This is a genomic window from Brevundimonas sp. NPDC058933, from assembly GCF_049315965.1.
Taxonomy (GTDB): Bacteria; Pseudomonadota; Alphaproteobacteria; order Caulobacterales; family Caulobacteraceae; genus Brevundimonas.
In genome coordinates, this window is the sequence record NZ_JBMOSL010000006.1 from 57,672 (window position 1) to 115,342 (window position 57,671).

Consider the following 57,671-nt stretch of genomic DNA (forward strand, 5'->3'; position numbering starts at 1 on the left):
CGGCTGATCCGCGACCACCTGGCCGACGCGCCCGATCCCGACCGAGGCTGGGCGCTGGCGGCTCTGACCGGCGGCCTGTCCTTCACGGCCGCCAAGCCCGCCATGATCCGCCAGGCGGTCGAGGCTCGCGTCGATCCCGAGCTGTTCCGCCTGTCCTACGACTATGTCGGGGACCTGGCCGAGACGGCCGCCCTGATCTGGCCCGCCCGGCACGGGGCCAACCGCGAGCCGGAACTGTCCGAAGTCATCGACACCCTGAACACGGCCAAGCGCGGCGAGGTCCAGGGCCTGCTGGAAGGCTGGCTCGACGCCCTGGACGCCGACGGGCGCTGGGCTCTGCTGAAGCTGCTGACCGGCGGCCTGCGGGTCGGCGTCTCGGCGCGGCTGGCCTGGCAGGCGGCGGCGGACTTCGGCGGCGTCGAGGTCGCGGACATTCAGGAGGTCTGGCACGCCCAGAGCCCGCCCTACGCCGACCTGCTGGCTTGGCTGGACGGCAAGACCGAGCGCCCGGCGGCCATAGCCCACGGCCGCTTTCGTCCCGTTATGCTGGCCCAACCCATCGACGAAGCCGTCGATCTGCCCAAGCTCGACCCCGCCGCCTACGCCGCCGAATGGAAATGGGACGGCATCCGGGTCCAGGCCGTTAGCGAAGGCGGCGTGAAACGCCTCTACAGCCGCACCGGCGAGGACGTGTCCGGCGCCTTTCCCGACGTGCTCGCCGCCCTGACCTACGAGGGCGCGATCGACGGGGAGCTTCTGGTGCTGCGCGAAGGTCGGGTCGCCCCCTTCGGCGACCTGCAGCAGAGGCTGAACCGCAAGACGGCGGACGCCAAGCTGATGGTCAGCCATCCCGCCGGCATACGCGCCTACGACCTGTTGGCCCTCGAGGGCGAGGACCTGCGCGCCCTGCCCTTCGCCGAGCGCCGCGCGCGGCTGGAAGCCGTCGTCGCCGCCGTAGGGTCAGGCCGCATCGACCTGTCGCCCTTGGTTTCGTTCGAAACCTGGGACGGTCTGGCCGCCCGGCGCGCTGAACCGCCGCCAGGCGATCCGCAGTCGGCCGAGGGCCTGATGCTGAAGCGGCTGGACAGCGCCTATGAGGCGGGCCGCCCCAAGGGGCCGTGGTTCAAGTGGAAACGCGACCCGCACCTGATCGACGCCGTGCTGATGTACGCACAGCGGGGCCACGGCAAGCGGTCCAGCTTCTACTCCGACTATACCTTCGGCGTCTGGACTGAGGATGCGGACGGAATCCACGTCCTAACCCCGGTCGGCAAGGCCTACTTCGGCTTTACGGATGAAGAGCTGAAACAACTCGACAAGTTCGTGCGCGATCACACGCTGGAACGCTTCGGCCCCGTGCGTTCCGTCACCGCCACGCGTGAGTTCGGGCTGGTGCTGGAGGTGGCCTTTGAAGGTCTTCAGCGCTCCAAACGTCACAAGTCTGGCGTCGCCATGCGCTTTCCCCGCATCAACCGCATCCGCTGGGACAAGCCGGCCAGGGAGGCGGACGAACTGGCCACACTGGAACGGATGCTCGACTGAGCAGAGGAGGCGTCAACCTGCGGGACAGATGCTGCCCGCAACCAGGCGAAACCACAAACCAGAACAGCGGAACTGGCTCAAACATCGGGACGTTTCGACGCTTCAGCCATGGCGGCTCCGTCTTGCTCGTCGTCGTTCCCTGGCGCCTGTTGTGGAGACCTCTGGTTGGCCGACTGCGATGCGCCGTCTGTAGACGATCGCCCCATGCCGCAAGGTCTGATCTGGTCATCCGACGACCAGCCGGGGATCAGCCGCAGGCGCGCGGGCAAGGGCTTCACCTATCGCAGCCCGACGGGCGCTCCGGTGCGAGGAAAAGACGATATCACTCGTATCCGCCAACTCGCCATCCCGCCGGCTTGGTCGGATGTGTGGATATGCATGGACGTCGCGGGCCATATCCAGGCCACCGGTCGCGACGCCAAGGGACGCAAGCAATATCGCTATCACCCGGACTGGAACTCCGTCCGCTCTGCGGACAAATTCGACAAGTTGCCCGCCTTCGCGAAAGCTCTGCCCCGTCTGCGACGTCAAATCGAGTCCGACCTGTCACGTCCCGGCGCAGGCCGCGAAAAGGTGATCGCCGCTTCCGTCCGCCTGCTGGAGCTGACCCTGATCCGCGTCGGCAACGCCCAGTACGCCAGGCAAAATCGCAGTTACGGTTTAACGACGCTGCACAAGCGCCACCTCACGGTCGAAGGCGTGGCGCTGCGCTTCACCTTTCGCGGGAAGAGCGGCGTCGATCATCAGGTCAGCATCCGTGACCGGCGCCTGGCGTCCGTGGCGCGTTCACTGCGCGACCTGCCCGGCCAGACGCTGTTCAAATACGCCGATCCTCTTGGCGTCATGCATCAGGTCACGTCAGATGATCTGAACGCCTATATCCGCGCCGTCATGGGGGATGAGTTTTCAGCCAAGGACTTTCGAACCTGGGCGGGAACCGTGTCTGCGGCGCGGTTGCTCAGGGATACCGAGCCGCCGAACTCGTCAACGGACGCAAAGCGAAAGGCTACGGCCTGTCTTCGAACGGTGGCGGGCCTTCTGGGCAACACCCTGTCCGTCTGTCGCACCTCCTACGTCCATCCGCTCGTGCTCACCCTCTTCGCGAGCGGCGAGATGGCTGATGCCTTGCCGGGCGCCGACACCCTGGGCTTCGAAAAGGCCCTGGCCAGGACGCTATCAAGGCGCACGACATGACCGGCGCCGCGTGACATCACCAAATCGCGCAGATCGGCTAGGTGAAACAGAGCAAGAACATAGCTATATCCCTTCTCCTGTCTCTGGATCATTTTCTTGACCATCTGCGCGCCCGGCACTGACCTGCTTCCTTCACGCTTTCGCGACTGGTTCGCCGAGCGTGGCTGGTCGGTGCGCTCTCATCAGCTAGAGATGATCCAAAAGGCGGACGCCGGCGTCGACGTGCTTCTGGTGGCGCCCACGGGGGGCGGCAAGACGCTGGCGGGTTTTCTGCCCAGCCTGATCGATCTTGCGGAACGCGGCCCTCGCAATGGGCCGAAGTCGTTGCACACCCTCTATATTTCCCCGCTCAAGGCCCTGGCCGTGGATGTGGAACGCAACCTGCTGACGCCGGTGCGTGAGATGGGCCTGCCTATCGTGGTCGAATCCAGGACCGGCGACACCGGGCAGGCCCGCCGCCAGCGCCAGAAGAACCTGCCGCCCGACATTCTGCTGACGACGCCTGAACAGCTGGCCCTGTTCTGCGCCTGGGAGGGCGCGCGAGACTACTTCGAAAACCTGCGCTGCGTGGTGATCGACGAGATCCATGCCATCCACGGCTCGAAGCGGGGCGACCTTCTGTCGTTGGGGCTGGCGCGCCTGAGGCGCTTTGCGCCCCATGTGCGCTGCGTCGGGCTTTCTGCGACGGTGGACGACCCGGCGCGAGTTCGAAGGTGGCTGTCGGATCGCGGCGACGACATCGTTCTGGGTCGAGCCGGCGCTCCGCCGCAACTGGAGGTCCTATTATCCGAGAACCGTGTGCCCTGGGCCGGACACACGGCCCAGCACGCCATGGCCGAGGTCTACGAGACGATCAAGACCGCGCGAACCGCACTGGTCTTCGTCAACACCCGGTGGCAGGCGGAGTTCGCCTTTCAGGAACTCTGGCGGTTGAATGACGACAACCTGCCCATCGCCTTGCACCACGGCAGCCTGTCGGCCGAACAGCGGCGCCGCGTCGAAGCCATGATGGGTCGAGGCGAGCTGCGGGCCGTGGTCTGCACCTCCACGCTCGATCTCGGCATTGACTGGGGCGCCGTGGACCTGGTCATCCAGCTGGCTGCGCCCAAGGGCTCATCGCGACTGATTCAACGGATCGGCCGAGCCAACCACAGGCTCGACGAATCCTCCAGGGCCGTGCTCGTGCCGGCCAGCCGCTTCGAGATGCTGGAATGTCAGGCGGCGGTTGAGGCGGTGGCGGAAAACGCCCTGGACGGCGATCCGCCGCGCACCGGCGCCCGCGATGTCCTGGCTCAGCATGTCATGGGGTGCGGTTGCTCGGAACCCTTCGACCTTGAAGCGCTCTACGCCGAGGTGACCCGCGCCGCGCCCTACGCCGACCTTTCGTGGGAGGCATGGGAGCAGGTCGTCGATTTTGTCTCCACCGGCGGCTACGCCCTGAAGACCTATGATCGATTCAGACGGCTGATCCGGGGGCCGGACGGCCTGTGGCGAGCGCGCAACGAAGAGATGGCGCGTCGGCATCGCATGAACGTCGGCGTCATTGTCACCGCCCAGACGCTGAATATCCGCCTGCCGGGGCGACGGGGCTCCGGCCGCATGATCGGCCAGGCCGAGGAATGGTATTTCGAACAGCTCTCGCCCGGCGACAGCTTTCTTTTCGCAGGCCAGATCTGGCGTTTCGAAGGCGTTGAGGGGACTGACGCCATCGTTACCCGGTCCAACGCGACCGAGCCCAAGGTCCCCAGTTGGGGCGGCTCGAAATTCCCCCTGTCCACCTATCTGGCCAAACGCGTGCGACAAATGATGAGCGACGAGACGTCCTGGTCCCGCCTGCAGCCTGACGTCTGCGAATGGCTGGTCGCCCAGAAGCAGCACTCGAGCTTGCCGGGCGAGGACGATCTGCTGGTGGAGACCTTCAGCCGGGGCAAGCGGCACTTCCTGGTCTGCTACCCCTTCGAGGGCCGGCTGGCTCACACGACGCTGGCCATGCTGATCACGCGGCGCCTCGACCGCGCAGGGGTGGGGCCGATCGGCTATCTGGCCAATGACTACGCCCTGTGCGTCTGGGCCATGCGGCCCATGGACGGCCTCGATTTCGACGCCCTGTTCCAGCAGGACATGTTGGGTGACGACCTGGAAGCCTGGCTGGACGAAAGCTTCATGATGAAACGCGCTTTCAAGGAATGCGCCCTGATCGCAGGCCTGATCGAACGGCGCGTGCCGGGCCACGAGAAAAACAGTCGTCAGGTCACCTTCTCGGCCGACCTGATCTACGACACCCTGCGTCGCCACGACCCAGGCCATCTGCTGCTGTCCTGCGCGCGTGAGGACGCGGCGCGCGGTCTGCTGGACGTGGCTCGCCTGGGTGAACTGCTGGCGCGGATATCCGGCCGGATCCGAGTTGAGCGATTGGCCCACCTCTCGCCCTTCGCCGTGCCCCTTCTGATGGAGATCGGCAAGGAACGTGCGCCGGGTACCTCGGCTGCAGACATGATGCTGGAGGACGCCGCCCTGATCGACGAGGCCATGGCTTGACCGTTCTTACGATGGGCGGGGCGGCCAATGACGGCGCCCTGGCTGTACGCGTCGCCGACGTCGAGGTGGTGCTGCGCGCCTCTGGCGCTCTGTGGCTGGCGCAGGAGCGTATGCTCGTGGTCGCTGATCTTCACCTCGAGAAGGGCTCTGCCTATGCGGCGCGCGGTCAGTTGCTGCCGCCCTATGACACGCGCGAGACTCTAGACCGGCTGGAGCGGGAAATCGCCGCTCTGGCGCCCCGCTGTGTCGTCCTGCTCGGGGACACCCTCCATGATGGCGAGGCAAGCATTCGCATCGCCGAAACAGAACGCGCGCGTATCGGCGCCCTGTCCAATCGCGTGCGGCTGATCTGGGTGCGCGGCAACCATGATCCCGATGGGGCGGGCGACCTGGGCGGCGAGACAGCGCCCCTGGTCAAGGTTGCGGGTTTGACCCTGCAGCACGATCCGTCGCCCGGTCCTGTTGTCGGCGAGATCGCGGGCCACCTGCACCCCTGCGCTCGCATTCAGGGTCCGGCTGGCGGCGTCCGACGGCGCTGTTTCGCATCAGACGGCCGCCGCCTCATCCTGCCAGCTTTCGGGGCCTATGCCGGCGGGCTCAATCTGAGGGATTCCGCCTTCGCAAACCTGTTTGAGCGGCCGCCCGTCGGTTTCGCACTGGGACGATCTGTGACCGCCGTCGCCTATGCGCGACTGAGCCCCGATCGCGCATCTCGCTGAAGGGCGGCTGACCGCGCAAGGCTTGGAAGGATCACCCCTTCAGCGTCGCTCCGCCGTCGACATAGAGGTCTGTCATGGTGATATGGGCCGCACGGTCCGACAGCAGGAAGACCACCGCCTCAGCCACGTCCTCGGGGGTGGCCAGCTTCTGAAGCGGAATGCCCGCCTTGAAGGTCTCGGGCGAGCCGGCGATGACGCGGGCGGCGCCGTTCTCGTCAGCCCACATGCCGGTCTGCATCGGCGTCAGGGTCGATCCGGGGGCGACGATGTTGCAGCGGACTCCACTGGGCGCCAGCTCCAGTCCCAGGCAGCGGGTAAACATGGTCGCCGCCGCCTTGGATGCGGCATAGGCCGCCATGGCGTGACGCGGCACGCCCGCTGCGTTCGAGCTGACGGTGACGAAGGCGCCCTTTCCCCGCTTGCCCATCCGGCGCGACGCCGCGCGGCCCAGGTGGAAGACCCCGTCGGTATTGACGGCGAAGACGCGCCGCCATTCCGCGTCGGAGGTCGCGTCGATAGTGGTGGTGGACAGCACGCCCGCCACGCTGGCGACGAGGTCGATCGGGCCGTCCTCGGCCTCGATGCGCTCGAACAGAGCCTCGACCGCCGCGCCGTCGGAGACATCCAGCGGCTCGACGCGCACTCCACTCAGCAATCCAAGGCCCGATAGCGCGGTGGAGGACAGGTCGGTGGCGACCACCCGCGCGCCTTCCTCGACCAGCAGGCGCACCACGGCGGCGCCGACGCCGCCGCCGGCGCCGGTGACCAGGGCCAGACGGCCCGCCAATCCGGTCTCTCTCATCGTGCGATCTCCTCGGCGGCTGTCATACGGGCAGCCAGAGCCGGCGCGATCAGCGCCGTCGCCGCCGGGCCGGTCAGTTGCGGGTGCAGGAAGGGAACCTCGACCACATCCAACTCGGCGGCGTAAGGCCGCCACAGGTCGGGCGTCAGGTCGCGCTCCTTGTGATCCAGCGCCGCGCGCACATGGGTGGTGCGCCCGCCAAACGCCTTGTGACGATGCTCCCGCACCAGACGATTGGTATCAAGCACCACGCGGATCACTCCGTCCAGCGCCGCTTCGGGCAGGCCGCCCAGCGCGCTGTCGCCGGCCTTCAGGAAGCTGAGAATGGCCTCCCGGCTACGAAGCTCAGGATACTGCGTCGGGTCGTAACCCGCGATGGCCAGCAGGGCGCGCAAGGCGTCGACAGGGTCCGGCTCCGGTTCAGCGCGCCAGCACTCGGCCGGATAGGAGTCCAGCATGGCCATCATCCCGACCCTGACCCCGCGCCGTTCCAGCTCGACCGCCGCCGCCTGGGCGATGATGCCGCCGACGGACCAGCCCGCAATATGCACCGGCCCCGGCGCGCCCAACGCAAGGATATGATCGGCATAGATCGAGGCCAGGGCGTCGATTCCCCCCGGTGAACTCTTGGTCGGGTCCAGCGCGGGCGACTGCACGCCCCAGACTGTGCGACGTGGCGACAGGGCGCGCGCCAGGGTGCGATAGCCCCACGACAGCCCCCCCGCTGGATGGATCAGAAACAAGGGCGGCAGGCCCGGATCGCCCTCGGCCAGACGGATCAGCACGCCCAGTCCGTTGTCGAAATCCAGCGCCTCGGCGTCGATCAGGGCCGCCAGTTCGGCCACGCGCGGCCGATCGAACAACGTACCCATCCCCGGATCGCGCCCAAGCCGCTCGCGGACCAGCATCATCAGATGCACCGCCAGCAGGGAGTCGCCCCCCAGGGTGAAGAAGTCGTCGTCGGCCCCTGCCGGTTCGGCCCGGCCCAGCGTCTCGGCGAACAGTTCGGCGATGATGATCTCGGTCGGTGTTTCGGCCGCTCGGCCCGCCGCCGCCTCGAACACGGGGGCGGGCAGCGCCTTGCGGTCCAGCTTGCCGTTGGAGGTCGTCGGCAGGGCGTCCAGCGCCACGATGGCCGCAGGAACCATGTAATCGGGCAGTCGCGCGGCCAGCTTGGCCTTCAGGGCGGCGGGATCATAACCTTCGGCCGGGACCAGGTAGGCGACCAGACGGCGCTCGTCGGGGCGATCTTCGCGCGCCAGCACCACCGCCTCGCGCGCCAGTCCCGTAGCGATGACAGCGGCTTCGATCTCGCCCAGTTCGATACGCAGGCCGCGGATCTTCACCTGATGGTCGCTGCGGCCCAGATAGACGACCGCGCCGTCGGCACGACGTCGCGCCACGTCGCCGGTGCGGTACAGCCGCTCGCCCGGGTGATGCGGGTCAGGGATGAAGCGCTCCTCGGTCAGGTCGGGACGGTTCAGATAGCCGCGCGCCAGCTGGACGCCGCCCAGATGCAGGTGGCCGCCCATGCCGGGCGCCACGGGGCGCAGCCGCTCATCCAGAATGACCAAACGCGTGTTCCATACCGGCCGACCGATCGGCACGGGGCGGGACCCATCCTCTGAACCCGCAGCCCAATAGCTGACATCCACCGCCGCCTCGGTCGGGCCGTAGAGGTTGTGCAACTCAGCCTTCGCCGTCTGGTGGAAACGGTCGCGCAGTTCGGCGGGCAACTCCTCCCCGCTGCAAAAGACGTGGGCGACCGATATCCCCCTCGCCGCCGGATCGGCCAGGAAGGCGGACAGCATGGAGGGCACGAAGTGCAGATCGGTGATGGCATGGCGGCGGATCAGCCCAGCGATGGCTGCCGGATCGCGGTGCGCGCCGGGCGGGGCCATGACCAGTTCGCCGCCCGAGATCAGGGCGAGGAAGAACTCCCACACCGAGACGTCGAAGCTGGCGGGCGTCTTTTGCAGGACGCGGCTGTGGGCGCCGATCCCATATTCGGCCTGCATCCACAGCAGGCGATTGACGATCGCCCGATGCTCGACCAGCACCCCCTTGGGCTCGCCGGTCGAACCCGAGGTGTAGATGATGTAGGCGGCATCCTCGCCGCTCTGGGCGACAGCCGGCGACGCGCCGTCCAGCGGCCAGTCGGCCGGCGCCAGCAAGGCCTCGCCGAAAGCGCCGCCGATGTCGTCATGAGCCAGCACAAGGCTCGGAACGGCCGCGCGAACGATGGCGGCTATGCGCTCGGGCGGATGTTCCAGATCAAGTGGAAGATAGGCGCCGCCTGCCCGCAGTACGGCGACCAGAGCGATGACCAACTCCAGCGATCGCGGCAGGGCGACCGCGACTACAGTTTCACGCCCGACGCCGCGCGCCGCCAGCGCCGAGGCCAAAACCGCCGTGCGACGGTCCAGTTCGGCGTAGGTCAGGGTCCGCTCGCCGAAGGTCAGGGCCGGGGCGTCCGGGGTCGCCGCCATGGCCGCCTGCAACAGGGCCGTCAGGGTCGTATCCGGGACCGGATGGGCCGTGGCGTTGAAGGCCTCCAGCTCGCGCGCGGCCTCTTCCGGCGTGGCGATGGGAACCTCGCCCAGAGTTTCGGCATCGAGGGCGTTCGCCAGAAAGAAGGCCAGACGCTCCCCGTGGGCCGCGGCCTCCTCCAGCGTATAGAGGTCGGGGTTGGCGTCGACCTCCAGCGTCAGGGCCGGGTCGGCGTCGCCGCGGAAGGTGAAGCTGATGTCGTCCACCGGGCCCGTGCCCAGCACCTTCAGCGTCGTGTCCAACCCCGCAAAGCGCGGCGGAAGGTCGAACGGGAGGACATTGATGAGCGGCCCATACAGGCGACGCGCCCCGCCGATCAGGCCCAGGTCACGCCGCAACTGCTCGCTGCGGTAGCGGCCATGGCGGCGGGTCTTGATCAGGGCCTTCGAGGCGACGATCAACTGCTCGTCCAGAGGCGCGCCCTCGTCCAGCGTCAGGCGCAGCGGCGGGACGTTCATGATCATGGCGGGCGTGCGCGCCGAGGCGCTGCCCATCCGGCCCATCCACGGCACGCCGATCACCGCTTCTTCCGCGCCCGAGAAGCGGCGGACATAGGCGGCGCCGATGGCGGTCAGAACGTCGGGCCAGGAGAGGCGGCCCGCGTCGGCGCCAGCGCGCAGACGGGCCGTGACCTCGGGCGGCAGGGCGCGCTCGATGCGGTGGAAGCGATGCCCCGTCGTGGCCTTGCCAGGCGCCAGCGAGGCGACCTCGGGCGCGTCGCCCATGACCTCGCGCCAGTAGGCCGCGTCGGCCGTGCGCTTGTCCGAGGCGCGATAGGCGGCGTCCTCGTCCCAGACCTTGGCGAGGGGGTTGAAGGCCGGGCCGGGCGCCGGGCCGCCGCGTGCAGCGTTGTAAAGCTCGGCTGTGCGGTTGGTCAGCAGGGCCATGCCGAAACCATCGGTGGCCAGGTGGTGGACGCGCAGGCTCCACAGGAACCGTTGCGGTCCCATGTGGAACAGGATGTTGGCGGCCAGGGGATCGCGGGTCGGGTCCAGCGCCGTCTCATGATCGCGACGCATGGCGGCCATGGCTTCAGCGACGGGGTCCGCGGCGGCCGACACATCGACGATCCGCAGGAACGGACGGCGTGCGGGGTCCAAGGTCTGGACCACCGCCCCGCCCCGCTCGACAAAGCGCAGCGACAAGGCCTCGGCCTCGACCGCTGTCTGATCGACGGCGGTGCGGAAGGTTTCGACGTCCAGATCGCCCCGGATGTCGACATAGTGGGCGGTGTTGAAAATCGGGTTGGCCGGGTCCAGCCGCTGGGCGAACCACAGGCCCGACTGGGCTTCGGTCAGGGTGGCCTCAGTCGCTGGCGCCCGAACACTCCCGGCGGCGCGTCCGTCATCCATGCGTCAGGACTCTATGCCGAGCGCGGCGCGTTTCTGACGGATAATGTTCCACCATTCGGCCAGGGTGACGTGCTCGGCCAGTTCGCTGAACTCCAGCGACACGGTCTCGCTCCACTGCAGGCTGAGATTAAGCACACGCAGGGAATCCACCCCCAGATCCATCAGGTTGTCGTCATCCAGAATAGTCTCCGGCGCTTCATGCAGCACGGCGGCGACATCGGCGCGCATGCGCTCCAAAGTCAGGTCCTGCGGGGTCAGCTTGGTCATGTCAGTCGATCCAGAACGCGCGCGGTCGAGGTCGCGACGGCGCAGACAGCGGCGGCCCAGGCCACCGCCTCCATGTGTTTTTCACGCGAGAAGTCGCCCAGGGCGTCGGCGACGAAGAAGGGCTCTATGTCACGCTGAAACGCCTCGGCCGCCGTCAGCTGGCAGCCGATGTGAGCATAGACGCCGCAGATGATCAGTTGGTCGCGGCCCCGCGCACGCATCAGGGTCTCAAGATTGCTGCGCTGAAAGGCGCTGTATCGATGCTTGACCAGAGTTAAATCCCCCGGCTCAGGCGACAGTGCGGGCAGGATGGCCTGATGCTCGGGGGCGCGGCTCATTCCCGGTCCCCACAGATCGGCCTGCAAGCCGCGATCGCGACGGTCCTGTTCGCCTTCCTGCGCCGTGTAGAAGACGGGCACGCCAGCCGCGCGCGCCGCCGTGATCAAGCGGGCGATGTTGGCGATCAGTCCAGGCAGCGGTTCCGCGTCCGGGGCGTAGGGACGCAGGAAATACTTCTGCATGTCGTGGACCAGCAGGGCCGCACGGTCGCGTTGCAACGTCCATTGGGCGCGCGAGGCGGGAATCTCCGCCTCCGTGGGCAATGCGTAAGCCGGAACGGCCGGCAGACCTTTTGAACCGCTCATGCCCTGCCCTCCTTTTGCAATATCTGCTGACGCAGGGCGGCGCGCAGTTCGCGGCGGCTGATCTTGCCCACAGCAGTCATGGCGAAGTCTTCCACGAAGACGATCTGATCCGGCACCTTGAAGGCGGCTATGTCGCGCTGGCGCATCCAGGCCTTGACCTCGACGCCGCGCGGCGCGGGGCCGTCAGGAATGATGAAGGCGCAGATGCGCTCGCCCAGATAGTCGTCCGGCACGGACACCACCGCCGCGTCGAACACGGATGGGTGGGCCAGAAGATGATCCTCGACCTCCTCGGCCGAGATCTTCTCTCCTGCGCGATTGATGTGATCGGTGGCTCGGCCCATGACGACCAGATATCCCTCGGGCGTGCGACGCACCACGTCGCCGGTGCGATAGAAGCCGTCCTCGGTAAAGGACCGCGCATTGGCCGCCGGTTCGTTGTGATAGGCGCGGATCGTGTAGGGGCCGCGAGTCAGCAGATTGCCGGGCTCGCCTTCGGCCACCGCCCCGCCCGCATCATCCAGGATCAGAATCTCGTCATCGGGACTGATGGGCCTGCCTTGCGTCTCCACAATCAAGGCCTCGTCGTCGTCCAGCCGGGTGTAGTTGACCAATCCCTCGGCCATGCCGAACACCTGTTGCAGGGTGCAGCTCAACTCGGACCGGACGCGACGCGCGGCCTCGGGCAGGAACTTGGCTCCGCCGACCAAAAGGACCTGAAGACTGGACAAGTCATGGCTCTTCTTCGCCGCCGCCTGCATCCACAGAAGGGCCAGCGGCGGCACCAGACCGGTGATCGTCACCCCTTCCCGTTCGATCAGAGGGAAACAGACGTCCGGCGACGGCGACGGCGCCATGACCACGGTCGCGCCCACATAGAGGGCCCCCAGATAGCCGGGCGAGCTCATGGGAAAGTTATGCGCCGCCGGCAGGGCGGTCAGATAGACGCTCTCCGGCTCCAGCCCCGAAATGTCGGCGCTTTCGCGGACGCTGTAGAGGTAGTCGTCGTGAGTCCGGGGGATCAGCTTGGAAAGGCCGGTCGAACCGCCCGAGATCTGCAGGAAGGCGACGTCAGACGGGTCGGCGTCTCTCGTGGGCAGATCCACCGAATTCGGACTGAACCCGTCGAAATCGACAAACTCCTCGGCCTCGCCGACCACGATCACATGGCGCAGTTCCGGAACCTCGGCCTGCACCGCTCTGGCCAGGGCGCGATAGTCGAAGCCTTCGTGCCGATCCGCCACGACATAGGCCGAGGCTTCGGCACGCTTCATGAAATGGATGATCTCGGTCGAGCGGTGCGCCGGCAGGGCGTAAACCGGGATCAGCCTGGCCCGGAACAGGCCGAAGACGACGCTGAGAAACTCGGGGATATTGGGCAGTTGCACCACGACCCGATCCCCGGGCCTCAGCCCCAGCGCCAGAAAACCCGCCGCTGCCGTCTCGGCGCGATCGAGCAGTTCGCCATAGGTCCAGCGCGCCTGCATCCCGACCACCGCCACGGCGTCGGGCTGGGCCTCGGCGCGACTGCGCAACACCTGCGAAAAGGTCTCGCCACGCCAGTAGCCCTTGGCGCGATAGAGCGCCGCCATATCGTCAGGCCAGACCTGTTGCAGGGGGATCATAGGCTCGTCTCGTCCATGCCCAGGGCGCGCAGGACGGCCTGGAATTTACCGGAAGTCTCGTCCGCCTCGGCGGCCGGGTCGGAACCCTCGACAATGCCCGCCCCGGCATAGAGACGCGCCTCGGCGCCGCAGATCTCGGCGCAGCGAAGCGACACATGCCAGGCGCCGTCGCCTGCGGCATTGGTCCAGCCCATCGCCCCGGCGTAGAAGCCGCGGTCATAGGCTTCCAGTTCGCGGATCATCTCGGCCGCCCGATCGCGCGGAGCGCCGCAAACGGCCGGCGTGGGGTGCAGCAAGGCCGCAAGTTCAGCCGCAGAAACCTCGTCGGGGCGGTGCACGAGTCCCTCGATGCGGGTGCCGAGGTGCCACATGGTCCGGGTCGAGACCAGGGCCGGTACCGGCGGTGCTCGCAGCTCACGACAATAGGGCGCCAGCGCATCCATGATGGCCTCGACCACCAGGGCGTGTTCGCGAAGGTCCTTGTCGGAGGTCAACAGGGCCTGGGCCGCCGCCTCGTCCTGAGACAGATCGGGACTGCGCCGGGCAGAACCCGCCAGAGGATGCGACAGAATGGCCCGGCCGCGTTTAGAGATCAGCAGTTCCGGCGACGCTCCGACCAGACGACGCATCGCGCCGCCCTTGCCCGCGCCAAGCGGAACCAGAAAACGCGCCGCTGACGGATCCGCCTTCAGATCGCGAAACAGGGCGAAGGGGTCGAACGGCGCATCAGCCTCAAGTCGAAGGCTACGCGACAGGACCACCTTTTCAACCCTTGACGCCTCTGCCCCCGACGCGCGCATGGAGGCCAGCGCCCTGGCGACCGTGTCCTGATAAGCCTCCCGCGAAGGCTCCGCCGTAATGCGCGGGCTTCCAGCAGAAGACGACGTTTGGGCAGGATGGCTCCAGGCGCGGTTGGCGGCATGCCCAGGCAGGAACAGGCAGTCGTCCTCATCGCGATCAAAGGGAATAGCGCCGACCAGAACCCGTGGCGAAGCCTCTAGATTGTCTCCGATAGCCGGGGAATCTGCGAAGAAGCGCCGAACGCGCTCGCCCAGGGTCGCCGCAGTCCCCGGCGGCAGACGACGCTGAACGCCCGTCGTGAAAAGTCTCAAGTCAGGTGTCGCCAGCCCAAAGGCCCAATCCATGGTTTCCGATCGCCCTGGGAACGCCGACACCTCGCTTCCGATCTGAACCGCCAGATCAGGGGCGCTCCAGAAATTCGTCGTCATCGACTCCATCGCTCAACCCGCCTCAAAACCACGCTGTTGCGTGTCACTCTCAACAACTGCGGCTATAGACGACCAACCTTCGCGGCGCCTTGCGCCGAGATTAATTCGCGCATCTGCTGACCTGCGCGGCCACGCGGGCTAGAGAGATCGTCATGCGAATGCTTATCATTGACGACGACGCCCGCACGAGAGGCTTCGTCGCTGAAGGACTACGCCAGCAGGGGCAGACCGTCGACGAAGCCGGAGACGGCGGCGCTGGCCTGCATATGGCGCTGGACGGCGACTACGACGCCATCGTGGTGGATCGCATGATGCCCGGCCTTTCCGGTCTGGACGTCGTCCGTTCCATGCGCACATCGGGATTGAAGACCCCGGTGCTTATGCTGACCGCCCTGGGCGCGGTCGATGATCGCGTGGATGGCTTGAACGCGGGCGCCGACGACTACCTGGTCAAACCCTTCGCCTTTAGCGAGCTCAGCGCACGGATCCAGGCCCTGATCCGCCGCCCCCCTCTCGCCGAGCGATCACCGCTGCATGTGATCGGCGACCTCACGGTGGATGTGGCGGCGCATCGCGCCACCCGCGCCGGACGGGTGCTGGATCTGACCCCGCATGAGTTCAAGCTTCTGGAGCGGCTGGCGCGCAACGCCGGGCAGGCCGTCACGCGCACCATGCTGCTGGAAAGCCTGTGGGGCTTCCATTTCGATCCCCGCGCCAACCTGATCGACGCCCACATCAGTCGCCTGAGAACCAAGGTCGATCGCGGGTTCGAATCCGATCTGATCCAGACCATTCGCGGAGTGGGCTATGTCCTCAAGCAACCGGACTAGGGCCAGGGCGTCGTCCGTCTGGTCCACGACCGGCCTGCGTTACGCCGCCGCCTTTTCCCTTCTGTTCAGCCTGGGCGCCGCCGTCATGGTCGCGGGGGTGGACTATGGCCTGATGCGTTTCGCGGAAGCCGAGGTGCGCGATGGCCTCAACCATCAGATGGCGGTCATGCGCGCCGACGCCGACCGCCACGGCACCGCTGCCCTGGTGCAGGATTTGAACGCCGAGGCCCGCAACCGCGACGCCCGTCGTTATCTGCTGCTGGTCGAGGCGCCGAACGGCAACACATTTTCGAACGGACTGACACGGCTGGCGATCAACGCAACCGGCTTTCGGCATAACCTGCCCAATAAGGCCCGGCCCGCGCGCTGGCCCGATCAGACCCCCAACATGATGACACTGAGCGCCCGCGCCGCCGACGGCGGACTTCTGGCCGTCGGGCGCGATATTCAGCATCTGGATGAATTGCGCGGCGGCATTCGCCGCTTCGCGCTGTGGAGCGGTCTGGCCCTGATCCTTCTGGCCCTGGCCGGAGGCTGGGCTTCGGGGCGGATTTTCCTTCGCCGGCTTGAAGGGGTCAATCAGGCGGTGGGACGCATCATCGCCGGGCAGGACTCCACCCGCCTGCCCGCCGCCGGTCTCGGGCGAGAGTTCAACGAACTGGCGGACAATCTCAACCGGATGCTGGACCGACAGGAGGCCGCCCTCACCGCCCTGAAGTCGCTGTCGGAAGGCGTCGCCCACGAACTTCGCGCGCCGCTGAACCGCGTGCGAAACCGGCTGGAAGAGGTCGCCGCCCATATCGACGATGTGGGGCTTCGTGACGAGATGATTGAAAGAGCCCTGGCCGAAACCGATCAGGTCAGCGCCCTGTTCGAGGCCCTGCTCACTCTGGCGCGGATCGAAAGCGGCGGCGCCGCCCTGCGCCTCGCGCCCATTGACCTGGCAGAGCTAGCGACCACCGTCAGCGACATCTATCGCCCTCTGGTGGAGGAAACCGGCGGACATCTGAGTGTCTCGCAGGGCTCGCCCTCCCCTATCAAGGGTGACGCCGCTCTGTTGCAGCAGGCGCTGGCGAATTTGATCGAGAACGCCGTCTTCCACGGTGGTCCGCCCCATCGCATTGAGGTCTCGACTATCGATCGCGACGGAACAACGACCTTGCGCGTCGCCGATCAGGGCATGGGCATACCCATCGAGGAACGCGCAAAGGTGCTGCGTCGCTTCTATCGGATCAATCAGGCCGATCCCGCGCCGGGCTCGGGGCTGGGGTTGGCCATGGTGGCGGCTGTCGTCCATGCTCATGGGGGTGAATTGAGCCTTTCGGACAATCACCCCGGATTGGTCGTGGAGATCACGTTGCCACGGCCCTGAACGGCGCCCGTTTCAGCCTCGAACGCCTTCGCCAGGGTCTCGACGATCCATCGTGTCGCCTGATCGTCGCTGGACCGTTCGTGCCAGACCAGATGATAGTCGAAGGGCTTGATGCCGACCGGGGCCGGGAAGGTCCGAAGATCATGCGTGGCCGCAAAGCGCTCGGCTGCGCGCTGGGGCAGGATGGCGACCGCCTCCGTCTCAGCCAGCAGATAGGGCGTTAGAGAGAAGCTCTCGACTGAGATCAGAACTCGCCTGTCGGCCAATTCCGGCAACTCCTCAGCAATCCAGTCGCCAAAGCCGTCGCCCACCGTGGCCGTGACATGCGGCCACTTCAACAGGTCTTCGCTCGAGCCGCTGGACGCGTGGACCGCGTGGTCCGATCGGGCCAGACCCAGATGGGTTTCCTGAAACAACCAGCGCGATTTCAGGCTCGACCCATGGGGGCTCCATCCCGTCAGGACGAAATCTAGCCGACCGTCCTCAAGCCGCCTGAGACTGGCGTCCGACAAGGGCTCGACCGCCAGTTCCACGCCGCCGGCCTCACGTTCGATGAGGCCGAGCGTCGGTGCGATCACGCTCAATACGCCGAAGTCCGTGGAAGCCAGACGGAAGGTGCGCCTCATGCTGCCGAGGTCCACCCCGTGATCCCGTATCAGCGACTCGCCTTCCCGTAGCCAGGCTCCAAGTGGTCCGCGCAGCGCTTCGGCGCGCGGCGTCAGCATCATGCCGCGCGGCCCGCGCACCAGCAGGGGATCGTCGAACTGGTCTCTCAACCTGGCGAGGATGCGGCTCATCGCCGGTTGCCCCATGCCCAACCGATCAGCCGCGCGCGAGACGCTGCGCTGCTCCAGCAGCACCATCAGGTGCTGAAGCTGATTGAAATCGGCGCGGGAGGGCAGGCGCCCGGACATTCCGGCTTCTCCGGGCAACGGCAAGGGGCGCTCTTGTTATAATAATGACTATCAAATGCAACTGCCCCCGTCCTGACGGGGCTTATGCCGATATCCGAATGCGCCCCATGCCGAATGCGCCATTGAGCCGCTAATGCGAATGATTATTAGGAGCGCCTGTCGCTCGCAAGCGTGAGCATTCCTCCCCAACCGGGCGGTCGCCGCCCTTCAATCCGCCTTCGGGGGCAAAGATGCACCTTACCAGACGCCGCATCGGGCTCGGCCTGATGACCTCTACCCTGCTCGCCACATCGCCGGCCCTGGCCGATAATCCCGTCGTCGATCCGCAAGCCACGACGGTATCCGACGTCATCGTCACCGCCTCGGGCACGGGTGTCGATGTGCGCGACGCCCCGGCCTCGGTCAGCGTCATCACGCGTGAGGATATCGAGCGCCAACCGGTCCAGAACATCGGCCAGCTTCTGAGCCGTCTCCCTGGCGTCAGCGGCGGCCTGAGCGGCACCGGCGAAATGTCGAAAATCAAGCTGCGTGGCCTGCCGGACAATTACACGCTGATCCTGGTGGACGGTCGTCGCCTGGGCTCGTCGCGCGACCTCGCCTACCGCCCTGATCTGGGCCGTCAGGATCTGAGCTGGATCTCGCCCGACATGATCGAGCGCATCGAGGTGGTGCGCGGCCCCATGTCGTCCCTCTATGGATCGGACGCCATGGGCGGCGTGATCAACATCATCACCCGCAAGATCGCCCCGACCTGGCGCGGGTCGTTCAGCGCCAACTATACCATGCCCCAGGATGGCGATCGCGGCGACGTCTATCAGTTCGCCGTCAACGCCACAGGTCCGCTGGCCGAAAACCTCGGCGCGCGCATCGGCGTCAGCTACTCGCGTCAGAACCCCGACGAGGTGGCCCTGGGCGGTCGGTATGAGGACACCGGGTCGTCCGGCATCACGGACAAGAGCGTGAATACGGCCCTGAACTGGGCCCTGCTCCCTGGCCAGACCCTGTCGTTCGAAGGGACCTATGGTCTGCAGGAAACCGTCAACCAGCCGGCCCTGACCGGATCGACGAGCGCCCGCGCCGCCTGGGGCGCCTCTGAACTGGAGCGCACCGCGCTGCGACTCAGCCATGAAGGCGAATGGGGCTTTGGCTCGACCAAGGTTGATCTCTATCGCAACCACTTCGTCTGGGACATGGCCGAAGGGGCCTCGGAAAACACCGAAACCATCCTTGACGCGATCCTGAACGCCACGCCGCACCTGATCTGGGATCACAAGCTGACCATCGGCGGTCAATACCGCGACGAAGAGATCATCAACACCGACACCATCGGCACCGTGCCTGTCGACTATGAAGGCAACCCGATCGACACCAGCGGCAAGCTGTCTGGTGATACCATGGCCATCTACGCCGAAGACCAGATCACGTTGCGGGAAAACCTGCTGCTGACGCTGGGCGCGCGAGTGGACAGCCATGACAAGTACGGCGAACACTTCACGCCGCGCGCCTATCTGGTCTGGCACCCGTCGGAAAGCTGGACGGTTCGCGGCGGGATTGCGCAAGGTTTCCGCGCGCCGACCCTGAAGGAAAGCTCGCCCGGCGCCGCAACTCAATCAGGCGGCAACGGCTGTAACGGCTTGCGGCCCATGGGTTACAGCAGCGGCGGTTGCTGGATGACCGGCAACCCGGACCTGAAGCCGGAAGAAAGCACCAACTACGAAATCGGCGTCGCCTACGACCGCGATCAGTGGAAGTTCGGCGTCACCTATTTCCACACCGATTTCGAGAACAAGATCGAATATCTGCCGCTGGGATTCTTCCAGAACCGCTGGTGGACCAAGCGTGAGAACATCCAGGAAGCCCGCACCAGGGGACTGGAAGCCATCGCCCAGGCGCCGCTGCGCGACAACCTGACCTGGAACGCCAGCCTGACCTGGATGATCGAGGCCAAGAACCTCGTAACCGGCGCTCAACTGATCACGACGCCTGAATGGGCCGGCTTCTCATCGCTGGACTGGCAGGCCACGGACCGGATCGGCCTGTTCCTGTCGGCGCAATACACGGGCGAACAACTTGGCGGCGGCACGGCCATCACCGAGGGCTACACCATGTTCGATCTGACGGGCCGTTTCGACGTGAGCGAGTCCGTCACCTTCCGCGCAGGGATCACCAACCTGTTCGAGAAGGAGATCAACTCCAGCGAAGGCTACAACTACTACCAACCCGGACGCCGCATCTTCATCGGCGTGACCTCGCGCTTCTGATCCGAAAGACCTCATCATGACCAACTTCTCGATCACACGCCGTCTCGCCGGCCTCGGGGCCGCCCTGGCCGTTTCGGCGGCTGCGGCGCCTCTCGTTCACGCCCAGAGCGTTTTCTCCGCGCCTCAACGCCTTGACGGCGGTCAGGTCAGCTTTGCATCCGCCGAGCGCGGTCGCCCGGTGCTGGCTGGCGGCGAGGTCCTGGCCACGGGCCGCGGTTTCACCCCGAACCAGTCCGTGTCCCTGCTTTACGGCCAGACCCGGATCGGCGGCGCGACCGCAAACGCCGAGGGCGGCTTCGAAACCCGCCTGACGGTGCCAACCGGCGCCGCAAGCGGCAACCACCCCATAGTGGTGGTCTCGGACGCGCCCTACAACGCCGAGATCGCCAACCTGAAGGTCTCGCCGACAGTGCCGCTGTCGAACGAGGCCGCCTATAGCGTCACCAGTGTTCAGCCGACGCGCGGCCTGTACCAGACCGCCTACGGCGCCAAGCGCAACGCCGTCTTCGCCACCTCGGCGGTCGGTCGTCCGCCGGTGCGCCAATCGGAACTGCTGCGCCTGAACGCCGACACTCTGGCGGTCGAGGCCCGCATCACCCCGGCCGCTGCACCGGGCCGCACTGGCCGCGATGGCCAACCTCAGGACGGCGGCGTCTACGCCGTTTACGGCGTCGGCGTCGATGACGCCCACGACACCGTCTGGGTCACCAACAGCCGCCAGAACACAGTGGCCGTCTATCGCCAGTCGGACCTGTCGCTGGTTCGCCAGTTCGAGTCCGGTACGGTCAACCACGCTCGCGACGTCGTCATCGACGAGCAGGACGGCAAGGCCTACGCCAGCGCCACCTTCCAGCCCGAGATCGTGGTGTTCGACACTGCCGCCCTTTCGGTGTCCAAACGGATCAAGATCGAAACGACCGTGCGCGGCGAAACCTTCTCGGCCGCCAGCCTCTCCTATGATCGCGCGGCTGACCGCCTCTACGTGGCGTCGAACTCGACCAACGAGATCGCCGTCATCAACACCCAGACTGACGAGGTCGAGCACGTCTATCCGGCGCCCGGCGCACGCAGCGTGATCGGCGTCGCCCATGACGCCCAAACCAACCGTATCTTTGCGGCGGCACAGGGCACCGACAACCTGGTGATCCTGAACGGGGCAGACGGTTCGGTCATCGCAGACACCCCGGTCGGGGCTGGCGCCCTGAACGTGGTGTTTGAACCGAAGTCACGCCGCGCCTTCATCAGCGCCTTCGGTGCCGGCACGGTGACGGTCACGGACGTTGACGGCCGCATCGTCGCCAACCTGCCCGCCCCCCCGGTCGCCAACCACGTTTCAACCGACGGTCGCGGCAACATCTATGCCGCGGTCAAATCCGGCTGGAGCAGCGACGGCAACGACACCGTCCTGCGCATCCGTCCAGTTCGATAGAAGACGGCCCAGAGCCCTCTCCGCCAGGCGGGGGCTTTCACATTGCCCCCTACTGCAGCGCCTATCACGGCTCATCAGCGACCAAGCGTCGCGAGCAGGGCTGTTGCAAGTGACAATGACTATCACTACGCAGTGACAGTCTCTCTCTTGGCTCGGACCCTATGCCCTCATGACTCGCGCAGCCCGCCTGGCCTTGCTTACCTCCGCCAGCCTGTCTGTCGCATCGGCCGCCTTCGCGCAGAACACCACCACGGTGGACGATGTCGTCGTGACGGCCTCGACCCGCGCGCAGAAAATCGAACAGGCGCCGGCGACCATTACCCTGATCACCGCAGAGCAGTTGGAAAGCCGCGCCTATTCCGATCTGTTCGACGCCGTGCGCGACGTCGAGGGCGTCTCGGTCAGCGGGGGTTCGAACTTCCAGGACATCTTCATCCGCGGCCTGCCCGGCGCCTACACCCTGACGTTGGTGGACGGGCGACGGCAATCGACGCGTGACGCCCGCGTCAACGGCAACGGCGGCCTGGAACAAAGCTTCACCCCCCCGGTCTCGGCTATCGAGCGTATCGAGGTGGTGCGCGGCCCGATGTCGTCCCTCTATGGGTCGGATGCGATCGGCGGCGTCATCAACATCATCACCAAGAAGGTCCCTGATCGCTGGGGCGGCACGGTCGCGGCTGATTACGTCGCTCAGGAGAACGGCGACAGCGGCGACTGGGCTCAAGGTCAATTCTACCTCGCCGGCCCCATCGTCGGCGGCAAGCTAGGCGCGCAGATCTGGGGCCGGGTCTATGATCGGGCCGAGGACCACATCTTCAACGCGCCCAACAGCACCGGCGTCATGGGATCGGACGAACACAGCCTGACGGGACGTCTGGCCTGGACGCCGACCGCCGACCACGAAATCCTGCTGCAAGCCGACACCACGCGGATCGAGCGCTTCAGCACGGCGGGCAAGACCCTGGCCCCCGCCGCGCGCAGCACGCGCAACGACCATAGCCGCGACAGCGCCTCCCTGTCGTGGAACGGCGACTGGAGTTGGGGGACCAGCGCCCTGTCCCTGATGCGCGAGGAATCTTCGCGCGAGATTTTCACCGCCGATGCGGCCGGAACCCTGGTGCGCAATCCGCGCGCGCCGGAACTGACCAACACCGTCCTCGACGCCCTGTTCAACCTGCCGCTGACCGGCTCTGCGCTGGGCGACCACAACCTGGTCTTTGGCGGTCAGTGGATCGAGAACAGCCTGCAGGACATCAACCCCGGCGAACGTGACAATATCGCCAGAACCTTCGACGTCTGGCAGCGCGCCCTCTTCATCGAGGACGAATGGACCCTGACGCCGAACCTGGCCCTGACGCTCGGCCTGCGGGTCGATGATCACAAGCGCTATGGCGATCACTGGAGCCCCCGCGCATACGCCGTCTGGACACCCAGCGAGACCCTGACGATCAAGGGCGGCGTCTCGACCGGCTTCCGCGCACCCGAGATCCGCGCCGTGGCCGACGGCTATGCCTATGAGACGGGCGGCGCCAACTGCAACTATGGCGCGGGTCTGTGCGGCGTCATCATCGGCGACCCGGACCTGAAGCCGGAGAGCAGCGTCAACTATGAGATCAGCGCCCTGTGGCGCCCGACCCCGACACTGTCGCTGAACGCCACCGTCTTCCGCACCGACTTCAAGGACAAGATCGATTCCGATCGCGTCTGCGGGCCGGACGCCAACAGCAATGGCGTGTGCGACCTGCCCGAGGTTCTTCGCTGGAGCGAAGACCCGCAGTATCAACTCTACTATTGGTACAATATCAACGACGCTCGCATCCAGGGCGTCGAGCTGGGCGGGCGTTGGCAGGCGACGGGTCAACTCGCGTTGAAGGCCGGCTATACCTATACCGACTCGGTCCAGAAGGGCGGCTTGTACGACGGCCTGCCCCTGTCGCGCACGCCCGAGCACATGGCCAGCCTGCGGGCCGACTACGCCGCGACGGATCGCCTGAACCTGTGGGCGGCAGGCTCCTATCACGGCGAGGAAATCAACGCGGGCCTGCGCGTCGGCATCAACGGCGAACCCGTCATGGACGGCCCGCGTCAGGTCGGTCGCCGCTATCCCGACTACGCCCTGCTGGACGTCGGCGCGAACTGGCGCGTGCGGGACAAGGTGACGCTGAAGCTGGGCGTCTACAACCTGACCGACAAGGTGTTGAACGTCGCGACCTACGACTTCCAGGGCGACGGCCGTCGCTACTGGATGGGCGTCAGCTGGGACTTCTGAAGATGGGCCAAATGATGGATTTCAAGCCGGGCCGCCGCGCTCTTCTTCTTGGGGCCGCCGCCCTTCTGGCCGGCGCAGGCGCCTGCACCCGACGCGAGGATGCGGGCCCTTCCTCCCTGCTGACCGACCTGCGGGACCGCCCTTTGGCGGTCACGCCGCCCATCGGCAAGCTGTCGATCGACGACAGTCGCTTCCTGATCGCCCTGTCGCTGATCCATCCCGATCCGGTCAGTCTTCTGGCCGCCTGGGCGGGCGACGTGAACCGCCTCAGCCCTGAAATCTACGCCGCCTATCTGGCCAGGTCCCCAGCCCTGGCGACCCTGCCCAAGACGCCAAGTTCCGCCTCAGCCTTCAACGTCGAGGCGGTCCTCGGAGCCCAGCCGCAGGTGGCGCTGGTGTCGCTGGATTCCGGCCCGACCGACGCCCAGGCCGGCCAGTTGGAGCAGGCCGGGGTCCGTGTCGCCTATATCGACTTCTTCCAGCACCCCTTCCAGAATCAGTCGCGCAGCCTGACCCTGCTGGGCAGCCTGATCGGGCGCGAAGAACAGGCCGAGGCCTACAACGCCTTCCGCGCCGCCAAGCTGAAGGTCATCTCCGATCGGGTCGCAGGGCTGAAGGACGAGCAAAAGCCGAGTGTCTTCCTCGAAGCCCACGCCGGCAACGGCCCTGACTGCTGCAACTCGGTCGGCGCGGGAAACATCGGCGACTACCTGACCTTCGTCGGCGGCCGCAATATCGGCGCAGAGGTGCTGAAACAACCCTCAGGCAAGCTGAACCTGGAGTTCGTGGTCGAGCGCGATCCCGACCTCTACATCGCCACCGGCGGCCCGCACCTGGAAAAGGTCGGCGGCTTTGTCGTGGGACCGAAATACGACGCCGAGACCTCGCGCGCCTCGCTGCGGCGCGTAGCCGACCGGCGGGGCCTGGCCACCCTGAAAGCCGTGCGCGACGGCAAGGTGCACGGCCTGTCGCATCAGTTGATCAACTCGCCCATCGACATCATCGCCACCGAGGTCCTGGCCAAATGGATCCAGCCCGAGCTGTTCGCCGACCTCGACCCGCGCGCGACGCTCAACACCATCAACCAACGCTTCCTCGCCGTGCCCTACCACGGCGACTACTGGACCGATCTGGTCCCCGCCTGACGCCCTATTTTCCTTAAGGAGAGACCACATGATCCCCCTTCGACACAGCGCCATGCTGGCCGCCAGCCTCATCGCCCTGTCGACGGCGTCGCCCGCCTCGGCCCAATCGATCGAGAAGACCGTCAAGGTCGCGCCCGGCGGCCTGTACGAGATCGTCTTCAATCCGGCTGACAGCGACATCTATGTCGCCGCCGTCGGCCCGCGCGGCGCCAACCAGGCCCAGATCGTGCGCCTGGACGGCCAGACCTTGGCCGCCGAGGCCCCGATCAACGTGTCGGAGCGTCCCCTCTACGGCCTGGGTTTGAACAGCCGCACTCAGATCCTCTATGGCACGGATACGCGTACCGGCGCCGTCTCGGCCATCGACCTGAAGACCGGCGCCGTGGTGGCAACCATCCGTCAGTCAGAAGACGACGACAGCGCCCACGTGCGCGAAGTCATCGTCGATGAGCAGCGCAACAAGGCCTATGTTACGGTCGTCGGCGGCGAAGCGGGCGACACCTCGCGTCCCAACCTGATCTGGGTCATAGACGGCGAGTCCAATAAGGTCGAGCGGACCATCGTGGCCCCCGTCGGCGGCCTGACCGGCGCGGCCTTCGATGCCTCGACCAACCGCCTCTACGTCACCGGCATGGGCAGCAATGAAGTCGCCGCTATCGACCTGTCTACCGGTGAAACCGTCGGCAAATGGCCGTCGCATGGTGACTCGGCCATCAACGTCGCCGTAGATTCCGAAGGCCGCCGCCTGTTCGTCGCCAACCAGAAGTCGGGCGAACTGACCGTGCTGAACGCCGACACCGGCGCTCTGATCCACAAGGTCGCCACCGGCGAAGGCGCGCTGAGCGTCGCCTATAACGGCGCGGTCAAACAGATCTACGTCGCCAACCGTCAGGCCGGCACGGTCACGGTGCTGGATTCCGACACCTATGCGGTGAAGGCCAACCTGCAGACTGGCACCCTGCCCCAGACCATCGCCATCGATCGGGCCACCAACGCCGTCTATGTCACCAACAAGGCGCGCGGCCTGCCGCGCAACGCTCCGGCCGGCACGCCGGTCCCGGTCGACGCGACCGGCGACGTGGTGACCCTGATCCGTCCCTGATCTTCACGTCTCCTCCCCAAACTGGCCCGGTCGATCCGTCGAGCGGGCCTTTTTGCTGTGGGAGAGCGGGCGATCAGCCGGCTTTCAGGACATCGTCGATCAACACCTGAAGCACGCCGCGTTCGCAGCGCTGGACGCGGGCCGAGACGCGATAGACCTGGGCCAGGATGTCGGGCGTCACCGCCTCGGCCGGCGCGCCGAAGGCGGCCAACCGCCCGTTCGCCATGACGGCGATGCGATCCGACACCCGCGCGGCCGCCTGAAGATCATGCAGGACGATCATCACCGTCATGCCCCGTTCGGCCGCCGCCTCCCGCGCCAGATCCAGCACCCGCAACTGATAATAGAGATCCAGCGCGCTGGTCGGCTCGTCCAGCAGCAGCAGGCGCGGCTCGCGCGCCAGGGCCTGCGCCAGACCCGCCAACTGCTTCTGGCCGCCCGACAGCCGATCCAGCCGCTGTCCCGCCAGAGCCTCGGCGCCGATGCGCTGCAAGACCTCGAAGGCGCGCTCGACCGCCTGGGCGTCTGTAAAGGCCGCTCCGCCCAGAGGCGTGGCGCGAATGGCCGCCACCACCGTCTCCAGCACCGTCAGGGCCACGCCCTGCGGCAGGGTCTGGGGCATGTAGGTGACGCGTCTGGCCCGGTCGGCCAGCGCCAGGCCGGTCAGTTCGACCTCGTCCAGCCTGATCGAACCCTTGGCCGGGATCAGCCCGGCCAAGGCCCGCAGGAAGGTGCTCTTGCCCGCCCCGTTTGGACCGACGACCGAGACGACCTCGCCGGCGGTCAGCGGCGGCAGGGTCAGTTCCTCGACGATGGCGCGCCCGCCGTAGCCCGCGCTCAGATCCTGAACCCGCAACCCCGTCACCCCCGCCCTCCGTTACGGAAAATCAGCAACAGGAAGACCGGCACGCCGATCACGGCGGTGACGATCCCGACCGGCATAAGCACGCCCGGCACGATGGCCTTGGACGCCGCCGAAGCCAGCGACATGATGATCGCCCCTGACAGGATGCTCGCGGGCAGGAAGAAGCGGTGATCCTCGCCCACCAGAAGCCGCGCGATGTGCGGCCCGACCAGACCGATGAAACCGATGGCCCCGACAAAGGCCACGGCCGTCGCCGACAACAGGCTGACGCGCAGCAGGGACAGGAAGCGCAGACGCTTCACATCCACGCCGAAACTCATGGCCCGGTCCTCGCCCAGCCGCAGCGCCGTCAGCCCCCGCGACGAGAGCAGGGAGAAGGGCGTCACCAGCACGACCACCAGGGCCAGGGCCCCGACATTGCCCCATGTGGCGCGCGACAATGAACCCATGGTCCAGAACACGAGCTGTTGCAGCGCCTCGGCCGACGACAGGAACTGCACCAGCGCCGTCAGGGCGTTGAAAGCGAAAACCAGGGCGATGCCGAACAGGACGATGTTCTCGACCCCCGATCCCTTCATCCGCGCCAGCGCCTGTAGCGCCAGCACCGAGCCGAACGCGAAGACGAAGGCGTTCAGCGGCACCAGCCAGTCGGACCCGATGAAACTCGCCCCCACGCCCAGCACAATGGCCAGTGACGCCCCGAATGAAGCCGCCGACGACACGCCCAGCGTGAAGGGACTGGCCAGGGGATTGTTCAGCACCGTCTGCATCTCGGCCCCGGCGAGGGCCAGGGCCGCGCCCACGAGAGCCGCCATCAGGGCGTAGGGCAGGCGCACCTGCCAGACGATGGCCTGCTGCGCCGTGCTCAGCGAAGAGGGATCAAACACGCCCTTCACCACAGCGGCTGCCGAAATAGAGGACGGCCCGGTGACGACATCCAGAAGCAGGGCCGCTGCGGCGACCAGGGCCAGAACGCCGAGAACCCCGAATCTGGTCCTGACATCCCGGGAATAGGCGATCACCGCATCTGGCGCCGCACGTTCAGCACTCGCCAATATGACGACCTCCGCTCAGAGAATGCGTCGCAATACACCCTGCCCCCTTAATCGGCTAGGGTGTCGCCATGACGATCTCGGGTTCTGTCTTCGACGCCGCCTCTCCTCCCCTGACTGGGGGGTGTGACGCATTGCGTCTGCTCGCCGATGCGGAGGCCCCCGGCCTCACGCTCTGGATCAACAGGCCCGAAGCTGCTCGGCCGCCAGAAGGCTGGCCGGCGCTGATCCTGCTGGACGGCGAGGCCTATTTTACAGCAACCGCCGAAATGGCGCAGCGTCTCGCGCGTCGATCAATGAAAACGCGCATTGAACCCATGATGGTGGTGGGCCTGACGCTGGATGACGGCGCCGACCGCCATGCATCATTCAGCTTCTCTCCAGATGCTCATCGTCCTGACCGACAGGCCAGGGGGCGTTGGCTGCTGGAGCGCCTGTTGGGCCAGGTCCTTCCGCTGATCGAGGCGGCAGGCGCGGACGCCACGAAGCTGGCCCTCTGGGGCCACTCGATGTCGGGCCAGTTCGTTCTGGAGACACGAGCGCTCGCTGGTCCCTTCGATCGCTATATCGCCGTTAGCCCTTCGATCTGGTCGAACCCATCGATCGTCGAGGCGCAGCCGGCGCGATCGACCCAGGAAAACGACCTGCTTGTCGTCGTCGGCGGCCAGGAAGAAATGACGGGCCTGGCTCCGGCCCATCTCGCCCGGCGCATGGTCAGCAATGCGCGTAGCCTGGTCCACAGGGGGGGAGTTCGGCTGGATGTGCTAGACAGCGAAGATCACGGCTCCGCGCCCTATGCCTCCCTGCCCGCCGCTCTGCGGTTCGCCTCACCTCGACAGTGAAAGCGCCTGCCGCAGGTCAGGGACGGAACAGGACCTTGCCGCTCTTGCCCGGCGCAAGCGACGTCTCCACGGCGCGCGCCGCCTCATCCAGACCGAATACGGCCTCGACAGGCAGTTCGAGCTGCCCCTCCGCGACCCGCGTCAACAATTCGCCGATCAGGCGGCGACGCTGATCCGACGCCATGGCGGCCGAAACCTTGCTGCCCCAGAAACCCTTGATCGTCAGCTGCTTGAAGATGACCGAGCCGGAGGAGACCTGCATCGCCTCGCCCGTCATCGATCCAAAGGATACAAGAAGCCCATTCTCACCCAAGACATCGGCCAGGTCGCCCGTCGCGCTTCCGCCGATGGAATCGACCGCCGCCCTGACGGAGGAGGCGCCATGGAGAGACTTCACCTTTTTCTTCCAGTCGGCCGATGCGGTCGAGACGACATTCTCGACACCCAGGGCCTCCAGTTCTGCAGCCCCCTCGTCGCGACGCACCAGGTTGATCACATGGACGCCGCGAGCCTTGCCCAGCATGGCCAATGTCTTGCCGACGGCGCCGTTGGCGGTGTTCTGAATGATCCAGTCGCCCTCGGACACCTCGAGAAACTCCAGCAGGGAAATGGCGCTGAAGGGCATGGCGATCAGTTGAGCAGCGGCCTCGTCGCCGATCGCTTCCGGCACCGGTATCAACCCGCCTGCCGGCGCAAGGAAGTATTCGGCCCAGGTTCCGTGGACGGAGGCGACCGCCACGCGACGCCCAGCCAGCTCGGCCGCCACGCCTTCGCCCAATGCATCGACGATCCCGACCGCCTCGCTGCCGCCAATGGCAGGCAAGGGCGGCTTGTAACCATAGCTCCCACGCACGGTCCAAAGATCGTGGTTGTGGATAGGCGAAAGAAGCGTGCGAACCCGCACCTGCCCCGGCCCGGGTTCGGGCAAGGCGGCGTCCGCGAGATGGAGAAGCTCGGCCGGGTCGCCGAAACGATCGTGAGTCACGCTGCGCATGATTTTCCTTTCAGGCTGGGCGTCGCCGATCCTGCCCAGAGATCGAATGGAAATAGTTCAGGCATTGGAGAAGGCAATGCACCCGCCGCATTCGCTGACCGAGCCGCGACACGAGGGACGGCGACACTCCCGGCGGGGAGATGGCCCAGGTTCAATGCAGTTCGCACTCGGAGTCTTTTCGTCGGAACACGGCCCGCCTTCAGATGTTAACAAAGCGGAGGATTTCCCATGTTCACCTTTGTCTTGGCTGCTGCACTGTTTTTAGACGCATCACCGAAACCAGAGTTGACGACGCCGGTCGCTCGCGAAGCCGCCGCCGTGGATATGCAGGCCGGGCCCATGCTCAGCGTCGCGGTCACTCTGGAATGCACGGCGCGTGCAAGTGGTAAGGTGGAAAACTGCCAGGTGCTGGGTGAAACCCATCCAGGCCTGGGATTTGGCGAGGCGGCAATCGCCCTGATGAGGGATGCGACGGTCAATCCCGGCCGCGCGGACTTCCAGTTCGCCCGCACGATTCAGTTCACGCCCTGAATTATGCAATCCCGTTCACAGGCTCCCCGGTTGAGCATTCAGGGAGAGTGTTCGGTGGCGTGAAATGCGCCTCCAACATGGCCAGCCTCGCTCTTTGTCAGGCTCGGTCGTGAAAACCTGTCGGATGCCCGGGAACTCGGAAGCACGACGTGCATTTGCTGCTTCTCGACCGACGGCCAAGTTCCCGGATCGCCGCGATAGGTCGCAGTCGCGGCATGCAGCGGTATTCGAAATCTTCGAAACACGCCGCCCGCGCCTATCCCCGGAGCCGACCGATAGTGACGACCCCAGCCTCCTCGGTCGACCTGACCAACTGTGACCGCGAGCCCATCCATATTCTGGGAGCCATCCAGCCCATAGGCTTCCTGCTCGCCCTGACCGCCGACTGGCTGGTCGCACGGGCCTCTGCCAATATCCACGCCTTCATCGGCCGAACCGCTGACGACCTGTTGGGCCTGCCCCTCCAGGAGGTTTTCAACAGCAAGGCTGTTCATGATCTCCGCAACCGCGCCGCCATGCTCGGCGGCAGCGACGCGGTCGAGCGTCTTTTTGACTGTGTCCTCATCGACGACGGTGAGGCGTTCGACATTGCTATCCATGTCTCGGCGGGGGAAGTCGTCATCGAGGCCGAGCCGGCGTCAGGCGAGCATGGAGACGCCGGCGGCACGGTCCGCTCGATGATTTCGCGCCTGGACCAGGCAGCCGACTTCCCCGCCTTCTTCAGAGAGGGCGCGCGTCAGGTCCGCGCCCTGCTGGGGTTCGACCGCGTCATGGTCTACCGGTTCGCGGCCGATGGCTCCGGCGAAGTGGTGGCTGAAGCCGCGCGCTCCGGCATTGGAAAATTCATGGGCCTGCGCTACCCGGCGAGCGACATCCCCGCCCAAGCGCGCGACCTTTACCGACGAAATCTGCTCCGGTTGATCACGGACGTCGATGCCGTACCCGTGCCGATCCTTCCCCAGCGCGATCAGAACGGCCGACCGCTGGATCTTTCGCTCTCCACGCTGCGGTCGGTATCGCCGATCCACATTGAGTATCTCAAGAACATGGGGGTCGGCGCCTCCTTGTCGATTTCCATTATCGTCGACGGCAAGCTCTGGGGCCTGTTCGCCTGCCACCACTATTCGGCGCGGCGGCCCACGTTTGAACGTCGCTCTGTCAGTGAACTTTTCGCCCAGATGTTCTCCATGCGTCTGGAAAGCCGCGAGCGAAAGGAGACGGTCGAGTACGAGCGACGCGCCCGGGACATTTCGGACCAACTTCTGGGGGCCGTGGCCTCGGACGAGACTTTGCTCAAGGATCCGGACTGGCTTGGGGACATCCTGACCCACGCCATACCGGCGGACGGAGTGGGAGTATGGCTGGGCGGCAACCACGCCTTCTCCGGCGCAACGCCTCCGATTGAGGACTTCCGCCGGATTGTGCGAGCCCTCAATGGTACGGCGGCCGGTCGGGTCTTCGCCACGGATCACATCGGCGCGCTCGTCCCGGACGCCAGCGCCTTCGCCTCCGGCGCCGCCGGCCTGCTGGCCATTCCCATATCGCGATCCCCGCGTGACTACGTCATCCTGTTCCGCAAGGAGCTGATCCATTCGGTGCGTTGGGCGGGCGATCCGCACAAGCCGGTTCAATACGGACCGAACGGCCCTCGTCTGACGCCCCGCGAAAGCTTCGCTGAGTGGAAGGAACTCGTGGAGGGCCGCTCCAAGCCCTTCACCGCATCCGAAGTCCGGGTTGCGGAGACCCTGCGGGCGACCATGATCGAGGTGGTCCTGCGCCTGGCCGACGAGGCCTCAGCCGAACGGCAGCAGTCCGGCGCGCGTCAGGAACTCCTGATTGCGGAGCTGAACCACCGTGTGCGCAACATCCTGGGTCTGATCCGTGGCCTGATCCGGCAGTCAGAACCGACCAGCGACAGCATCGCCGACTTCGTCAAGGTCGTGGACGGACGCATTCACGCCCTCGCGCGCGCCCACAACCAGATCACTGACGACCATTGGGGTCCCGCGCCCTTGCAAGCCTTGATCGACGCTGAAGCAGCAGCCTTTGTCGACGAGCATGACCGGATTACGGTTCAGGGCGAGCCGATTCACCTGAACCCCAACGCCTATTCCACCATGGCTCTGGTGCTCCACGAACTGGTCACCAACTCCAACAAGTACGGCAGTCTCTCGGTCCAAGGCGGGAGAGTGGTCATAGGCTGGAACCGCAACGCGGCAGGCGACCTGATCATGGAGTGGCGCGAGACCGGCGGCCCGCCGGTGCAGGCGCCGTCCCGCCAGGGCTTCGGCACAACCATCATCAACCGTTCGGTGCCCTATGATCTGGGCGGTTCGGCCGATATCGACTACAATCCAAAAGGCGTTCACGCGGTTTTCCGCATTCCGGCCCGACATCTTTCCGAGCCGCGCGCCGCAGGCGAGGCAAAGCGTATCAGGTATCCGCGCCCTGCGGTCGGCCATCCGCAGATCGAACCGGACGCCATGCTCACCGGCCACGACATTCTTCTGGTCGAAGACAGCCTGATCATTGCTCTGGACGCTGAGGACATCGCCCATCGCCTGGGCGCCGCCTCCGTCACCACCGCAGCCACGGTGGATGGCGCGTTGGAATTCATCGACACCGCCCGCCCTACGGTTGCGATGCTGGATATCAATCTCGGCGACAGGAACAGCTATCCGATCGCCGACCGGTTGGCCGAACTCGGCGTGCCCTTCATTTTTGCAACAGGCTATGGCGAACAGGCCAATCCGCCGGTGGAGCACCGAGGCCGTCTGGTCGTTCAGAAGCCCTATACGCTAGAAAACGTCGCGCGAGCTTTCGACAGCCTGAACATCAAGACCGACTAAGGTCGGCACGCTGTCGCCTCGCGACCCCGGAGGATTTTTGGACCAGACCGCCGACAAGACTTTTTTGAACGGCCCAGGCGAAATGGCCCGGCTCATCCGGACGCACGACTGGTCGAACTCGCCGCTCGGTCCTCGCGCCGGGTGGCCGCAAAGTCTGACGACAACGGTGGGCATGATGATCGCGGCGCCCAATCCCATGGTCCTGCTCTGGGGTCCCGAAGGCGTCCTCCTGTATAACGACGGATACGCCCGTTTCGCCGGCGCGCGTCACCCGGCGCTGCTTGGCATGGGCGCGCGGGAAGGTTGGCCGGAAATCGCCGACTTCAATGACGGCAACATCCGCCGCGGTCTTGCGGGCGAATCCTGGTCGCTCCAGCAGCAGGAACTGGTCCTGGACCGAGGGAGCGGCCCGGAGTCGGCCTGGCTCGATCTCCACTACGCTCCCGTCCCCGACGAAAGCGGCCAAGCGGCTGGCGTCATGGTTTTCGTCAACGAGATTACTGATCGGATCCGGCTGGCCGCCGATGAGGCCGAGGCGGTCGAACGGCTTGAGCTCGCCCTTTCCGCCGGGCGCGGGCTAGGGACCTGGGACTGGGACATCGCCGCCGATCGCGTCCGTGCCGACGAACGCTTCGCCCGCCTTTATGGCGTAGATGTCGCTCTTGCCCGGGAGGGGGCGCCGCTGAAGGTCTTCTTCAGCGGCATTCATCCCGAGGACCTGCCATCAGTCGAGTCGTCCATTTCACGATCCCTCGCAACCGGCTCCGCCTTCAGCGCCGAGTATCGGCTGGTCCAGGCGGACGGAGAGATCGTATGGGTTATCGCAGAAGGCCGCTGCGTCCTCGACGCCGAAGGTCGCCCCAGCCGCCTGCCGGGGGTGAGCTTCGACATCACCGAGCGCAAGCAGGTCGAAATTCGTCAGGCCGCCCTTCTCCGCCTCCATGACGCTTTGCGCGACCTCAACGACCCAGCGGAGATGTCGGCCCAGGCCGCTCGCATAGTCGGCCAGACCCTGGGCTCACGCGCCGCCTACGCGTCTGTCGATTTCGAACGCGATCTTCTCACGTTGGAACAGCTTTGGATGCCGGCGGACGATCCCATTGCGCCGCCACAGTACTTCTCCCTAAGCGACCAGGGTGAGGTTTTCGATGACTTGAACAGCGGAAGCGTGGTCGCCGTCGCTGATATCGCCAGCGACCCGAGAACGCGACCGGACGCCGCCGCATTTGCGGCTCAGGACATTCGTGCTTTTGCGGCCGTCCCCATCCTCGAACGGGATCGCCTTGTGGCTGTCCTTTCCGTTCACAGCCAAGGCCCCCGCTTCTGGACGCCGGAAGAACTGGCCTTTGTGCGCGATGTCGCCGAACGGACCAGGAACGCCGTCGCGCGCGTCCGCGCCGAAGCCGAACGCGCGGACAGCCAGATGCGATACCAGACCCTGTTCAACAGCATGGACGAGGGATTTTGCGTTATCGAGTTCATCGATGGCCCCAGCGGCCCCTTGAGCGACTACGTCCATGTTGAGGCCAACGCCGCCTATGCGGAAAACGCCGGCATCTCGGAGGTGGTCGGTCGTCGCGTACGTGACATGGTTCCCGACGAGGCCGACGGCTGGGTCGCGCTTTACAAGGGCGTCCTCGATACGGGCCGTCCGATACGCTTTGAAAAGGAACTGGAAGCCACCGGCCGATGGCTGGAACTGGCCGCCTTCAAGGTCGGACCCGCCGAAGGCCGCCAGGTGGCCGTTCTGTTCAAGGACCTGACGGCGCGAAAACAGGCCGAACAGGCGCTGGCGGACCTGAATACTTCTCTGGAAGCGCGGGTCGAGGCACGCACCGAGGAACTCCAGTCGGCCCACGCCGCGCTGCGGCAGAGCCAGAAGATGGAGGCCGTCGGTCAGTTGACCGGGGGCATAGCCCACGACTTCAACAATCTTCTGGCCGGGATTTCTGGCAGCCTCGAACTGATCAGCAAGCGCATGGCGCAAGGCCGTGGAGCCGAGATCGGACGCTATGTCGAAGCCGCCCAGGGCGCAGCCCAGCGCGCCGCAACCTTGACGCAGCGCTTGTTGGCCTTCTCACGCCGCCAAACGCTGGACCCTCGTCCCACGGATGCAAATCGCCTGATCAGCGGCATGGAGGATCTGATCCGTCGCACTGTCGGACCAGACATAGACCTCGAGGTCGTCGGCGCGGGCGGACTGTGGCTTATCGAGATTGACCAGCCCCAGCTTGAAAACGCCCTTCTCAATCTCTGTATCAACGCCCGCGACGCCATGGCGCCGCATGGAGGGCGGCTTACAATCGAAACCGCCAACAAATGGCTCGATGACCGCCACGCCCGGGACCGCGACCTGGCGCCAGGCCAATACATCTCCATCTGCGCCACCGACACGGGATCCGGCATGAGCCCGGAGACGATCGAAAGGATCTTCGAGCCCTTCTTCACCACCAAGCCGATCGGTCAGGGCACCGGGCTCGGCCTTTCGATGATCCATGGCTTCGTCCGTCAATCGGGCGGGCAGATCCGCGTCTATTCAGAGCTCGGGCTGGGCACCACCATGTGCCTCTACCTGCCGCGCCATCACGGCGTCCTGACCGAGGCCGACCCCGTGATGATCCGCCCGGAAACCGCCCTTGGGCAGGGCGAAACTGTCCTCGTCATAGATGACGAACCTTCGGTGCGGGCGCTGGTCGCGGAAGTACTGCGTGATCAGGGCTACGCCTCTATTGAAGCGAGCGACGGGCCGTCCGGCCTGCGCATACTCGAACAGGACATCCAGATAGACCTGCTCATCACCGACGTCGGCCTTCCCGGCGGCGTGAACGGCCGTCAGGTCGCGGATGCGGCACGCATCAGGCGGCCCGACCTCAAGGTCCTGTTCATCACTGGTTATGCTGAAAACGCCGCCGTCGGAAACGGGCTTCTTACGCCGGGCATGGAAGTGATGACCAAGCCCTTCGCCATGAGCGAGTTCGCTTCCAAGGTCACGGCGATGATCGACAGCTAGCAGGGCCAGCGCCCCGCGCCAATGCAACGCGATTCAGGGACCTCGCCCCGCGGACCCCGGCGCGATCAGCCAAGTTATGACAGAGGCCAAAACATCAGGATCAGGGGCGGTCCGGCCAACAGGACCAGCAGGCTGAGCGGCGCGCCCAGCCGAGGGTAGTCCGAGAATTTGTACCCGCCCGGCCCCATCACCAGGGTGTTGCACTGGTGTCCGATCGGGGTCAGGAAATCGCACGCCGCTCCTACCGCCACGGCCATCAAGAAGGGGTCGGGATTGAACCCCAACTGTTTGGCCAGGGTCGCGCCAATGGGGGCGACGATCAGGACAGTCGCAGCGTTGTTCAGGAAAGGCGTAACCGCCATCGACGCCAGCATGACGCCGCCGACCGCGAGGATACCGGGCATCCCGCCGAAGACGTTCCTCAGGAGGCCGGCGACCAAGTCCGAGCCGCCCGTCGTCTGGATCGCGTCCGAAACCGGAATCAGGGCGGCGATCAGCACCAGCAGCGGCCCATCCAGCGACGCATAGGCTTCGCGCATTTTAAGCCCGCCCAGAGCGACAATCGCCACCGCCGCGCCGAAGAAGGCGATGGCCACCGGGATCACCCCGAAACCGACCAGGGTCATGGCGGTCACCAGCACCACGGCTGGCATGAACCGCTTGCGTACGCCGCCCAGCCGCACCTCGCGCTCGGCCAAGGGCAGGAGGTCCAGCGCCGTCAGCGCCGCCGGCAGGGCCTGTTCCGCGCCCTGCAACAGCACGATATCGCCGGGCGCCAGTTTAGCCGTGCGCAGGTGCTGGGTCAGTTCGTAGCCGCTGCGCGACACGCCAAGCAGGTTGATGCCGTGCTGGCCGTAAAGGTCCGACTGGCGCGCCGACTGGCCCTGCAAGGGCGAGTTTCGGCCGACCACCGCCTCGACGATGGCGATCTCTTCGGAGGCGTTCTCGAGGACGATGGGCCGATTCTCGCGCACCAGCTTGAGCCGTGACCGCGCCAGGAATTCCTCCAGCGCTTCCTGCCCGCCCTCGACCAGCAGGACGTCGCCGGGCTTGATGACCGTATTGCCGCGCGGACTGGGCTTGCGCTTGCCGTCGCGGATCAGGGCCATAATCCGCACATCCCCTTCGCCGCATTCCCGCAGCGCCGAGACCGACATCGATCCTGGCGCCCAGTCATCGGGCGCGCTGACCTCGGTGGCGTAGGCATTGGCGGCCAGAGCAGCGTTCATGGCCGTCGCGCCGTGCCGGTCCTTTGGCAGAATACGATAGCCGACGGCCAGAAACCCCAGGGCGATGGCGGTCAGGGCCAGGCCGACCGGCGCATAGTCGAACATCTGGAACGGCTGGCCCAGGATCTCCTGGCGCACCTCCGCGACGATGATGTTGGGCGCGGTCCCGACCAGGGTGACCATCCCGCCGGCCATCGCCCCGAACGCCATCGGCATCAGCAGCCGCGAGGGCGCCGATCCGGTTCGCCGCGCCACCTGCAAGGCCACAGGCATCATGATGGCCAGAGCGCCGACATTCTTGGTCGCCATCGACAGCAGCGTCACCGCCCCCGTCAGCACCGGCACTTGCGATCGCTCGGTCTTCAGCATCGGCAGGACACGGCGCATAGCCAGTTCGACGATGCCCGACCGCGCAAAAGCGGCCGAAACGATCAGGGCGCAGGCGATGATGATCGTGACGTCGTTCTTGAACCCGTCGAAGGCCGCCTCGGCCGGAATGATCCCTAGGGCCAGCCCGGCGACCAGCGCCGCCAGGGCGACCAGGTCATAGCGGAACCGGCCCCACACAAAGGCGCCGATGGTCAGGGCGATCAGTCCGAACGCAAGTCCCTGCTGTAGTGTCACGCGGTATCAGCCCCAATGATCGAATGGCCTCAACGCCGCCTCTCGACATTCGATGCATGGGATCAGACGGAACCGTGACGCTTGCCGGGCGCTCCGTTCCCGTCATGCTTCCTGATCTTGAAAAACTGGGCGACGTGGACCGGCTGGAAGGGGCGCGGCTGTTCAGCCTCGGCGGCTCGGCCATAACCCTGGGCGGCGCGGTCAGCGGCGCCGTCATCATCGTCGTGGCCTTCATCCTGGCCAAGATCCTGGGCCGAATCCTGGGCCGAGTGCGCGAACGCTCGCCCCAGAAGACCACCGCAGCCCTCTATGTTCTGGAGAAGTTGGTCGTCTATGGGCTGATCGTCTTCGGCGTGATCTCGGGCCTGTCCGCGGCAGGGCTGAACCTGTCCTCGCTGGCGGTGTTCGCCGGGGCCATCGGCATCGGTATCGGCTTGGGTCTTCAGGGGGTGGTCAAGGAGTTCGTCTCCGGCCTCTTCCTCATCTTCGACCGGATGGTTTCAGTAGGCGATTACGTTGAACTAGAGGCGGGCGTGCGGGGAGCGATCATGGAGATCGGGCCACGCGCGACCCGCATTCGGACCAACGACAACGTCAACATCATCGTCCCGAACTCCGCCTTCATCGAGGACCGGGTGACGAATTGGACGCTGAAAGGCGACACGCGTCGTATCCACGTTCCCTTCAGCGTCGCCTACGGCGCGGACCGCGGTCGGGTCCGCGACGCCGTGCTTGCGGCGGCTCGGGCCTCGCCATTCACGCTTCCTGAGACTGAGGCGCGCAAAAGCCAGGTCTGGCTTGTCGCATTCGGTGAACGTGGGCTGGATTTTGAACTGCTGGTTTGGCCGACACGCGCTGCGGTCAAGCGGCCCGCCGGCATGCACGCGGCTTACACCTGGCTGATCGCAGACGCGCTCGACGCCGCAGGCATCGAAGTGCCATTTCCCCAGACGGACGTGCGCCTGCGGAGCTTGTTCGGCCGCGAAGGCGAAGACGCGATTGAGGCTCTCGGTGCGACAGGCCGAAGGGAGCCCCGCGTCGGCCGCGATCCACAATTTGAAGAGCCCCGTGCACACCCACCATCAACCAATGACGCAGCGAGCGAGATCCTTGCGCCGCCAATCGACCCGGCGGACGAGGAAGGCTGAGGCTATTTCCACTTCCGAGCTACCCCCTTGTTCGGACCTGCCGCGCTCCGTGAGGGTTGGCATTATTGAGCGGTTCTCCTGACGAGAGATTGGCCTCGCGGGCGGGCCGAGCGGTCGGCTTCGCGCCAACAGCGGTTATTGACTGGTCGCCGAGGCAGACCTTCTGGCGCACCCTTCCTACATATCCGCTTTCGCAGGTTGTCATCGGGGGGCGCAAGTCGTAGTGCGACGCATTCTTACAACGAATGCGAGGCCATGATGCGCCCTTCCCTGTTCGGCCTCCTGGCGTCCGCCTCCTATATGACCTTGATCAGCGCCTCACCGGCCTGGGCGCAGCAACAAGAACCGACAACTCTCTCCGACATCGTCGTCACGGGATCCCAGGTTTCCCTGCCCCCGGCCTATGCCGGCGGTCAGGTGGCCACAGGGGGACGGGTCGGCCTGTTCGGGGCGCTGGACACCATGGACACGCCCTTCTCCTCGACCAGCCTCACCGAGGAACTGGTTCGCAACCAGCAGGCCCGCAGCGTCGCTGACGTCCTGCAGAACGATCCGGCGGTCCGCGTCTCCAAGGGCTTTGGCAACTTCCAGGAACTCTACATCATTCGGGGCTTCCCGGTCTTCTCGGACGACATGACCTACAACGGTCTCTATGGCGTGCTGCCGCGCCAGTACGTGGCGGCGGAGTTGCTGGAGCGGGTCGAGGTCTTTCGGGGGGCGACCGCCTTCCTGAACGGCGCTGCGCCCGGCGGCAGCGGCGTGGGCGGCGCGGTCAACCTTGTGCCCAAGCGCGCGCGCAACGCGCCCCTGACTCGTCTGACCGCCGGGTGGGAAGGCGGCGACGAAATCTACGCCGCCGCCGATGTTTCGCGTCGCTTTGGGGTGGACGACGCCTGGGGCCTGCGTCTGAACCTGGCCAGTCGCGCGGGCGAAGGCTCGGTCGAGGGCGAAGGGCGCGAAATGACGGTTCTGGGCCTCGGCCTGGATCGACGCGGCGACCGCGCCCGCTTCTCCGCAGATCTGGGATGGCAGGCCAACCGCATCGACGCGCCGCGTCCGCAGGTCACGCCCGCCGGCGCCATTCCAGCGCCGCCGTCCGCCGACAAGAATTTCGCCCAGCCCTGGACCTATACCGACGAAACCCAGCTGTTCGGCGCCCTGCGCGGCGAGTTCGACGTGACCGACGCCGTCACGATTTGGGCCGCCATGGGCGGACGCGACGGCAAGGAGCGTAACAGCCTGGCCAATCCGACAGCGCAAGCGGACGGAAGCCTGAGCAGCAATCGTTTCGACAACGGACGGCGCGATCAGGTCTTCTCGGCCGACATCGGCGTGCGCGCCGACTTCGACACCGGCCCCGTGGGACACAGGCTGGTCGCCTCGGCCGCCCAGGTTCAAACGCGGGAGAGCAACTCCTACGCCTTCTCCGACTTTGGGGGCTTCGCCAGCGACCTCTACAATCCTGTCGACGTGACTGCGCCGCCCGCGACTGCGCTCGTCGCCGGGTCGCTGAGCGATCCGACTGTCGTGGCGCGAGTGAAGACGACCAGCTTCGCCGTCGCTGACATGCTGTCCTTCCTGGACGGCCGAGTCCTGGCCACGCTCGGCGTGCGCTATCAGGAAATCGACACCCGTTCCTACGACTACAACACCACGGCCCGCACGGGCGGCTACGCCAGCGACGCCGTCACGCCCGTCTTCGCCCTGGTCTACAAGCCCAGCGACAAGGTCTCGCTGTACGCCAACTATTCCGAAGCCCTGCTGCCTGGAAAGATCGCGCCGGGCGTGATCAACAACCTGCCGGTCGCAAACGCGGGCGAGGTGCTGGAGCCCTTCCGCGCCGAACAGGCCGAGGTCGGCGTCAAATACGACGGCGGCGCCTTCGGCGGCACGTTCAGCGCCTTCAGCACCACCTTGCCGAGCGAGTTTTTCGACCCTGCCGACCGCCTCTATTCCGCTGGCGGCGAGCAGGAGAACCGGGGCGTCGAACTGACGGTCTTCGGCGAGCCCGTGATGGGCTTGCGCGTTCTCGGCGGCGCGACCTGGCTGGACGCCGAGATCAAGCGCGCACTGAATGCGTCGCTGGACGGCAAGTCGCCCATCGGCGTGCCAGAGTTCCAGGCCAACCTGAACGTCGAGTGGGATGTCCCCGCCCTCGTCGGCCTGACGCTGGAAGGCCGCGCCGTCCACACCGGCGCCCAGCCCGCCAGCGCCGACAATGCGATCGAGCTGGACTCCTGGACGCGCTTCGACGCCGGGGTGCGCTACGCCTTCGAAGCGGGCGGTCAGCCCCTGACCCTGCGGGCGCGGATCGAGAACCTGGCCGATGAGGATCAATGGGTTGCAGTCGGCGGCTATCCGGGCTCGAACTATCTGACGCTCGGCGCGCCCCGCACCCTGCGACTGTCGATCTCCACGGAGTTCTGAACCGCATGCGGACGCGGACCATCCGCGCCTGGTCCTGGGTGCACAAGTGGTCGAGCCTGATCTCGACCGTCTTCCTGCTGATGCTCTGCATCACCGGCCTGCCGCTGGTCTTCACGCACGAGATCGAGGAGGTCCTGCTGCATCAGCAGTGGGAGCCCGCGCGTCAGGATGGCGCGCAGTTGAGCCTGGATCAGGTTCTGGAGGTCGCCCTGTCGCGGCATCGGGGCGAGGTGGCGGCCTTCATGAGCTTCGACGAAGATCGTCCAGTCGTGAACGTCACCAGCGTCGCGCCGGACGGCCCGGCCGGCGTCTATAATTTCCAGCCGATCGACCAGACCAGCGGCGAGGCCGCGCCGCCCGTCTCGGGCCATCCGGTGATGGAGTTCCTGCTCCAACTGCACACGGACCTGTTTTTGGGTCTGCCCGGCATGCTGTTCCTGGGCGCCATGGGCGTGATGCTGGTGGTCGCCCTGGTCTCGGGCGTGGTGCTTTACGCCCCCTTCATGCGGCGGCTGCCGTTCGGCGCCGTACGGGCGTCAAAGTCGGCGCGCACGCGCTGGCTGGACTATCACAACCTGCTGGGCGCCGTGACCCTGGCCTGGGTGCTGGTCGTCGGCGTGACGGGCGTGGTCAACACCCTGGCGACGCCGATCATCGCCTTCTGGAAAGACACCGCCCTCAAGGAACTGACCGTCGCCTATGACACCCCTGTAGCCGCCGGCGAACGCGCCTCGCTCGACGCCGCAGTGAAACGCGCTCAGGCCGCCCTGCCCGGTATGAAGCTGCAGTTCGTGGCCTTCCCCGGTTCCGACTATTCCACGGCTCACCACTATGCCGTCTTCTTCCACGGCGACACGCCGTTGACGACGCACATGACGACGCCCGCCCTGATCGACGCCCGCACCGGGGAGCTGGCGGCCGTGGCCCCCATGCCCTGGTATGTGAAGACCCTGTCGCTGTCCCAGCCGCTGCATTTCGGCGACTATGGCGGGCTGGGTCTGAAGATCCTGTGGGCGGTGCTGGACATCGCCATGATCGTCATCCTGATCTCCGGCCTCTACCTCTGGCTCGCCAGGCGGAAGAAGAAGGCATGAGCCGCAAGGACCTGGGCCTTCTGGCCATATTCGGCCCGCCGATCATCCTCTTCGCACTGAGCCTGATCGGGCTGATCGGCGCTCTATTGGAGGATGGCCAGTGGGACGGGCTCGGGGCCGCCCTCCTGGGAACGCCCCTCCTCGTCCTGGCGTGGGCTTTGATCCGTCGGAGACGGTAGAGGCCTGTCCGGTCCATGCGGCCCGATACCAACTAAACCGTCGTCAGCGTCGCCGAATGGTCTCCTATTCATCCCGTCTGCGCCAGGCGCGGTCGTTGACTCCCCGCCGCAACGCGGTCGTCGCCCCTAAACTTCAAGAGATTGATCAGCCAAGGGAGTCGTACACCTTGTCGAACACGTCGAGCGCAGCGCAGGTCGGCAGCGCCCCCCCCCCGGCGCTAGCTCCTCGTCAAGCATCGGCGAGCCGAAGTGATTTGGCTGGCCCCACCCCTCACCTCTGGATCCAGCGACGGATCCGGGCGCGCCTCGACCGTGATGCTCACGCTGTAGGCCACCACCGCCTCGCCCCGGCCCCCGGTGGGCGATTCGCAGTGGCCGAGCCCGTCGCTCCCCCGCAGCGGAGGCCCAACTGGCCGGCGATCATCAGCTTCACGGCGCTTTCGGTGCTGTCGCTGATGGCGGCGCTCGGTTCAACGGGGCCAGACGACGTCGTGCGCTGGGGCGCAGCCATGGGGCTGGTGATCTCTATTGTGACGGGTGGACTGGCCGTTCTCTATCGCCATGCGCCGGCGTTCTGGCGGCCTGAGCCGGGACGTCGACGATCCAGGTCGTTGGAGCGTTCCGCCGATTGCTGAAAGTCTTGGCTGCCGCTCACAGGGATCTGAGCAGGCCGCCCAGCTCCCACGGATCGTTTAGACCGGCACGATGTCATCTGGCTTCCACGTTTGGTCGAAGAAGGGCTCAAGCGGTCCGTCTTTGCATTAGCGCTAAGGGGCCGGCCTTGGCCCAACCGCTGCGCCGTTTGATAGCTGCGCGGCTGGGCCAAGGCCTATTCCGCTGTCCGAGTAGCCGCATGCGCAGATTGATGTCGCTAATCCCGCTGGGCTCGCCCGCTGCTAACGGCTAGCGGAAGATCTGCACCAGGCGATCGAAGGCGACGACGGCGAGGAGGTGCGTTCCGAACTGGGCAAACTGATCGAGCGCGTCGACTTCATCCCCGTGGAAGGTCTGGGTCGGTTCCAGTTGGAGGTGCACGGCAGCCTGGCCGCGCTGTTGGCGCTGGGCCAGACCCAGAAAGCAAAAAACCTCACAGGCGGAACCTGTGAGGTATTTGTGGGTGCGGGAGCAGGATTTGAACCTGCGACCTTCAGGTTATGAGAACGATTTATACTGTTTTCGTATTGGGCAATTTCGCTTCTTATTGAACTCTAAACCCCTACTACGCCTGACTTTCTGTTGACCGCACAGCCAATCTGAATCACCGTTCCTGCGATCTATTTCGCCCTGCTTTTCCGCCAAACGCTTCCGTCTCGCTTCCACGGATCGAACGGCTCGAACGGCGGCGATTTCGCTGGGAAAGGACTTAGAGATGGCTGGCGAGAAGTTGAGCAAGCGTGTGGTGGACCGACTGGAGGTGCGCGCCAAAGACTACATCGTGTTCGATGGCGAGTTGCCGGGGTTCGGCGTCCGCGTGATGCCGAACGGCAAACGCTTTTATCTGATCCAGTATCGGCGGCATGGCCGCACCCGTCGCATGGCGCTCGGTCAGCACGGCGTGGTGACGGCCGAGATCGCGCGACGCGAGGCCAATCGTATGTTGGGAGCCGTGCGTGGCGGCGGAGATGACCCGGCGACGCTGCGCGACATGGAGCGCCAGGCAGCGACGGTTCAGGAACTAGGTGCACGGTTCTTAAAGGAGCACGTCGCTGTCCGCTGCAAGCCGACCACCGAGTACGAGTACAGGCGCGCCGTTCAGTTCTTCATCAATCCGTTCTTCGGGAAGCAGCGGGTGCGGACAGTGACCTCGGCCGACGTAGCGGAGTTGCATGGGAATTATGCGCATACGCCCTATCAATCGAACCGGGTTCTGGGCGTTCTCTCCAAGATGATGAACCTAGCGGAGGTCTGGGGCATGAGGGACAAGCGCACCAATCCATGCGACGACGTGAAGGCCTTTCCCGAGCGCAAGCGAGAGCGCTTCCTGTCGCCCGAAGAGATCGAGCGCCTGGGCGCGGCCCTCCAGGAGGCCGAGCGCACAGACGCGGAAAGCCGCTTCGCCGTCGCCGCCTTCAGGCTGCTGCTGCTCACCGGCTGCCGCCTGCGCGAAATCCAGACATTGAAATGGAGCTACATCGACTTCAGGGCTGGCCGCTTCCGGCTGCCGGACAGCAAGACCGGGCCGAAGACGGTCTACCTGGGCGACGCCGTAGTCGAACTCCTGCGAAAGCTGCCTGAAGTCGATGGCAATCCCTACGTCATCGTCGGCAAGCTGGAAGGGAGTCACCTGACCGATCTTCAGCATCCATGGCGGCGCATCCGGAAGACCGCTGGCCTGGACGATGTCCGCATCCATGATTTGCGCCACACCTATGCATCGGACGGCGTCTTGGCAGGTGAAGGCTTGCCAATGATCGGCAAGCTGCTGGGGCATACGCAGGTTCAGACCACCGCCCGATATGCGCACTTGGCAGATCATCCGGTCAGAGAGGCGGCGACGCGGATCGCTGGACGGTTGGCTTCGGCGCTTGGGTGATTGTGGGCAGCGAGCGCAATGCACGGCCCGCTCACGTCGTAGATGCGCCATCAGCGGACATTGGCCTGATACCGGGAAGCAGACCTCTCGCGGCACATTGCCGGGAAGATCAAGCCAGCAGCGGCCGCTCTCGCGACTCGATGGTCGCGCACGGAGCCTGATTTTCGGTCGAACCTAGCGCTGGCCTGGAAGGCGAAGATCCGAGGCCAGTCGATAGCCGCATCCATGAATCGAGTGGATGTACCGAGGTTGCTGCGTGTCCGCTTCGACCAGACGTCGCAGCCTGGCGATCGTCACATCGACGCCTCGTCCGACATACAGGCTGGGCCTGAGCCTGTCGCGCGGCACGACCCGTCCGCCGGCAAGCGCCAGACGCCTCAGCGTGAAGGTCTGCACGGGACTCAGCGGACGACGGCTTCCGTCAATGACGAGATGGCTTTCCATCAAATCGTAAGACGCCGACCCCATGACAATCCGCGGCACGCTTGCGCCCTCTAACGGATGACCACGCAACACCCGCGCGACACGATCAATCAGGCGCTGTTGTCGACGCCCCGGTTCGCCATTCGAGCTGACCCCAGCTTCGGGTGCCTCCACCCAAACGGTCTGCGAAGGTTCAAACCAGGCAGAACTGCCTGAAAGAAAGCCGGCAAGGCCAGCGCTCAGAACGACGGCGTCGAAACTGAAAGTGCGAGCGAGCCGTTCGCCCTGACAGGGGCTTGCCACGGCAGTCACCCTGTAACCCGCGGCGCAAAGCGCCCCCTTCAGTCGTTGCCGCTCAACAGGCCCCGACGCCGCCAACAGAAGATGCCGGCAGCCCTCGAGACCAGCCTCGGGTCCATACATTGCAACACCCTAGTCTCACCTGCCCTGTCGATCAGGTCCGCCTTCAAAGGGGCTTGTCCCGGCGCATGGCTTCACCGCGCCCTTGATCTCTGCTCTTAGCTCGCGGGACAGGTCGCCTCGGCGTCGTGGGGAACGAGACCGATGTCCGCCAGGGAAATGCGGAGCGGGGTCTTCGAGCCGAGGACAAAGGGGGTCTCCACCGCCATGAGGCCCGCCGTCTCAGCATCAAAACAGGCCAGCCTGATCCTGACCGTCCGCCATTCGCCGATCTTGGCGTCGTGCAGGAGCGGCGCGATATCGATCCGATCCTTGCCAAAACCCAGCTCAACAGGTCCGGCGACCCGGCTTTCGAGCCTGACCCCGGCCGTAAGCACCATGTCGCCGTTACGCTGGCGAGACAGGTCCACGGCCGGTCCAAAGATGACGGCTTCCGCCGCTCCTGAGAAGGAAAGCGCCATGGCGCTTTCCTGGGCCGCTCCGTCTGCAGACCGGACCAAGAGGCTTCCCCTCGGACTGGCCGACGACAGCGCCTGCCCCACCCTGGCGTCGCCGCCGCTGTCGCGGAGCAGAAGCGACCAGGGCGACTGGACGCGCCCGTCACGGAAATACCGGTCAAGGTTGCTTCTCGTCACGGTCGCCGCGCCGTCTTCCGACAGCAGCGGCACGGCGCCGGGCCGCGCATAGCTCAGCCCATAGCCGTAGGCGAACTGAGGCGCATAGTTCTCGTCACCGAAGTTCAAGACGTCCTGATCGGACGAGCGCGGCCAGGAGAAGGACAACCGGCCTGTGAAATCGACAGGCTCGCGCCCACCCGAGCCCCCAACCAGCACGTCGGCGACCCCGCCGCCCTCCGTACCGGGAAGCCAGGCCGCGACGAAGGCGTCCGAGGCGTTGATCTCCGGATTGACCCAGAGCGGACGCCCGCTGAGGAAGACGGAGACAGTGGGGATTCCGGCAGCCTTGAGACGGCGCAACAGGGCGAGGGGCTCATCGGGACCAAAGTCGAGCGTCTCGATGTCGCCCTGGAATTCGGCGTACGGGGTCTCGCCGAAGACCACGACGGCGACGTCAGGCTTCTGGCCATAGGCGCCGTCGGCGCTCAGTTCGGCGACGCCCCCCGCCTCGGTCACAGCCTCGCGCAGACCAGCCCAGATCGACGTCCCGCCCGGGAAATCGGCATTGGTCGTGTCCGTGCCCTGCCAGGTCACGGTCCAGCCGCCAGAGGCCTGGCCAATGGAATCGGCGGCGGTCCCGGCCACCAGTACTCGCGTTCCCGGACGGATCGGCAGAACCCCGTCGTTCTTCAGCAGCACCAGGGATTTGCGCACCGCCTCACGCGCCAGCGCACGATGCGCGAGCGAACCCAGCACGTCGGTTCGGCCTTCAAGCGAGCGTTCCCTGTCAAAGACGCCCAGCTTGGCTTTCACCCGAAGAATACGGCGGACGGCGTCATCCAGACGGGCCGCCGGGATTTCACCCGATCGGGCCTGCGCGAGCGTGTTGACGTAGAGACCACGCCAGCTGTCCGGCGCCATGAACATGTCCAGTCCGGCGTTGATCGCCTGCGGACAGCTCTCGTTGCTGCAGCCCTCGACCTGGCCGTGGGCGTTCCAGTCCCCCACGACGAAGCCCTCGAAGCCCATCCGTCCCTTCAGCACATCCGTCAGAAGCGAGCGGTTTCCGGTGATCTTCTCGCCGTTCCAGCTTGAGAAGGAGGCCATAACCGTCAGCACGCCCGTATCGATCGCCGGGACATAGCCCTGAGCGTGGATGGCGATCAGTTCAGCTTCAGAGATCACGGCGTCGCCCTGGTCGACGCCGTTTTGCGTGCCGCCGTCGGCGACGAAATGCTTGGCCGAGCCTGCGATCCGGTCAGCGGCCAGCGGGCGTCCCTCGACCAGTTCGCCCTGCAGGCCCAGGGTCATCGGCCCGGCGTAGGCCGCGCCGATTTCCGGATGCTCGCTATAGCCCTCATAGGTCCGCCCCCAACGGTCGTTGCGCGGCACCGCCAGGGTAGGCCCAAAGGTCCAGTCGGCGCCCGAGGCCGCGACCTCCTGGGCCGTGGCTTCGCCAACGCGCCGGATCAGGTCGGGGTCACGCGCGGCGCCCAGGCCGATGTTATGGGGAAAGAGCGTCGCCCCCACGATGTTGTTGTGTCCATGAACGGCGTCGATACCGAACATGAGGGGCACCGCCGCCCCCGGTCGCGCAGCAGCCGCCGCTCTGAAGGCGCGCGACAGGGCCACCCAGTCTTCCAAAGGCGCCCGCTCATTGCCTTCCGGCGAAGAATTACCGCCCGCCAGAATGGACCCGATGGGGTAGAGCGCCAGATCGTCCGGCGTGATGGAGGCGATGTCGGCCTGAACAATCTGACCGACCTTCTCCTCGAGGGTCATGCGCGCCAGCAGGCCGTCGATCATGGCTTCGGTGCGGGCGTCGGTGATCGCGCGGGGGCTGGCGGCCATGGGCCAGACGGCCGGAGCGGCCTGGGCGCTGACGTTCTCGGCTGCCGAAGGCCAAGCGGAGGCGCAGCCGGCGAGAACAGCCGCAAGGGCGATGGCGGACACGAGCGATCGACGGGACGCTGACATGCGGGACCTCGTACTGAAGAAAAAACGGACGACGCCGATCCGAAGATCAGCGCCGCCCCAGTCCAGGAGACTAGAAGTTGGCGCGCAGACGAAGGCCGGCCGTGCGAGGCTGGTTCAGGAAGAGGACGTTGACCACCTCGTCCGACACCAGTTGCTTCTCGACGACCGTCTTGTCGAAGACGTTGTTCACATAGGCTTCGATGCGATAGCGGCCGCTCGAAGGCTCCCAACCGGCGCCCAGGTTCACGGTCACATAGCCCTCCTGACGCGCCCAGAAACCGCCGTCCCGCGCCGAAGTGCTGCGCAGGAACGGACTGGACAACGGCGCATTCGGATTGACGGTCGTCCCCGCCATGGAAGCCTTGAAGGCGTCATAGGCGGCCTGGCCGGCAGCGTCCGAAGGTCTGTCGGCAAACTGGATGACCGGGGCCTCGTTGTAGATATTCAGGTAGTAGGACGACCGATAGTTGGCCAGGAGATGGAAGTCCGCGCGACCGCCGAACAGGTCCGCCGTCTTCTGCAGGTGGGCGTTGATATTGACCTTCGAGACGTTGGGCAGGTCGTTGTCGGCGATGTCGATGTTGAAGTTGGGCGTGCCGTCGCCGTAGTCGGTGCCACGCGTGTCCGTCAGCGCGCCGCTGTCCGCCTTGGCGTCGATATAGGCGGTGATGATGTCCAGACGCGACCGGAACGGCAGGTCGAAGCGCGTCTCCAGCTCGAAGCCCTTGATCGTGGACTGGGCGACGTTGACGTTCTGTTGCGAGAAGCCGGCGCTGGCCCCGCCCGGTCCGGTGCCCAGGGACACCAGGGTCTGGAAGACCTGATCCGCGTAGTCATAGTAGAAGACGTTGGCGTTCACATCGATGCGGCCGCTGGCCGGCCGGAAGGTGTTCTTCGTTCCCAGCTCAAACAGGGTCACCGATTCCGGCGCGAAGGTCGGCGCGGTGGCCACGCCGTTGACCGTAATGGTGTCGTTGAAACCGCCCGACTTGTGACCCGTGGAAACCGCCCCGTAGAAGAGGTTGTCGTCCGTGAAGTCGTACTCGAAGCCGACACGGTAATCGCTGAACGAGTCTTCATACGAACCGCTCTGAGCGCCCGGCGCCGAGATCTGGAAGAAGCTGTGCTGGCCGTTCGCCGGGCAGATCTGACCACCGCCGGCAGGCTGGATGTCGGGACGGTCGATGCAGGTGCCGTTCGGACGCGAACCGTCAGCGACGCCGGCGATCTGGTCGAGGAAGGTGTCGCGTGCGCCGGGACGGAAGGCGCCCATGAAATACTTGGCGGCTTCCTGATTGTTCCCGGGCGTCGGCGCGACATAGCTGTCGCGTCCGGTGAAGATCGGGCGGAAACCCTCGGTGCCCAAACGGGAGTTGAAGCAGCAGTTGTAGTCCAGCGAACCCAGGCCCAGCGCCCAGTTGCCGCCGACGCCGTTACGCGACTTGTTCTCTTCTGTGTAGCGGAAGCCGCCCTTGATGCGGAACTGGTCCGAAACCGGATAGGTCACATCGAAATAGGCGGCGAAAGAGTCAGACTTCACGTCCGGGAAGGTGAACTCCGTGCCGGAGTAGAACTGACCCTTGTCGACGACGGACAGGAAGCCGACCTGCTGTTCCTCCTTGAAATAGAACAGGCCCGTAGACCAGACTGTCCTGGAGTCCGGCGAAGAGGTCAGTCGAAGCTCGTGAATGTCGGACTCCGACAGGGTCAGCCAATACTGGGTCCCGAAGTTGTCGTAGTCGACGTCGGCGGCGCCATAGCCGGGGCGCACGACGCCCTCGTTGGCGGCGTTGACCTGGTAGTAGTCGACGCTGCGACGGCTGGCGGAATATTCGAGCACCGCGCCGCCGAAATCATAGGAGGCGTTCAGCGCCAGGCCCCAGTTGTCGTTCTCGACCAGACCCTGCGGGCCGCGGAACAGGACGTCGCGCAGTTCCAGATCATCCGGCTTTCCGCCGTTGACCAGGCCGTTGCGGATATTGGTCGCAGGATAGCCGGTGCCGCGTTCGGACTCGTAGTCGCCCATCAGGCTCAGCTTGAACCGGTCATTGGGCTGATAGAGGTAGGAGGCGCGGGCGGAGAAAAGCTCTTGGATGCCCGTCGGATCGAGCGTCCTGTCGTCCCCGACATTCTTGTAGGCCGTGCCGCGATCCACGCCGTAGACCGCCAGGCGTACGGCCTGGACATCCCCGATCGGCAGGTTGATCGCCGCCTCATAGCCCGTCGTGTCCAGCGTGCCGACTTCGCCCTGGACATAGCCCAACCGTTCCCCGAGGCGGGCCATGTTGGGGATGATGTTCAGGGTGCCGGCGACGGCGTTGCGCCCGCGCAGGGTGCCCTGCGGCCCCTTGGCGATTTCAACGCGTGCGATATCGAAGAACATGCCGCCGAGACCACGCGGCCGGGGCAGGTAAACCCCGTTGAGGTGGGTCGCGGCCGAGGGATCCCCCAGTTCGGTGTTGTTCGCGGTGCCCACGCCCCGGATGTAGATCTGGACGTTGCCTTCCTGATTGGAGATCGACAGCCCCGGCACGGCTGACTGCAGATCCTCGATCTGGTCGATGCCCACGGCCCGCAGGTCCTTGCCGGAAATCGCCTGGGCCACCCCGGCGTAGTTCTGCAGGGACTGTTCGCGCCGCTCGGCCGTCACCACCACGTCGCCGAGGTCGGTGGCTTCATCCTGCGGCGTGGCGGTCGGCTGTGCGGCCTGGTCCTGAGCCAGAGCCGAACCGGCTGAGATCGCCAGTGCGGCGCAGCCGAGCAGAAGCGATTGTCTGAAGCAGATCATGGTCTTCCCTCCCCGTGGGCCCTGTTCTTCAGAGCTCCAGCGTTACGACGCATCTGGCGATGCGCCCGTTTCCCGCCCTGAACCTGACTTCGTTTGACAGCGCTGTCAACGATCGACCGAAATCAACCTGGCGGCTGGGTCGAGGCGCGCTCCACGAGAGTGTAGTCGATCTTTTCGACGGTCCGGTCCGGGTCCCGGGCCGCTTCCAGTAGCATCCGCGTCGCCGCCGCCGCCATCTCGGCGACGGGCTGGCGGACCGTCGTCAGGGGGGGCGTGCTGAACATGGCGCTGGGCGTATCGTCGAATCCGCAGACCGATACGCCCCCCGGCGCGGACACGCCGAGCGCCGCCGCAGCATTGAGAACCCCAAGGGCCATGTCGTCGTTGCTGGCGAAGATGGCGCTGGGCCGACGGTCGCTCGCCAGGAGCCTCTCGCCCGCCCTACGGCCTGACGCGAAGGTGAAATCGCCTTCGACCACCAGGTCGGGCTCAGCGACCAGGCCATGAGCCAGGAGCGCCTGATCATATCCCTCGCGTCGCGCCCGACTGGCCGGATAGGCGTCTGGACCCGAGACGAAACCGATCCGGCGATGCCCCAGGCCGATCAGGTGGACGGTCATGTCCGCCGCGGCCTGACGATCATCCATGAACACCCGCATGCCCCGCCCGAGGTCGCGGTCCGCGCCCAGCCGCACGAAAGGCGTGCCCGTGCGCTCCAGAACGTCCAGCACAGTCGGATCATCGGCGTTCGGCGGCGTCAGCAGCACGCCGTCGGGACGAAGCGACCGCAACAGGGCCACAAGCCGCGCCTCAAGGCTGGGAGCGCCATAGTCCACCAGTTCCACCAGCAGGTGATACCCGGCCTTGCGGCACTCTTCGAGGGCGCCGAACTGGAGCCGGCTGAGGTAGTCGTTGCCGCGCCCGCTACGCCAGTGCTCCAGCGTCAGGTCGGCGTCGACGAAGGCCGCGATCAGATAGGAGGAGGCGCCGGCGAGCGATCGCGCCGACAGGTTCGGCTGGTAGTCCAGACTGACGACTGCGGCCTGAACCTTGGCCTGGAGAGCGGCGCTGACATTGGGCTCGCGGTTGAGCACGCGCGAGACCGACTTGATGGAAACGCCGGCAAGGGCGGCCACATCATAAATTGTCGCAGCCATTCTGGTCAGCGCCCCTGCTGACGACTGCACCCTGTCGTCGCTTCGAACATGTCCTATGCCGCGTTTGCCGACAGCCCCGCAAGATTTCGCTCGCGAAGGCCCACGACAATCGTCACAGTTCCGCGTCATGCAGCTTGTTGACGACGTCGAGCCAGCGCCCGCCACGCGGGTCGCCCCCCGATTCATCGCCGTTCTGACCCTGGCCTATGTGGGGGCCTTCATCGCTTTCGTCCCCCTTCTCAGCCTGCTGACACCCATGCAGGCCGAGGCCCTCGCCCCCGCTGACAAGATCGGCCTTCTCAGCCTCGTGACGCTTTGGGGCGCTGTGACCGCCAGCCTCACCAACCTCGCCGCTGGCTGGGCCAGCGACCGCACGCGGGCCCGCTTCGGGCGACGCCGCCCATGGATTTTGTGCGGTCTCGTCGGCGTCCTCCTCGCCTACGGCCTGATCGCCAAGGCCTCGACGCCAGCCGGCCTGCTGGCGGGCGTCATGGCCTTCCAGTTCGCCTTCAATCTTCTGTTCGCGCCGCTGCACGCCATTTTCGCCGACCTGGTGCCCCATGATCAGAAGGGACAGGTGGCGGCCTTCATCGGCATCGCAGCCCCCATGGGCGCCGCAAGCGGCGTTCTGATCGCCGCTCCGATCCTGTCCGATATTCCGACACGCCTCATCGTCCTGGGACTGCTTGTGGCCGTCTGCCTTCTTCCGCTGCTGCTCGTCTGGAAAGAGACGCCGCCGGCGCCGGCCCGTCCGCGCAAGAAGGCCGTCGCAATCGCCTCATCCCCGGGAAAAGGTTTGAACCTCGACTTCGGTTTCGTCTGGGCGTCCCGGTTCTGCTTTCAGATCTCGGCGAGCGTGATCAGCGCCTACATGCTCTTCTACCTCGCCGATCATGCACGATATGCAGAACAGTTCCCCGGGGCGACCGTGGAGAGCGGTCTTGCCCGGCTGATCGCCTTCTCGACGCTCCTGACCTTGTTGGCGGGCTTTGCCGGAGGGTTGATCTCGGACCGCTTCGGCCGCCGAAAGCCCTTCATCCTGCTGGCGGCCGCCCTTCTCGCCAGCGGGCTTCTGATCTTCGCCTTCTATCCCCAGTGGCCAGGCCCCCTGCTCGGCTATGTCTTCTACGGCCTGGGCTTCGGGCTCTACACGACCGTGGACACCGCTCTCGTCGCCCAGATCCTTCCTTCACGGCGCCATACCGCCCGCGATCTCGGCGTGATGAACCTCACCAACACCCTCCCCGCGATCCTGGCCCCCGTGCTGGCCATCGCCGCCCTTGGGCCGGACCGGACCGACTGGCCGATGTTGATGATCGCCTCCGCCGGCGTCGCCCTACTGGGCGGGCTTGCCGTGGCGGGCGTCCGAATGGCGCGATAGAAAACGAACGACAGCGCTGTCAATTTCAAAATCATGACTCTAGAACAACGTGGGGAGGGTCATTCGATGAGCAAAAATTGGGCTCGCGCCGCCATGCTCGGCGCCGCCGTGCTGGCCACAGCGCCCGGCTGTTCCGCCGCGGCGATGGCCACCGCCCCGTATGCCGCCCAGAGCCTGTCGGCGCCGACCGCGCGGCAGGCCGCCGCGCACATGGGCAAGGGTTTCAACCTTGGCCAGATGTTCGACAACAGCCAACACCCGCCCACCCTGGAGGCGGCGCGCCCCAAGATTGACGCCTATTATGCGCGCGGGTTTCGAAACCTGCGGATACCCGTCACCTGGACCGAGGATGTCGATGGAACGACCCTTGCGGACCCAGACACGGGGCGCATCGACCTCACCTCCCCTCGCCTTGCAGCCCTGACGGAGGTCATCGACTACGCCCTCTCCAAACCCGGCCTCTACGTGGTCCTCAATGCGCACCACGAGAAGCGCCTGAAGGAAAACGGCCGGGGCAATGTGCTGGAACAGTTGTGGTCGGACATCAGCGAACGGTTCGGAGACCGCGACCATCGCCTGATCTTCGAAATCCTGAACGAACCCCACCTGGCCAACCATGATCCCATGTCGCCGGCCGTTCTGCGGCGCATGACCGGACTGGCCTACGACAGGATCAGGGCCCGGGACGCCGAACGGATCATCATCATCGGCGGCAATCAGTGGTTCGGCGCAGAGGAAATGGCCCGGACCTGGCCAAACCTCTCCGAGGTCGGCGATGGCCGCGATCCCTATCTGATGGCGACCTTCCATCACTATAATCCCTGGGCCTTCGCAGGTGACAACCAGGGCGACTACGCCGACGCCTGGACTGACGCCGACATCCGGGGCCCCATGGAGATTATGGCGCGCTGGGCTTCGACGACCGGCGCCGGCATGCCGGTCTACATTGGCGAGTGGGGCGTCGGCTGGCACCGCCGGCTGCCGACCATGAACTGCAACAACGTTCGCCTCTTCTACAGTCGGTTCAACCAGACCCACGCCGCGGACATGGGCATGCCCACGGCAGTCTGGGACGATGGCGGCTGGTTCCAGGTCTTCGACCATTCCACAAACAGCTTCCCCCACAACCTGATCGACTGCATCGACGGCGCCTGCACCTGGGCCGGCGAAGAGCGGTTCAACGCGGACTGCCTCTAGGCTTCGCGACACCCCAATCTGAAGGAACCCGCCCGGATGACCATCCAGCCCGTTCGACGCCAGCCCGCCGGCCTGGCCTTCGCCTATGTCACCAGCCTCTTCTTCGCCTGGGGCTTCGTCACGGCGCTCATCGACCCCCTGATCCAGGCGGTGAAGCGCGTATTCGACCTGAGCACGGCCGAAGCCATGCTGACAGCCTCGGCCTGGTTCATTGCTTACGGCGTCGCCTCCATTCCTGCTGGCTGGGTCCTGTCTAAACTGGGCTACAGCCGCGCCATCATCGCGGCCCTCGCCGCCATGGTGCTGGGCTGCATCCTTGTTCCTGTGGCGACGATCGTCGACGTCTACGCACTGGTGCTCCTGTCCCTGTTCGTCATCGCCAGCGGCGTGACCCTGCTGCAGGTCGCGGCCAACCCCCTCTCGGCGGCTCTGGGTGAACCCCGCACTGCCCACCTGCGACTGACCTTCTCCCAGGCCTTCAATTCGCTCGGCGCAACACTCGGCCCGGTGATCGGATCGACCATCCTGCTCACGGGCGGCGTCTTCGCTGCGGACGCAGTCATCTCGCCGGCCTCCCGTGGAGAATCCCTGCGTTCGATCGACTTCGCCTTCCTTGCCGTCGGTGCCTTCTTCGCCCTGGTCGCAGTTTTCATCTGGACCGCGCGCAAGCGGATAGAGGCCGCAGTCGCCGACAGAAGCCATGAAGGCGTCGTATCCCCGCTGGCCGCCTTCCGCTCGGGCTGGGCCGTCTTCGGGTCGACCGCCATCTTCTTCTATGTCGGGGCCGAGGTGACCATCGGCGCCCTGCTGATCCCCTTCATCAGTTCTGCAGAGGGCTTGGGTCTGGCTCCGCACGAAGCTGGTCACATGGTGGGCTGGTACTACTGGGGCGCCGCCATGATCGGCCGCTTCGTCGGCAGCGCCCTGCTCACCCGCATTTCCGCCGGCTACCTGCTTTCCGGCTGCACCATGATCGCGGCAGCGCTCGCCCTGGTGGTCACCCAAACGGACGGCGCCACGGCGACCTATGCCGCCCTGGCGATCGGCTTCTTCAACTCCATCATGTTCCCGACCATCTTCAGCCTGACGCTTGAGCGATCCAGCGCCTCACCTTCGGCCACGTCGGGCCTGCTCGTCTTCGGCATCATCGGTGGCGCCATTCTGCCCCCGATCGCCGGGGCGATCGCTGATGCGACAGGTGCGGTTACCCCGGCCTTCTTCGTCCCGCTGGGCGGCTACATCGTCCTGATTGTATTCGCCCTGGCCTGCGCCCGCGCGGTCCGGACGCGGCCAGACCAAGACCAAGTCGTGGCGCACTAACCCGGGACAAATAGATCCGTGCCCGCGCCGCCGCGCTGTGACTGAAAGCCAGCAGTGCGCTGTTCGTGTCCCGCTGCGGCCCCTGCCTTCAGCGAGTAGAAGGCCTGTTCTAGGACATCCCAGACTCGGCTCACCCCGCGGCTTGCGTCCACACCTCTGTCGTTGTTCCTTGCTGAGGTCTCCTCCTGCAAGGACAGACGATGATCGCCAACCTCCGGATCGGCCTGACTGGGACACTACAAGCTTTAGACTGAGCACAAAAACTCCACTGGAAACATCGCCTTTCAAGCGACCGTGGAGAGACGAACAGGGAGGTCACAGCCTCTATTTGCACGCCGCAGAATGTCCCTGACCTTCCTGACCCTCTCCGGGCGAAAGGCTGCAATGCGCCAAGAGCGGACTTTGGCAGTTTGCCGAATTTCAGACATTCGGTGGGGGCCGACGGCTGCTTCCGACTCTTCGCGAACGTTTTTACGGGCTCTCACGGCGCTGTTTCACCACGGCCGATCCGTCCAGCGCGTCTTTTGTGATCTCACGCGTGTTTATGAACAGCAATGCATGCGCCACATCCTCCAGATCACTGCGTGTAGTCAGGGCCAGCAGGCCTCCGCCACCTGCTGCTGAGAAGTCGGCATTGGAAGGCGTGGGAAGTCGTCTCCGATGCTGACCGTTCACCACACAGTCACGCCGCTATCTCACCGCACCAAGACCATTTGGATCAGAAGCATGAGCGTCAGTGAGGACTGAGGGTCGTCTCCCCATCCTGCAGCCGCGCACGGGTGCGGGCGCAAGCGACCGCGAAGATCGTCAGAGCTAGGTATCCCGCCAGAGGCACGAAGAACGCCGGCGTCACGCTGCCGAACTCATCCGCAATGCGGCCGGCGACCCATGGCAGGACCGCGCCGCCGATGATGCCGAACACGAGCAGGCCCGAGGTCGCCGAGGCCGGGGCGCTCGACCGCTCCAGCGTCAGGGTGAAGATGGTCGGGAACATGATCGAGTTGAACAGGCCGATGCCGAGCGCGGCGTAGGCTGCAGTCGAGCCGCTGGTCTGGGTCACCACCAAGGCGAGGGCCGCTGCGGCCACGGTGCAGACCGACAGAAGAACGCCTGCCCGCACGCGGGTCAGAAGCGCGCTGCCGATGAATCGACCGATCATGGCGCAGCCCCAGTAGATGCCGACCATATGACCGGCCTGATGCTCCTCGATCCCCAGAATGTTCCCCTCGC

The 57,671-nt window shown here is 65.8% G+C and carries 41 protein-coding genes (2 of these 41 cut by a window edge); 25 read left to right on the forward strand and 16 right to left on the reverse strand.

The genetic code is table 11. The annotated features are described in order from the left end of the window. The 4 genes from ACOZBP_RS11795 to pdeM all read left to right on the forward strand — a co-directional run. Nucleotides 1–1,542, forward strand: partial view of a cisplatin damage response ATP-dependent DNA ligase gene (locus ACOZBP_RS11795; protein WP_422676636.1) — the 3' portion only. The gene continues 63 nt to the left of window position 1, outside the view; 1,542 of the gene's 1,605 nt are visible here — the last part of the coding sequence; its start codon lies off the left edge, out of view; its stop codon occupies nucleotides 1,540–1,542. 165 nt (nucleotides 1,543–1,707) lie between these two features. Next, on the forward strand, nucleotides 1,708–2,736 hold the full coding sequence (locus ACOZBP_RS11800; RefSeq protein WP_422676637.1) for a DNA topoisomerase IB: 1,029 nt from the start codon (nucleotides 1,708–1,710) through the stop codon (nucleotides 2,734–2,736). Nucleotides 2,737–2,838: 102 nt separating this feature from the next. Beyond that, nucleotides 2,839–5,274: a ligase-associated DNA damage response DEXH box helicase gene (locus ACOZBP_RS11805; RefSeq protein WP_422676688.1), complete on the forward strand. Its 2,436-nt coding sequence runs from the start codon at nucleotides 2,839–2,841 to the stop codon at nucleotides 5,272–5,274. Beyond that, nucleotides 5,271–5,993 (forward strand): ligase-associated DNA damage response endonuclease PdeM, encoded by a 723-nt coding sequence (pdeM, locus tag ACOZBP_RS11810; protein WP_422676638.1) that lies wholly within the window; start codon nucleotides 5,271–5,273, stop codon nucleotides 5,991–5,993. The genes ACOZBP_RS11805 and pdeM overlap by 4 nt, the downstream gene beginning before the upstream one ends. 31 nt (nucleotides 5,994–6,024) lie before the next feature. Here the strand turns inward: pdeM and ACOZBP_RS11815 are convergent, their stop codons facing one another. Genes ACOZBP_RS11815 through ACOZBP_RS11840 form a run of 6 tightly spaced genes read right to left on the reverse strand, consistent with a single transcriptional unit; the run spans nucleotide 6,025 to nucleotide 14,345 of the window. Then, nucleotides 6,025–6,795, reverse strand: a complete 771-nt coding sequence (locus ACOZBP_RS11815) for a 2,3-dihydro-2,3-dihydroxybenzoate dehydrogenase (RefSeq protein ID WP_422676639.1) — start codon at nucleotides 6,793–6,795, stop codon at nucleotides 6,025–6,027. Next, nucleotides 6,792–10,697: an amino acid adenylation domain-containing protein gene (locus ACOZBP_RS11820; RefSeq protein ID WP_422676640.1), complete on the reverse strand. Its 3,906-nt coding sequence runs from the start codon at nucleotides 10,695–10,697 to the stop codon at nucleotides 6,792–6,794. Before ACOZBP_RS11820 ends, ACOZBP_RS11815 begins: the two co-directional genes overlap by 4 nt. A 3-nt stretch (nucleotides 10,698–10,700) precedes the next feature. Beyond that, a complete protein-coding gene (locus tag ACOZBP_RS11825; protein ID WP_422676641.1) occupies nucleotides 10,701–10,964 on the reverse strand; it encodes a phosphopantetheine-binding protein in 264 nt (87 codons plus the stop codon). Then, nucleotides 10,961–11,608 (reverse strand): isochorismatase family protein, encoded by a 648-nt coding sequence (locus ACOZBP_RS11830; protein WP_422676642.1) that lies wholly within the window; start codon nucleotides 11,606–11,608, stop codon nucleotides 10,961–10,963. Before ACOZBP_RS11830 ends, ACOZBP_RS11825 begins: the two co-directional genes overlap by 4 nt. Then, nucleotides 11,605–13,233 (reverse strand): (2,3-dihydroxybenzoyl)adenylate synthase, encoded by a 1,629-nt coding sequence (locus ACOZBP_RS11835; RefSeq protein WP_422676643.1) that lies wholly within the window; start codon nucleotides 13,231–13,233, stop codon nucleotides 11,605–11,607. The genes ACOZBP_RS11830 and ACOZBP_RS11835 overlap by 4 nt, the downstream gene beginning before the upstream one ends. Continuing rightward, nucleotides 13,230–14,345, reverse strand: coding sequence for an isochorismate synthase (locus ACOZBP_RS11840; RefSeq protein WP_422676644.1), 1,116 nt, complete (start codon nucleotides 14,343–14,345; stop codon nucleotides 13,230–13,232). Before ACOZBP_RS11840 ends, ACOZBP_RS11835 begins: the two co-directional genes overlap by 4 nt. A gap of 269 nt (nucleotides 14,346–14,614) precedes the next feature. Between ACOZBP_RS11840 and ACOZBP_RS11845 the strand changes: the two genes are divergently transcribed. Continuing rightward, entirely contained in the window at nucleotides 14,615–15,292 is a 678-nt protein-coding gene (locus ACOZBP_RS11845) for a response regulator transcription factor (protein WP_422676645.1), read from the forward strand. Further along, nucleotides 15,270–16,664, forward strand: coding sequence for an ATP-binding protein (locus ACOZBP_RS11850; protein ID WP_422676646.1), 1,395 nt, complete (start codon nucleotides 15,270–15,272; stop codon nucleotides 16,662–16,664). The genes ACOZBP_RS11845 and ACOZBP_RS11850 overlap by 23 nt, the downstream gene beginning before the upstream one ends. On the opposite strand, the gene ACOZBP_RS11855 is transcribed toward ACOZBP_RS11850, so the two are convergent. Beyond that, a complete protein-coding gene (locus tag ACOZBP_RS11855) occupies nucleotides 16,622–17,578 on the reverse strand; it encodes a LysR family transcriptional regulator (RefSeq protein WP_422676647.1) in 957 nt (318 codons plus the stop codon). The two genes, ACOZBP_RS11850 and ACOZBP_RS11855, sit on opposite strands and share 43 nt — an antisense overlap. A gap of 230 nt (nucleotides 17,579–17,808) precedes the next feature. Between ACOZBP_RS11855 and ACOZBP_RS11860 the strand changes: the two genes are divergently transcribed. The 5 genes from ACOZBP_RS11860 to ACOZBP_RS11880 all read left to right on the forward strand — a co-directional run bounded on the left by ACOZBP_RS11860 (nucleotide 17,809) and on the right by ACOZBP_RS11880 (nucleotide 25,784). Then, nucleotides 17,809–19,839 carry a TonB-dependent receptor domain-containing protein gene (locus ACOZBP_RS11860; RefSeq protein ID WP_422676648.1) on the forward strand — a complete coding sequence of 677 codons (2,031 nt, stop codon included), beginning with the start codon at nucleotides 17,809–17,811 and terminating at the stop codon, nucleotides 19,837–19,839. A 16-nt stretch (nucleotides 19,840–19,855) separates the two neighbouring features. Further along, complete coding sequence (locus tag ACOZBP_RS11865; RefSeq protein WP_422676649.1) at nucleotides 19,856–21,268, forward strand: YncE family protein; 1,413 nt, start codon at nucleotides 19,856–19,858, stop codon at nucleotides 21,266–21,268. A 169-nt stretch (nucleotides 21,269–21,437) separates the two neighbouring features. Continuing rightward, nucleotides 21,438–23,537 (forward strand): TonB-dependent receptor domain-containing protein, encoded by a 2,100-nt coding sequence (locus ACOZBP_RS11870; protein WP_422676650.1) that lies wholly within the window; start codon nucleotides 21,438–21,440, stop codon nucleotides 23,535–23,537. A gap of 11 nt (nucleotides 23,538–23,548) precedes the next feature. Beyond that, nucleotides 23,549–24,682, forward strand: a complete 1,134-nt coding sequence (locus ACOZBP_RS11875; RefSeq protein WP_422676651.1) for an ABC transporter substrate-binding protein — start codon at nucleotides 23,549–23,551, stop codon at nucleotides 24,680–24,682. Nucleotides 24,683–24,710: 28 nt separating this feature from the next. Continuing rightward, nucleotides 24,711–25,784 (forward strand): YncE family protein, encoded by a 1,074-nt coding sequence (locus ACOZBP_RS11880; protein ID WP_422676652.1) that lies wholly within the window; start codon nucleotides 24,711–24,713, stop codon nucleotides 25,782–25,784. A 73-nt stretch (nucleotides 25,785–25,857) separates the two neighbouring features. Here ACOZBP_RS11880 and ACOZBP_RS11885 read toward each other — a convergent pair whose 3' ends face one another. Both ACOZBP_RS11885 and ACOZBP_RS11890 read right to left on the reverse strand, forming a co-directional pair. After that, on the reverse strand, nucleotides 25,858–26,649 hold the full coding sequence (locus ACOZBP_RS11885) for an ABC transporter ATP-binding protein (RefSeq protein ID WP_422676653.1): 792 nt from the start codon (nucleotides 26,647–26,649) through the stop codon (nucleotides 25,858–25,860). Then, on the reverse strand, nucleotides 26,646–27,704 hold the full coding sequence (locus ACOZBP_RS11890; protein ID WP_422676654.1) for a FecCD family ABC transporter permease: 1,059 nt from the start codon (nucleotides 27,702–27,704) through the stop codon (nucleotides 26,646–26,648). The genes ACOZBP_RS11885 and ACOZBP_RS11890 overlap by 4 nt, the downstream gene beginning before the upstream one ends. 131 nt (nucleotides 27,705–27,835) lie before the next feature. On the opposite strand from ACOZBP_RS11890, the gene ACOZBP_RS11895 reads away from it, so the two are divergent. Beyond that, nucleotides 27,836–28,543, forward strand: coding sequence for an alpha/beta hydrolase (locus tag ACOZBP_RS11895; RefSeq protein ID WP_422676655.1), 708 nt, complete (start codon nucleotides 27,836–27,838; stop codon nucleotides 28,541–28,543). Nucleotides 28,544–28,559: 16 nt separating this feature from the next. Here the strand turns inward: ACOZBP_RS11895 and ACOZBP_RS11900 are convergent, their stop codons facing one another. Beyond that, entirely contained in the window at nucleotides 28,560–29,528 is a 969-nt protein-coding gene (locus ACOZBP_RS11900; RefSeq protein ID WP_422676656.1) for a zinc-binding dehydrogenase, read from the reverse strand. Between the two features lie 237 nt (nucleotides 29,529–29,765). Here ACOZBP_RS11900 and ACOZBP_RS11905 point away from each other — a divergent pair, with 237 nt between their 5' ends. From ACOZBP_RS11905 to ACOZBP_RS11915, 3 genes are all read left to right on the forward strand, one after another. Next, nucleotides 29,766–30,068: an energy transducer TonB family protein gene (locus tag ACOZBP_RS11905; RefSeq protein WP_422676657.1), complete on the forward strand. Its 303-nt coding sequence runs from the start codon at nucleotides 29,766–29,768 to the stop codon at nucleotides 30,066–30,068. Nucleotides 30,069–30,346: 278 nt separating this feature from the next. Beyond that, entirely contained in the window at nucleotides 30,347–32,917 is a 2,571-nt protein-coding gene (locus ACOZBP_RS11910) for an HWE histidine kinase domain-containing protein (protein ID WP_422676658.1), read from the forward strand. 82 nt (nucleotides 32,918–32,999) lie between these two features. After that, a complete protein-coding gene (locus ACOZBP_RS11915) occupies nucleotides 33,000–35,927 on the forward strand; it encodes a PAS domain-containing protein (protein WP_422676659.1) in 2,928 nt (975 codons plus the stop codon). Between the two features lie 74 nt (nucleotides 35,928–36,001). On the opposite strand, the gene ACOZBP_RS11920 is transcribed toward ACOZBP_RS11915, so the two are convergent. Further along, nucleotides 36,002–37,780: an SLC13 family permease gene (locus ACOZBP_RS11920; RefSeq protein WP_422676660.1), complete on the reverse strand. Its 1,779-nt coding sequence runs from the start codon at nucleotides 37,778–37,780 to the stop codon at nucleotides 36,002–36,004. Nucleotides 37,781–37,884: 104 nt separating this feature from the next. Between ACOZBP_RS11920 and ACOZBP_RS11925 the strand changes: the two genes are divergently transcribed. From ACOZBP_RS11925 to ACOZBP_RS11955, 7 genes are all read left to right on the forward strand, one after another. Continuing rightward, the gene (locus ACOZBP_RS11925) at nucleotides 37,885–38,928 is read left to right on the forward strand and encodes a mechanosensitive ion channel family protein (RefSeq protein WP_422676661.1); all 1,044 of its coding nucleotides are present in this window, start codon (nucleotides 37,885–37,887) and stop codon (nucleotides 38,926–38,928) included. A gap of 255 nt (nucleotides 38,929–39,183) precedes the next feature. Beyond that, the gene (locus ACOZBP_RS11930) at nucleotides 39,184–41,355 is read left to right on the forward strand and encodes a TonB-dependent receptor (RefSeq protein WP_422676662.1); all 2,172 of its coding nucleotides are present in this window, start codon (nucleotides 39,184–39,186) and stop codon (nucleotides 41,353–41,355) included. Beyond that, on the forward strand, nucleotides 41,265–42,449 hold the full coding sequence (locus tag ACOZBP_RS11935; protein ID WP_422676663.1) for a PepSY-associated TM helix domain-containing protein: 1,185 nt from the start codon (nucleotides 41,265–41,267) through the stop codon (nucleotides 42,447–42,449). Before ACOZBP_RS11930 ends, ACOZBP_RS11935 begins: the two co-directional genes overlap by 91 nt. Next, on the forward strand, nucleotides 42,446–42,628 hold the full coding sequence (locus tag ACOZBP_RS11940; RefSeq protein ID WP_422676664.1) for a hypothetical protein: 183 nt from the start codon (nucleotides 42,446–42,448) through the stop codon (nucleotides 42,626–42,628). The genes ACOZBP_RS11935 and ACOZBP_RS11940 overlap by 4 nt, the downstream gene beginning before the upstream one ends. Nucleotides 42,629–42,999: 371 nt before the next feature. Further along, nucleotides 43,000–43,263, forward strand: a complete 264-nt coding sequence (locus tag ACOZBP_RS11945; RefSeq protein ID WP_422676665.1) for a hypothetical protein — start codon at nucleotides 43,000–43,002, stop codon at nucleotides 43,261–43,263. A 316-nt stretch (nucleotides 43,264–43,579) separates the two neighbouring features. Next, a complete protein-coding gene (locus ACOZBP_RS11950) occupies nucleotides 43,580–43,786 on the forward strand; it encodes a hypothetical protein (RefSeq protein ID WP_422676666.1) in 207 nt (68 codons plus the stop codon). A gap of 211 nt (nucleotides 43,787–43,997) precedes the next feature. Further along, nucleotides 43,998–45,161, forward strand: a complete 1,164-nt coding sequence (locus ACOZBP_RS11955; protein ID WP_422676667.1) for a tyrosine-type recombinase/integrase — start codon at nucleotides 43,998–44,000, stop codon at nucleotides 45,159–45,161. A gap of 174 nt (nucleotides 45,162–45,335) precedes the next feature. Here ACOZBP_RS11955 and ACOZBP_RS11960 read toward each other — a convergent pair whose 3' ends face one another. The 4 genes from ACOZBP_RS11960 to ACOZBP_RS11975 all read right to left on the reverse strand — a co-directional run bounded on the left by ACOZBP_RS11960 (nucleotide 45,336) and on the right by ACOZBP_RS11975 (nucleotide 52,543). Further along, on the reverse strand, nucleotides 45,336–46,007 hold the full coding sequence (locus ACOZBP_RS11960) for a winged helix-turn-helix domain-containing protein (RefSeq protein WP_422676668.1): 672 nt from the start codon (nucleotides 46,005–46,007) through the stop codon (nucleotides 45,336–45,338). Between the two features lie 95 nt (nucleotides 46,008–46,102). After that, complete coding sequence (locus ACOZBP_RS11965) at nucleotides 46,103–48,598, reverse strand: glycoside hydrolase family 3 N-terminal domain-containing protein (protein ID WP_422676669.1); 2,496 nt, start codon at nucleotides 48,596–48,598, stop codon at nucleotides 46,103–46,105. A gap of 70 nt (nucleotides 48,599–48,668) precedes the next feature. Further along, nucleotides 48,669–51,386, reverse strand: coding sequence for a TonB-dependent receptor (locus tag ACOZBP_RS11970; protein ID WP_422676670.1), 2,718 nt, complete (start codon nucleotides 51,384–51,386; stop codon nucleotides 48,669–48,671). A 122-nt stretch (nucleotides 51,387–51,508) separates the two neighbouring features. Next, nucleotides 51,509–52,543, reverse strand: coding sequence for a LacI family DNA-binding transcriptional regulator (locus tag ACOZBP_RS11975; RefSeq protein WP_422676671.1), 1,035 nt, complete (start codon nucleotides 52,541–52,543; stop codon nucleotides 51,509–51,511). Between the two features lie 127 nt (nucleotides 52,544–52,670). On the opposite strand from ACOZBP_RS11975, the gene ACOZBP_RS11980 reads away from it, so the two are divergent. The 3 genes from ACOZBP_RS11980 (at nucleotide 52,671) to ACOZBP_RS11990 (ending at nucleotide 56,441) form a co-directional block, all read left to right on the forward strand. Continuing rightward, nucleotides 52,671–53,924 (forward strand): MFS transporter, encoded by a 1,254-nt coding sequence (locus ACOZBP_RS11980; RefSeq protein ID WP_422676672.1) that lies wholly within the window; start codon nucleotides 52,671–52,673, stop codon nucleotides 53,922–53,924. A gap of 66 nt (nucleotides 53,925–53,990) precedes the next feature. After that, on the forward strand, nucleotides 53,991–55,121 hold the full coding sequence (locus tag ACOZBP_RS11985) for a glycoside hydrolase family 5 protein (RefSeq protein WP_422676673.1): 1,131 nt from the start codon (nucleotides 53,991–53,993) through the stop codon (nucleotides 55,119–55,121). A gap of 36 nt (nucleotides 55,122–55,157) precedes the next feature. After that, nucleotides 55,158–56,441 carry a sugar MFS transporter gene (locus ACOZBP_RS11990; protein ID WP_422676674.1) on the forward strand — a complete coding sequence of 428 codons (1,284 nt, stop codon included), beginning with the start codon at nucleotides 55,158–55,160 and terminating at the stop codon, nucleotides 56,439–56,441. Between the two features lie 733 nt (nucleotides 56,442–57,174). On the opposite strand, the gene ACOZBP_RS11995 is transcribed toward ACOZBP_RS11990, so the two are convergent. Beyond that, nucleotides 57,175–57,671: the 3' portion of a sugar MFS transporter gene (locus ACOZBP_RS11995; protein ID WP_292091966.1), read on the reverse strand. It continues 787 nt past the right edge of the window; 497 of the gene's 1,284 nt are visible here — the last part of the coding sequence; its start codon lies off the right edge, out of view — the gene reads right to left on this strand; its stop codon occupies nucleotides 57,175–57,177.

Bases quoted from the DNA above. Each gene is read 5' to 3' on its own strand.
- ACOZBP_RS11965 (WP_422676669.1), bottom strand. From the start codon at position 48,598: ATGTCAGCGTCCCGTCGATCGCTCGTGTCCGCCATCGCCCTTGCGGCT.
- ACOZBP_RS11820 (WP_422676640.1), bottom strand. From the start codon at position 10,697: ATGGATGACGGACGCGCCGCCGGGAGTGTTCGGGCGCCAGCGACTGAG.
- ACOZBP_RS11845 (WP_422676645.1), top strand. From the start codon at position 14,615: ATGCGAATGCTTATCATTGACGACGACGCCCGCACGAGAGGCTTCGTC.
- ACOZBP_RS11855 (WP_422676647.1), bottom strand. From the start codon at position 17,578: ATGTCCGGGCGCCTGCCCTCCCGCGCCGATTTCAATCAGCTTCAGCAC.
- ACOZBP_RS11930 (WP_422676662.1), top strand. From the start codon at position 39,184: ATGATGCGCCCTTCCCTGTTCGGCCTCCTGGCGTCCGCCTCCTATATG.
- ACOZBP_RS11875 (WP_422676651.1), top strand. From the start codon at position 23,549: ATGATGGATTTCAAGCCGGGCCGCCGCGCTCTTCTTCTTGGGGCCGCC.
- ACOZBP_RS11860 (WP_422676648.1), top strand. From the start codon at position 17,809: ATGCACCTTACCAGACGCCGCATCGGGCTCGGCCTGATGACCTCTACC.
- ACOZBP_RS11990 (WP_422676674.1), top strand. From the start codon at position 55,158: ATGACCATCCAGCCCGTTCGACGCCAGCCCGCCGGCCTGGCCTTCGCC.
- ACOZBP_RS11975 (WP_422676671.1), bottom strand. From the start codon at position 52,543: ATGGCTGCGACAATTTATGATGTGGCCGCCCTTGCCGGCGTTTCCATC.
- ACOZBP_RS11925 (WP_422676661.1), top strand. From the start codon at position 37,885: ATGCTTCCTGATCTTGAAAAACTGGGCGACGTGGACCGGCTGGAAGGG.
- ACOZBP_RS11830 (WP_422676642.1), bottom strand. From the start codon at position 11,608: ATGAGCGGTTCAAAAGGTCTGCCGGCCGTTCCGGCTTACGCATTGCCC.
- ACOZBP_RS11815 (WP_422676639.1), bottom strand. From the start codon at position 6,795: ATGAGAGAGACCGGATTGGCGGGCCGTCTGGCCCTGGTCACCGGCGCC.
- ACOZBP_RS11960 (WP_422676668.1), bottom strand. From the start codon at position 46,007: ATGTATGGACCCGAGGCTGGTCTCGAGGGCTGCCGGCATCTTCTGTTG.
- ACOZBP_RS11935 (WP_422676663.1), top strand. From the start codon at position 41,265: ATGGGTTGCAGTCGGCGGCTATCCGGGCTCGAACTATCTGACGCTCGG.
- ACOZBP_RS11970 (WP_422676670.1), bottom strand. From the start codon at position 51,386: ATGATCTGCTTCAGACAATCGCTTCTGCTCGGCTGCGCCGCACTGGCG.
- ACOZBP_RS11835 (WP_422676643.1), bottom strand. From the start codon at position 13,233: ATGATCCCCCTGCAACAGGTCTGGCCTGACGATATGGCGGCGCTCTAT.
- ACOZBP_RS11880 (WP_422676652.1), top strand. From the start codon at position 24,711: ATGATCCCCCTTCGACACAGCGCCATGCTGGCCGCCAGCCTCATCGCC.
- ACOZBP_RS11980 (WP_422676672.1), top strand. From the start codon at position 52,671: ATGCAGCTTGTTGACGACGTCGAGCCAGCGCCCGCCACGCGGGTCGCC.
- ACOZBP_RS11940 (WP_422676664.1), top strand. From the start codon at position 42,446: ATGAGCCGCAAGGACCTGGGCCTTCTGGCCATATTCGGCCCGCCGATC.
- ACOZBP_RS11870 (WP_422676650.1), top strand. From the start codon at position 21,438: ATGACTCGCGCAGCCCGCCTGGCCTTGCTTACCTCCGCCAGCCTGTCT.
- ACOZBP_RS11865 (WP_422676649.1), top strand. From the start codon at position 19,856: ATGACCAACTTCTCGATCACACGCCGTCTCGCCGGCCTCGGGGCCGCC.
- ACOZBP_RS11850 (WP_422676646.1), top strand. From the start codon at position 15,270: ATGTCCTCAAGCAACCGGACTAGGGCCAGGGCGTCGTCCGTCTGGTCC.
- ACOZBP_RS11905 (WP_422676657.1), top strand. From the start codon at position 29,766: ATGTTCACCTTTGTCTTGGCTGCTGCACTGTTTTTAGACGCATCACCG.
- ACOZBP_RS11955 (WP_422676667.1), top strand. From the start codon at position 43,998: ATGGCTGGCGAGAAGTTGAGCAAGCGTGTGGTGGACCGACTGGAGGTG.
- ACOZBP_RS11985 (WP_422676673.1), top strand. From the start codon at position 53,991: ATGAGCAAAAATTGGGCTCGCGCCGCCATGCTCGGCGCCGCCGTGCTG.
- ACOZBP_RS11915 (WP_422676659.1), top strand. From the start codon at position 33,000: ATGGCCCGGCTCATCCGGACGCACGACTGGTCGAACTCGCCGCTCGGT.
- ACOZBP_RS11825 (WP_422676641.1), bottom strand. From the start codon at position 10,964: ATGACCAAGCTGACCCCGCAGGACCTGACTTTGGAGCGCATGCGCGCC.